44 protein-coding genes and 1 pseudogene (1 of these 45 running past the window's edge) are annotated in these 57,671 nt (G+C 65.3%); 28 read left to right on the forward strand and 17 right to left on the reverse strand.

Annotation, left to right across the window (positions count from 1 at the left end; translation table 11 throughout):
* The coding region (locus tag AC1RBA_RS21170; protein WP_492419758.1) for an IS1595 family transposase at positions 1-576 on the forward strand (576 nt) is incomplete at its 5' end.
* 59 nt (positions 577-635) lie between these two features.
* Here the strand turns inward: AC1RBA_RS21170 and argH are convergent.
* The gene (gene argH, locus AC1RBA_RS21175) at positions 636-2,033 is read right to left on the reverse strand and encodes an argininosuccinate lyase (RefSeq protein ID WP_070288641.1); all 1,398 of its coding nucleotides are present in this window, start codon (positions 2,031-2,033) and stop codon (positions 636-638) included.
* 265 nt (positions 2,034-2,298) lie between these two features.
* Between argH and AC1RBA_RS21180 the strand changes: the two genes are divergently transcribed.
* Positions 2,299-2,505 (forward strand): hypothetical protein, encoded by a 207-nt coding sequence (locus AC1RBA_RS21180; RefSeq protein ID WP_492419759.1) that lies wholly within the window; start codon positions 2,299-2,301, stop codon positions 2,503-2,505.
* A 165-nt stretch (positions 2,506-2,670) separates the two neighbouring features.
* Positions 2,671-3,096 (forward strand): GNAT family N-acetyltransferase, encoded by a 426-nt coding sequence (locus AC1RBA_RS21185; protein ID WP_492419760.1) that lies wholly within the window; start codon positions 2,671-2,673, stop codon positions 3,094-3,096.
* A gap of 24 nt (positions 3,097-3,120) precedes the next feature.
* Here AC1RBA_RS21185 and AC1RBA_RS21190 read toward each other — a convergent pair whose 3' ends face one another.
* Both AC1RBA_RS21190 and AC1RBA_RS21195 read right to left on the reverse strand, forming a co-directional pair.
* Positions 3,121-4,509: a YfcC family protein gene (locus AC1RBA_RS21190; RefSeq protein WP_162995779.1), complete on the reverse strand. Its 1,389-nt coding sequence runs from the start codon at positions 4,507-4,509 to the stop codon at positions 3,121-3,123.
* Between the two features lie 18 nt (positions 4,510-4,527).
* Complete coding sequence (locus AC1RBA_RS21195) at positions 4,528-5,688, reverse strand: succinylglutamate desuccinylase/aspartoacylase family protein (protein WP_492419761.1); 1,161 nt, start codon at positions 5,686-5,688, stop codon at positions 4,528-4,530.
* A 175-nt stretch (positions 5,689-5,863) separates the two neighbouring features.
* Between AC1RBA_RS21195 and AC1RBA_RS21200 the strand changes: the two genes are divergently transcribed.
* From AC1RBA_RS21200 to AC1RBA_RS21210, 3 genes are all read left to right on the forward strand, one after another.
* Complete coding sequence (locus AC1RBA_RS21200) at positions 5,864-6,865, forward strand: MurR/RpiR family transcriptional regulator (RefSeq protein WP_070288638.1); 1,002 nt, start codon at positions 5,864-5,866, stop codon at positions 6,863-6,865.
* A 32-nt stretch (positions 6,866-6,897) separates the two neighbouring features.
* The gene (locus AC1RBA_RS21205) at positions 6,898-9,657 is read left to right on the forward strand and encodes a TonB-dependent receptor (protein ID WP_070288637.1); all 2,760 of its coding nucleotides are present in this window, start codon (positions 6,898-6,900) and stop codon (positions 9,655-9,657) included.
* A gap of 162 nt (positions 9,658-9,819) precedes the next feature.
* Positions 9,820-11,073, forward strand: a complete 1,254-nt coding sequence (locus AC1RBA_RS21210; RefSeq protein ID WP_099409200.1) for a cyanophycinase — start codon at positions 9,820-9,822, stop codon at positions 11,071-11,073.
* On the opposite strand, the gene AC1RBA_RS21215 is transcribed toward AC1RBA_RS21210, so the two are convergent.
* Positions 11,064-12,266, reverse strand: a complete 1,203-nt coding sequence (locus AC1RBA_RS21215) for a DUF418 domain-containing protein (RefSeq protein ID WP_492419762.1) — start codon at positions 12,264-12,266, stop codon at positions 11,064-11,066. The genes AC1RBA_RS21210 and AC1RBA_RS21215 overlap by 10 nt on opposite strands.
* 8 nt (positions 12,267-12,274) lie before the next feature.
* Positions 12,275-12,877 (reverse strand): TetR/AcrR family transcriptional regulator, encoded by a 603-nt coding sequence (locus tag AC1RBA_RS21220; RefSeq protein WP_409027807.1) that lies wholly within the window; start codon positions 12,875-12,877, stop codon positions 12,275-12,277.
* Positions 12,878-13,090: 213 nt separating this feature from the next.
* On the opposite strand from AC1RBA_RS21220, the gene AC1RBA_RS21225 reads away from it, so the two are divergent.
* The 13 genes from AC1RBA_RS21225 to AC1RBA_RS21285 all read left to right on the forward strand — a co-directional run bounded on the left by AC1RBA_RS21225 (position 13,091) and on the right by AC1RBA_RS21285 (position 30,869).
* The gene (locus tag AC1RBA_RS21225; protein WP_070288634.1) at positions 13,091-14,533 is read left to right on the forward strand and encodes an IgA Peptidase M64; all 1,443 of its coding nucleotides are present in this window, start codon (positions 13,091-13,093) and stop codon (positions 14,531-14,533) included.
* Between the two features lie 428 nt (positions 14,534-14,961).
* Complete coding sequence (locus AC1RBA_RS21230; RefSeq protein ID WP_070224279.1) at positions 14,962-15,147, forward strand: hypothetical protein; 186 nt, start codon at positions 14,962-14,964, stop codon at positions 15,145-15,147.
* Positions 15,144-15,929 (forward strand): enoyl-ACP reductase FabI, encoded by a 786-nt coding sequence (gene fabI / locus AC1RBA_RS21235; protein WP_070288633.1) that lies wholly within the window; start codon positions 15,144-15,146, stop codon positions 15,927-15,929. The genes AC1RBA_RS21230 and fabI overlap by 4 nt, the downstream gene beginning before the upstream one ends.
* A 10-nt stretch (positions 15,930-15,939) precedes the next feature.
* Entirely contained in the window at positions 15,940-17,385 is a 1,446-nt protein-coding gene (locus tag AC1RBA_RS21240; protein ID WP_492419763.1) for an efflux transporter outer membrane subunit, read from the forward strand.
* 18 nt (positions 17,386-17,403) lie between these two features.
* Positions 17,404-18,477, forward strand: coding sequence for an HlyD family secretion protein (locus AC1RBA_RS21245; protein WP_492419764.1), 1,074 nt, complete (start codon positions 17,404-17,406; stop codon positions 18,475-18,477).
* 2 nt (positions 18,478-18,479) lie between these two features.
* The gene (gene rbbA / locus AC1RBA_RS21250; RefSeq protein ID WP_070288631.1) at positions 18,480-21,224 is read left to right on the forward strand and encodes a ribosome-associated ATPase/putative transporter RbbA; all 2,745 of its coding nucleotides are present in this window, start codon (positions 18,480-18,482) and stop codon (positions 21,222-21,224) included.
* Between the two features lies 1 nt (position 21,225).
* Positions 21,226-22,350, forward strand: coding sequence for an ABC transporter permease (locus tag AC1RBA_RS21255; RefSeq protein ID WP_070224284.1), 1,125 nt, complete (start codon positions 21,226-21,228; stop codon positions 22,348-22,350).
* A 47-nt stretch (positions 22,351-22,397) separates the two neighbouring features.
* Positions 22,398-24,662 (forward strand): DUF3141 domain-containing protein, encoded by a 2,265-nt coding sequence (locus AC1RBA_RS21260; RefSeq protein WP_492419765.1) that lies wholly within the window; start codon positions 22,398-22,400, stop codon positions 24,660-24,662.
* Between the two features lie 9 nt (positions 24,663-24,671).
* The gene (locus AC1RBA_RS21265; RefSeq protein ID WP_070224286.1) at positions 24,672-26,087 is read left to right on the forward strand and encodes a bifunctional enoyl-CoA hydratase/phosphate acetyltransferase; all 1,416 of its coding nucleotides are present in this window, start codon (positions 24,672-24,674) and stop codon (positions 26,085-26,087) included.
* A complete protein-coding gene (locus AC1RBA_RS21270) occupies positions 26,084-27,301 on the forward strand; it encodes an acetate/propionate family kinase (protein ID WP_492419766.1) in 1,218 nt (405 codons plus the stop codon). Before AC1RBA_RS21265 ends, AC1RBA_RS21270 begins: the two co-directional genes overlap by 4 nt.
* Before the next feature lie 215 nt (positions 27,302-27,516).
* Complete coding sequence (locus AC1RBA_RS21275) at positions 27,517-27,993, forward strand: hypothetical protein (protein ID WP_070224288.1); 477 nt, start codon at positions 27,517-27,519, stop codon at positions 27,991-27,993.
* Between the two features lie 163 nt (positions 27,994-28,156).
* Positions 28,157-30,487, forward strand: coding sequence for a DUF8189 domain-containing protein (locus AC1RBA_RS21280; RefSeq protein WP_492419767.1), 2,331 nt, complete (start codon positions 28,157-28,159; stop codon positions 30,485-30,487).
* A gap of 34 nt (positions 30,488-30,521) precedes the next feature.
* Positions 30,522-30,869: a hypothetical protein gene (locus tag AC1RBA_RS21285; protein WP_492419768.1), complete on the forward strand. Its 348-nt coding sequence runs from the start codon at positions 30,522-30,524 to the stop codon at positions 30,867-30,869.
* On the opposite strand, the gene AC1RBA_RS21290 is transcribed toward AC1RBA_RS21285, so the two are convergent.
* From AC1RBA_RS21290 to AC1RBA_RS21310, 5 genes are all read right to left on the reverse strand, one after another.
* Positions 30,866-31,054 carry a helix-turn-helix domain-containing protein gene (locus AC1RBA_RS21290; RefSeq protein ID WP_035822224.1) on the reverse strand — a complete coding sequence of 63 codons (189 nt, stop codon included), beginning with the start codon at positions 31,052-31,054 and terminating at the stop codon, positions 30,866-30,868. The genes AC1RBA_RS21285 and AC1RBA_RS21290 overlap by 4 nt on opposite strands.
* 184 nt (positions 31,055-31,238) lie before the next feature.
* Positions 31,239-33,593, reverse strand: coding sequence for a DNA topoisomerase IV subunit A (parC, locus tag AC1RBA_RS21295; RefSeq protein WP_070224290.1), 2,355 nt, complete (start codon positions 33,591-33,593; stop codon positions 31,239-31,241).
* A 48-nt stretch (positions 33,594-33,641) separates the two neighbouring features.
* Positions 33,642-35,453 carry a hypothetical protein gene (locus AC1RBA_RS21300; protein ID WP_492419769.1) on the reverse strand — a complete coding sequence of 604 codons (1,812 nt, stop codon included), beginning with the start codon at positions 35,451-35,453 and terminating at the stop codon, positions 33,642-33,644.
* Positions 35,454-35,465: 12 nt separating this feature from the next.
* Positions 35,466-37,175 carry a molecular chaperone HscC gene (locus tag AC1RBA_RS21305; RefSeq protein ID WP_492419770.1) on the reverse strand — a complete coding sequence of 570 codons (1,710 nt, stop codon included), beginning with the start codon at positions 37,173-37,175 and terminating at the stop codon, positions 35,466-35,468.
* The gene (locus AC1RBA_RS21310) at positions 37,175-39,172 is read right to left on the reverse strand and encodes a DNA topoisomerase IV subunit B (RefSeq protein ID WP_230538930.1); all 1,998 of its coding nucleotides are present in this window, start codon (positions 39,170-39,172) and stop codon (positions 37,175-37,177) included. Before AC1RBA_RS21310 ends, AC1RBA_RS21305 begins: the two co-directional genes overlap by 1 nt.
* 462 nt (positions 39,173-39,634) lie before the next feature.
* Between AC1RBA_RS21310 and kdpF the strand changes: the two genes are divergently transcribed.
* The 7 genes from kdpF to AC1RBA_RS21345 all read left to right on the forward strand — a co-directional run bounded on the left by kdpF (position 39,635) and on the right by AC1RBA_RS21345 (position 48,727).
* Positions 39,635-39,724 (forward strand): K(+)-transporting ATPase subunit F, encoded by a 90-nt coding sequence (gene kdpF / locus AC1RBA_RS21315; RefSeq protein WP_034746483.1) that lies wholly within the window; start codon positions 39,635-39,637, stop codon positions 39,722-39,724.
* Positions 39,724-41,529, forward strand: coding sequence for a potassium-transporting ATPase subunit KdpA (gene kdpA, locus AC1RBA_RS21320; protein ID WP_492419771.1), 1,806 nt, complete (start codon positions 39,724-39,726; stop codon positions 41,527-41,529). Before kdpF ends, kdpA begins: the two co-directional genes overlap by 1 nt.
* Positions 41,530-41,538: 9 nt before the next feature.
* The gene (gene kdpB / locus AC1RBA_RS21325) at positions 41,539-43,623 is read left to right on the forward strand and encodes a potassium-transporting ATPase subunit KdpB (RefSeq protein ID WP_070224295.1); all 2,085 of its coding nucleotides are present in this window, start codon (positions 41,539-41,541) and stop codon (positions 43,621-43,623) included.
* 10 nt (positions 43,624-43,633) lie between these two features.
* The gene (kdpC, locus tag AC1RBA_RS21330) at positions 43,634-44,209 is read left to right on the forward strand and encodes a potassium-transporting ATPase subunit KdpC (RefSeq protein WP_070288621.1); all 576 of its coding nucleotides are present in this window, start codon (positions 43,634-43,636) and stop codon (positions 44,207-44,209) included.
* Positions 44,210-44,394: 185 nt separating this feature from the next.
* Positions 44,395-47,136 (forward strand): DUF4118 domain-containing protein, encoded by a 2,742-nt coding sequence (locus tag AC1RBA_RS21335; protein ID WP_492419772.1) that lies wholly within the window; start codon positions 44,395-44,397, stop codon positions 47,134-47,136.
* Complete coding sequence (kdpE, locus tag AC1RBA_RS21340; protein ID WP_034746496.1) at positions 47,133-47,831, forward strand: two-component system response regulator KdpE; 699 nt, start codon at positions 47,133-47,135, stop codon at positions 47,829-47,831. The genes AC1RBA_RS21335 and kdpE overlap by 4 nt, the downstream gene beginning before the upstream one ends.
* A gap of 146 nt (positions 47,832-47,977) precedes the next feature.
* Positions 47,978-48,727, forward strand: a complete 750-nt coding sequence (locus tag AC1RBA_RS21345; RefSeq protein WP_492419773.1) for a TorF family putative porin — start codon at positions 47,978-47,980, stop codon at positions 48,725-48,727.
* An 85-nt stretch (positions 48,728-48,812) separates the two neighbouring features.
* On the opposite strand, the gene AC1RBA_RS21350 is transcribed toward AC1RBA_RS21345, so the two are convergent.
* Genes AC1RBA_RS21350 through AC1RBA_RS21360 form a run of 3 tightly spaced genes read right to left on the reverse strand, consistent with a single transcriptional unit; the run spans position 48,813 to position 50,675 of the window.
* On the reverse strand, positions 48,813-49,331 hold the full coding sequence (locus tag AC1RBA_RS21350) for a P-loop NTPase family protein (protein ID WP_492419774.1): 519 nt from the start codon (positions 49,329-49,331) through the stop codon (positions 48,813-48,815).
* Positions 49,332-49,341: 10 nt separating this feature from the next.
* Positions 49,342-50,379 carry a 4-hydroxy-tetrahydrodipicolinate synthase gene (gene dapA, locus AC1RBA_RS21355; RefSeq protein ID WP_492419775.1) on the reverse strand — a complete coding sequence of 346 codons (1,038 nt, stop codon included), beginning with the start codon at positions 50,377-50,379 and terminating at the stop codon, positions 49,342-49,344.
* The gene (locus AC1RBA_RS21360; protein WP_244556192.1) at positions 50,376-50,675 is read right to left on the reverse strand and encodes a hypothetical protein; all 300 of its coding nucleotides are present in this window, start codon (positions 50,673-50,675) and stop codon (positions 50,376-50,378) included. Before AC1RBA_RS21360 ends, dapA begins: the two co-directional genes overlap by 4 nt.
* 218 nt (positions 50,676-50,893) lie before the next feature.
* Between AC1RBA_RS21360 and AC1RBA_RS21365 the strand changes: the two genes are divergently transcribed.
* Positions 50,894-51,895 (forward strand): gamma-glutamyl-gamma-aminobutyrate hydrolase family protein, encoded by a 1,002-nt coding sequence (locus AC1RBA_RS21365; protein WP_230502067.1) that lies wholly within the window; start codon positions 50,894-50,896, stop codon positions 51,893-51,895.
* A complete protein-coding gene (locus AC1RBA_RS21370; RefSeq protein ID WP_492419776.1) occupies positions 51,892-52,989 on the forward strand; it encodes an alginate lyase family protein in 1,098 nt (365 codons plus the stop codon). Before AC1RBA_RS21365 ends, AC1RBA_RS21370 begins: the two co-directional genes overlap by 4 nt.
* Here AC1RBA_RS21370 and AC1RBA_RS21375 read toward each other — a convergent pair.
* The 4 genes and pseudogenes from AC1RBA_RS21375 to AC1RBA_RS21390 all read right to left on the reverse strand — a co-directional run.
* Positions 52,986-55,457, reverse strand: coding sequence for a TonB-dependent siderophore receptor (locus AC1RBA_RS21375; RefSeq protein WP_492419777.1), 2,472 nt, complete (start codon positions 55,455-55,457; stop codon positions 52,986-52,988). The two genes, AC1RBA_RS21370 and AC1RBA_RS21375, sit on opposite strands and share 4 nt — an antisense overlap.
* Before the next feature lie 95 nt (positions 55,458-55,552).
* Complete coding sequence (locus AC1RBA_RS21380) at positions 55,553-56,359, reverse strand: FecR family protein (RefSeq protein ID WP_492419902.1); 807 nt, start codon at positions 56,357-56,359, stop codon at positions 55,553-55,555.
* 27 nt (positions 56,360-56,386) lie between these two features.
* Positions 56,387-56,869: pseudogene (locus tag AC1RBA_RS21385) on the reverse strand (sigma-70 family RNA polymerase sigma factor); the annotation flags it as partial.
* Between the two features lie 226 nt (positions 56,870-57,095).
* Positions 57,096-57,671 carry the 3' portion of a YbdK family carboxylate-amine ligase gene (locus AC1RBA_RS21390; protein ID WP_034780287.1) on the reverse strand. It continues 555 nt past the right edge of the window, so 576 of the gene's 1,131 nt are visible here — the last part of the coding sequence; its start codon lies off the right edge, out of view — the gene reads right to left on this strand; its stop codon occupies positions 57,096-57,098.

Below are 57,671 nucleotides of genomic sequence, written 5' to 3' on the forward strand. Positions count from 1 at the left end.
TTAAGCCTGGCCAAGACGGACCGGCCCCATTGCCTGCATGGCATCGCCGAAGCGGACGAGCTGTATGTGCTGGAGTCGGAAAAGGGATCGCGGCATCTGACCCGTGCGGCGCGCCGCCGTGGCGGTCATGCCCGCCGGCGTGGCATTTCCAATGAGCAGGTCTGCATCCTGGTGGCGCGCGACCGTACGGGACAAACTCTCGATTTCGTCACCGGAAAAGGGGCGCTGACGAAGGCGCAGGTGCGCCATTATTTATTGCCCATGATCGACAAGGATATCCTGTTGCTCACCGATAGCCATGCCGCCTATCGCGCCTTTGCCAAGGAAGCGGGGATCAGCCACCAGGCCGTCAATGTGCGCGCAGGCATCCGCGTGCAGGGCGCCGCGCATGTACAGAACGTCAATGCATATCACAGCCGCCTGCGGGCATGGCTACGCCCCTTTCACGGCGTGGCGACGCGCTACCTGCCGAATTACCTGGGCTGGCGCTGGATACTGGACGCCGGGCGTATCCGGTCGCCGGAAACATTATTGAAGGCAACGCTAGGAGCATTCCCACATCTGATGGTGACATAGCCAATGAAAAAGGCCCCGCTGCATCGCTGCAGCGGGGCGCTTGCCGGCAAGAACCGGTTTTATTTTTCCAGCTGCGTGCGCACGCGGGCGATCGCTTCGCGTACCTGGCGTGGCGCGGTGCCGCCCACGTGGTCGCGCGCGGCAACGGAGCCTTCCAGGGTCAGCACCTCGAATACGTCTTCGCCGGTCAGCGGCGAAAACGCGCGCAGCTGCTCCAAAGACAGGTCGGCCAGGTCGCAGCCGGCATCGACGCAGGCGCGCACGGCCAGGGCCACCGCTTCATGGGCGTCGCGGAACGGCAAGCCTTTCTTGACCAGATAGTCGGCCAGGTCGGTCGCCGTGGCGTAGCCTTGCAGGGCCGCCGCGCGCATCGCTTCCGGTTTCACCGTGATGCCGCCGGCCATGTCGGCGAAGATGCGCAGGGTATCGATGACGGTATCGACGGTGTCGAACAGCGGTTCCTTGTCTTCCTGGTTGTCCTTGTTGTAGGCCAGCGGCTGGCCTTTCATCAGGGTCAAGAGGCCAATCAGGTGGCCGTAGACGCGGCCCGTCTTGCCACGCGCCAGTTCCGGCACGTCCGGGTTTTTCTTTTGCGGCATGATCGACGAGCCGGTGCAGAAGCGGTCGGCGATGTCGATGAAGCCGATGCGTGGGCTCATCCAGATCACCAGCTCTTCGGCCATGCGCGACACGTGCATCATCAGCACGGCGGAGGCGGCGCAAAATTCGATGGCGAAGTCGCGGTCCGAGACGGCGTCGAGCGAGTTGTGGCACACGTCGTCAAAGCCCAGCGTTTTTGCCACGCGCAGGCGGTCGATGGGGAAGGTGGTGCCGGCCAGGGCGGCGGCGCCCAGCGGCAGGCGGTTGACGCGCTTGCGGCAGTCGGCCATGCGCTCGGCGTCGCGGCCGAACATTTCGACATACGCCAGCATGTGGTGGCCGAAAGTGATCGGCTGGGCCACCTGCATGTGGGTGAAGCCCGGCATGATGGTGTCGGCATGCTGCTCGGCCAGGTCCGTCAGCGCGCTGCGCAACGTCGCCAGCAGGGCGCTGATGTCGTCGATGGCGGAACGCACGTACAGGCGGATGTCGGTGGCCACCTGGTCGTTGCGTGAACGGCCCGTGTGCAAGCGCTTGCCCGCATCGCCTACCAGTTCGGTCAGGCGTTTTTCGATATTCAGGTGGACATCTTCCAGGTCCAGCAGCCATTCGAACTGGCCGGCGGCGATTTCCTGCGAAATTTGCGCCATGCCGCGCTGGATTTCCGCGTAGTCGGCCGGGCTGATGATGGCTTGCGCATGCAGCATTTCCGCATGGGCCAGCGAACCTTCGATGTCGAACAGCGCCAGGCGCTTGTCAAAAAATACAGAAGCTGTGTAGCGCTTGACGAGGTCCGAGACCGGTTCGGAAAACCGGGCCGACCAGGCTTCGCCCTTTTTGGAGAATTGATCAGTCATGAAAGAAGTCCTTTAGTGTACGGCGATTATAAACAAGGTTGGCCGGCGGTAGGGCTTTTAGGGGTTTGCAGGGCGCTGAAATGGCCAGGAATGGGGCTGGCCAGCCTCAAATGCCACGCCGGGTGCCTGTTGTGCGTTTCATCGGGGCTTTTTGTATTCTGTCCCGCGAATCGTGCGTTTGGTCGCAATCCGATGGCGGTTCAGGGAGGATCGGCCTACAGTTCAATCATCGCAGCACACAACCACCCACTCACAGGACACCATCATGAACATCGCTAAAAACATGGAAGCCATCTTCGTTGCCATCATCGCCGTCGCCGCCGCCACCAGCCTGGCCACCGCCGCCGTGCCGAAGTTCCGCGCCGCACCGGCCCCCATCGCCCCCATCGCCGCCAGCGCCGATCAAGCCACCATGCACACGGTGTACGTCAGCGCCAAGCGCTTGAGCGCCGAAGAAAAAGCCGCCCTGTAAGCGTGGCGATGGGATTGCAGGCAGTACAAGAAGCATCGGCAGCAAACAGCAACACCGCATCATGGACAGGCAGAACGGGCGGCGCCCCCGGTTCTATCGAGCCCTGGTGACAGCCGCAGCAAAAAGGCCGATGATCGTGTTTTCAACGATAGCAGGGCCTGCGCGATGTCACATTTGATGATCAGCACCGACAGGGCGGAACTCGACGTTCCAGCCATCCACCATTTTCTCAGCACACAATCGACATGGGCCATCGGCATCCCGTTGGCCACCGTACAGCGCGCGATCGACCATTCGCTCTGCTTTGGCGGCACGCTGGACGGCCGTCAGGTGGCGTTCGCCCGCGTGGTCACCGACTACGCCACGTTTGCCTATCTGGTCGACGTGTATGTGCTGGAAGAATACCGCGGCCGTGGCTACAGCCAGCGCCTGATGGAGGTCGTGACGGCGCATCCCGGCTTGCAGGGCTTGCGCCGTTTCATGCTGGCCACCAGCACGGCGCATGATTTGTATGCACGCTACGGCTTTACGGCGCCGCTCAGGCCGGAGACGCTGATGGAGCGGTATGTGCCGGATATCTACCAGCGTTGATTGCCTGAGCCGCCAGGCCGGCGCTCACTGCCAGTGCATCAGGCAGGGCGGAATCAAGAGCAGCAGCGCCAGCACCAGGTAGATCAGCTGCAGCGGGATCATCCATTTGGCCCACGTGATCCAGGGCACGCGCGCCAGCGCCAGCACGCCGACGGTGATGCCGGACGTGGGGATCATCGGCGTGGTGAATTCGCCGAACTGGAAGGCCAGGATGGCCGTCTGGCGCGTCACGCCGACCAGGTCGGCCAGCGGCGCCATGATGGGCATGGTCAGCGCCGCCTGGCCGCTGCCCGAGTGGATGAAGAAGTTGATCACCGACTGCATGAAGAACATCTTTTGCGCGGCGAAGACGGGGCTCGACGAGGCCACCAGGGGCGTCAATGCATGCAGTATGGTGTCGATGATCTGCGCGTCGCGCGCCAGGATCATGGTGCCGCGCGCCAGCGCGATGACCAGCGCCACGCTGACCATGTCGCGCGCGCCCTGCACGAAGGAGGCGACCAGGCTGTCCATGTCGAGCCGGCCGACCAGGCCGACGATGATGGCCATCACCAGGAACAACGCGGCGATTTCATCGATGAACCAGTCGTACTTGACGACGCCGACGACCATCGTCAGCAAGGTCGCCATGAAGATCCACAGCACGGCGCGGTGCGTGCGCGTCATGCCGGCAAAGCTGTCCAGGTCCATCGAATGTTCGCTGCGCTTTTCGATATCGAGCAGGTAGGTCGGGCTTTTTTCCGGATGGCGCTTGATGCGCGCCGCATACCACATCAAAAACACGATGCTGACGGCAGTGGCGATGGCCCACACGATCAGGCGGTAGCCGATGCCGGAAAAGATCGGCACGCCCGCGATGCCCTGCGCGATGCCGACGTTGAACGGATTTAAAAAGGCGGCGGAAAAGCCCACCTGCGAGCCGATGAAGGGAATCGACACGCCCGTGATGGTGTCGTAGCCCAGGGCCAGGGCCAGCGGCACGAAGATCAGGATGAAGGGAATCGCTTCCTCGTTCATGCCGAAGGTGGCGCCGCCCAGCGAAAACATCGTAAAAAAGACGGGGATGATGGCGGCGCGCACGAAGCGCGAACTGGTATGGGCCTTGGCGATGGCCTTGATCAGCGAGTCGAAGGCTTCCGTTTTTTGCAGCACGGCGAAGGCGCCGCCGACGATCAGCACGAAGCCGATGATCAGGCTGGCGTCGACGAAGCCCTTGATGGGCGCCATCATCAGCGCGGCCAGTCCCTGCGGCTTGTTGGCTACGTAATGAAACGTGCCGGGGATGATCAGCTGCTTGCCATTGACCAGCTGGGTGTCGAATTTCCCGCCCGGCACCAGCCAGGTCGCCAGGGCGATCATGGCCAGGATGGCGCACAGCAGGACGAAGGTATTGGGAAGCTTGAATGTTCTCATGGCGCTTTTTTGTGACATTTATTGGCTCAGCAGGCTGCCGCCGCGGAAGGCGATGCTGCCTGCGACCTTGCCGACGTTCATGCCGCGCAGGACGTGGCGGTGGGCGCTGCGCGCAAAAAAGACGCCGGCGACGGTGCAGCGCAAGGTTGTCGTCTCGCCGCTGACGGGGTCGATCAGGTCGGCCACCGCGTCGCCGGCGGCCAATACGTCGCCCATTTCCCGCAGGTAGACCAGCACGCCGTGATGCGGCGCGAGGATCGGTTCCACGCCCGCCAGCGGCGTTGGCGTACATTGCGGCGCGGGCAGGTCGTCGCCGGCGCCGGCGATGTCCAGCACGCCCTCGATGGCGAGAAAGCGCAGCAGGGCGGCGGCGTCGCGTTCGGCCAGGGCGTAGCTCACCTCCACCTCGCCGCGCAGTTCGACGGTGGTCGACAGGCAGGCGGCGGGAATCGGATAGCGGCCGCCGAAGTGCGCGTCGAGATCCCACCACAAGCGGCTGCAGGCTTCGTCGAACGGCTCTTCGCCTGCCGCCAGTTCCAGCAGCACGGCGCGCGCACCCAGGAGCGCGGAAAGGGGCGCGATCTGCGCCGCCAGCGGCGTGCCCGTATAGATGTGCAGGGCTGCCTCGTTATCGCAATGCAGGTCGAGCACGATGTCGGCGTCGATGGCCATGCCCAGCAGGGTTTTCTTCAGCGTCTCCGCATCCGTGCCCGGCCGCCAGGCGGCGACGGCGGCGCGCGCGTGCTCGCGTATCAGCGCCACGTTGGCTTGCGCATCCTGCCCCAGCTGGCCATCGAGCGTGGTTTTCAGTTCATTAGCCACGTGGCGGTAGGCGCGGTTGAAGTTGATGCCGGTGGTCAGGTCGAAACGGCCGAACGGCGCGCCATGGATGGCTTGCGCCAGGCCGATCGGGTTGGCGGCCGGTACCAGGATGATTTCGCCGTGCACCTTGCCGGCCGCTTCCAGCGCCAGCAGTTCTCGGCGCAAAAATTGCGACACCAGCATGCCCGGCACCTCGTCCGCGTGCAGGGCCGCCTGGATGTAGACCTTCTTGCCGCTGCGGCTGGTGGCGGCCGCGGTGCCGAAGTGGAAGCTGCTCAATTGGCATGACATGCTGGCGTGCGCGGTGGAGATGGAATGCTGCTGTACTTGCATGGTGGGCGCCCCGAAAAGGTGCATGGTTGATGGATTCCGGTCGATTATGTAGCAATATTTTCACGAAGTAAATCAATGAAAATCCTTTTACAAATATTTGTTGAGTTTTCTTTTTGATATGAGTACAGTAAGTTCCAGCGACCCGATTTCCCCCTCCGCCAGTGATCAGCAGTGCCCAAGAATACAGGCCGCCAGTGATATGAGAGCATCCGCCAGTCCTGCCAGAAGCAGCGCCCCCACGCCACTTGCCACCTCGCTGGCGTCGCCCGATGCCGCCTTCGCGCAATCGCCGCTGGGGCAGGCGCTGATGCACGTGCTGGCCGGCGGCTCGGCTTCGCAGCGGCAGATCGCCGATTACCTGCTGCGCAACCAGATGCGCGTGACGGCGCTGGGCATCGAGGAACTGGCCGACAGCTGCCAGGTGTCGACGGCCACCATCAGCCGCTTCGCGCGCGATATCGGTCAGAAGAATTACTCGGCCATGCGCGGCGCCATGGCCGAAACCCTGCAATCGCTGCTGCAGCCGGTCGACAAACTGCGCCGCACGATAGAACGGCGCGCGCGCGCCACCTCGCCCATCACGGAAAGCCTGGAATATGCGGCCGCGAACATCGCCGCCACGTCCGATGCCCTGTCGCCGCCCGCCATGCTGGCCGTGGTGCGCCGCCTGACGCGCGCCAAGGTCGTTTACGTGATGGGTTTCGGCCTGTCGGCCAACCTGGCGGGCATGCTGGTGCAGCATCTGCAGCCGTTTTGCCCGCACGTGGTGGAAGTGGTGGGCATCGGCGGCTCGGAAGTGGCGGCCGGTCACCTGGTCAACCTGACGGCGCAGGACGTGCTCGTGGTGATCTCGTTCCCCCGCTACACGCTCGACTGCATCGGCCTGGCCAGCTTTGCGCGCGACCGCGGCGCCTGCATCGTGGCGCTTACCGACTCGCCCGCGTCGCCCCTGGGCGAACTGGCCGACCACGCGCTGTATGCGCAAAGCACGCATCCCGTCCTGCCCAGCAGCGCCAGCACGGCGCTGGCCATGATCGAGGCGCTGGCCGTGGCGCTGATGGTATCGAACAGGAAGAACGTAGAAAAAGCGGCCCGCTTGAGCGAAGTCATCTCCGCCTATCTGTATGGCGGCGAACATGGCGTGCAAGGCGCGCGGAAAACAGCTTCAAAGCAACGCAAGGCAGTCCCAAAATCATTATAAAAATCAGGCATCAACATCCGGGGAGAATGACAATGCAGATGAAAAAACAGGACGGCGGCTCCTTGCCGCGCGAATCGGTGCTGGCGCAAGGCGTGCGGCTGGCGCTGGGGGCCCTGAGCGTGTCGGCGGCGCTGGGCATGCTGGCCGGCGGCGCGCAGGCGCAAGAGCAGGGACCGGATGTGGAGCCGGCGCCGAAAAAAATGCAGCGCGTGGAAATCACGGGGTCGGCCATCAAGCGGCTGGAGTCGGAGACGGCGCTGCCCGTGCAGATCATCACGCGGGCCGAGATCGAAAAGGCGGGCGTGACGACGGCGGCCGAGCTGATGGCGCGCGTGTCGGCCAACGTGGGCGGCCTGACCGATGGCGTCAGCATCAACGTGGGCGGCGACCAGCGCGGCTTCAACAGCGCCAACCTGCGCGGCGTGGGCACCTCGTCGACCCTGGTGCTGCTCAATGGCCGCCGCATGGCCAACTTTGCCTCGCCCGGCGACGATGCGGGCGTGGACCTCAATAACATTCCCGCCGCCGCCCTGCAGCGTGTGGAAGTGCTGCTCGACGGCGCCTCGGCCCTGTACGGCACGGACGCCATCGGCGGCGTCATCAATTTTATTACGCGCAAGGATTACCAGGGCGTGGAGCTGAACGCCTACGGCAGCGGCACGCAGGAAGGCGGCGCCGGCAAGCGCACGGCCAGCATCACGGCCGGCACGGGCGACCTGGCCACGGATGGCTACAATATCTTTGCCGTGGTCGACCTGCAAAAAACCGACCGTCTGAGCACCTCGCAGCGCAAGTTCATTCCGCACCTGCAGGTGCCGGAACGCCTCGGCCATTTGCTGTCCAGTTACACCAGTCCGGCAAATATCCGCCTCTCCAGCGACCAGCGCGACTACCTGCAGGAGCAGGGCTTCCTGCTCAATGGCCAGCCGATCACGAATCGCCTGATTAATCTGTCGATTCCGGGCTGCAGCGGACCGGCCAATGTGTACCTGCCTGCCGGCACGGGCGGCGTCGATGCGTGTACCTATAACTACATGGGCGACACCGAGCTGTATCCGAAAACGGACAAGCAGAACCTGCTCACGCGCGGCGTCCTCAAATTGAACAACGATCACCAATTGTATGCGGAGGTGGCGCTGAGCCGCTCGCGCAGCTATTACGTGGGATCGACAGCGCGGCCGGATGGCGAAATCGACGCCAGCATGGTGCCGCAGCTGAACGCTGCCGGGTTGACCGGCACGCTGGCCCTGCGCATCCGCCTGAACGAAGCGGGCATGCGCACCAGCGAATTGACCAGCGAAAGCCAGCGTTACGTGGTGGGCGCCACCGGCACCGTGGGCGGCTGGGATTACGACGTGGGCTTGAATCACAGTGTCAATGTGGTCAGGGACAAGGACACGCACGGCTACCTCCTGGCAGACCAGCTACAAAAGGGCATCACGGATGGCACCATCAATCCCTTCGGCCCCTCCAGTGCGGCGGGCAAGGCGCTGCTCGAGAGCATCCAGGTCAACGACGAAGTGCGGCACGCGCGCGGCGTCATGGATGCGCTCGATTTCAAGGTGTCGCGTGCCTTGATGTCCATGGGCGGCGGCGACATGGCGTTGGCGGTGGGCGGCGAAGTGCGGCGCGAGCGCACGGATTTCCGGCCATCCGCATTGCTAATGAGCGGTAACATCACCAACGATGACGCGCCCGAAGGCGGCGTGGCCACCAGCGACAGCCGCAACGTGCAGGCCATCTATAGTGAATTGCTATTGCCGTTTAGCAAGCAATGGCAGGCGCAGCTGTCCGGCCGCTATGACCATTACCAGCAAGTGGGCGGCGCCCTCAGTCCGAAGATCGGCCTGACCTACATGCCCAGCAAGGAGGTGCTGCTGCGCGCCTCGGCCGGCAAGGGCTTCCGCGCGCCGTCGATGTCGGACCTGCATCGGCCCACTGTCTACAGCCAGACGGCGACCCTGCCTGATCCCGTGTACTGCGAAGCCGAGAACAACGACTACTCCGTCTGCGCCGACAACTGGCGTACGCGCCGCTACAGCAACGACAAGCTGAAACCGGAGCGCAGCCGCCAGTTCACGGCCGGCGTGGTGCTCGAACCCGGCCAGCACTGGACCTTCAGTGCCGACTACTGGAACATCAGGCGCACGGATTTGATCAGCGAAATCGGCGACGACATCATCCTGTCCAACCTGTCCAAGTACGGCAACCTCGTACACCGCGACGAAGACAATGGAATCCGCTACATCGAGCTGCGCAAGGAAAACCGCGGTGCGCAAAAAGCCTCGGGCATCGATATCACGGCCGACCTGCATGGCGTGAAAACGGCGTGGGGACGCTTTGGCGGACATCTGAGCGGCACCTATGTGCTCGGCTCAAAAATCCAGACCAGCCCTGGCGATGTCTTCATCAGCAATCTGAACAAGTTCGTCACGGACGGCGTGGTGCAGCGCTGGCGCCATACGATCACCCTCGACTGGGACAATGGCCCGTATTCGGCCAGCCTGTCGAACACGTACTCAAGCGGCTACGATGACCAGAACTCGGCCATCAATACCGACGACGGCAGCGTGGTCAAGCCGAACCGCGTGAAGGCCTACACGCTGTGGGACATGTCGGGCGCGTATGCGGTCAGCCAGCAGTTCAAGCTGCGCGCCGGCATACAGAATCTGTTCAATACCAGTCCGCCATACTCGAACCAGGCATTTTTCTTCCTGTCCGGCTATGACCCCAGCTACGCTGATCCGCGCGGCCGGCGCTTCTACGCCAGCGCCAATTACAGCTTCAAGTAAGCAGTTTTACATAGAAGCGTGGAGATAGCGCAACAACGCTGTCATATGCGGCAAGTAGTATCGTAGTTCGATGCAGTTGGGTGGCAGGCAGCAGTTTTGGCAGCAAGGGCGCGCGCCGGTATCAACAAGTGCGCGCCCCTTTCCTTGTATTCGAAAGGCATCATGAAATTATTCTCAAGCCGGTACCACACCTTTTGCGCCGCGCTGCTGTTCGCGCTGGCATTGTGCAGCTTCCATGCCGTGGCGGCGCCCGGCGGCAGCGCCATCGGCAGCGCGCCGCAGGGCACGCTCGTCATCATCGGCGGCGGCCTGCGCGCCGACAATGCCGAAGTGTGGCAGCGCATCGTCAAGTTGTCGGGCGGTCCGGGCGCGCGCATCGCCGTGCTGGCCTCGGCCGCGATGAACCCGGAAAAATCGGGTGAAAGCATCATCAGGAAGCTCAATCAATATGGTGCGGACGCCTTTTTCGTGCCGCTGGCCGTCAAGCTGGCCAATCGCGATTACCGCAAGGCGGCCGAAGATCCGGCCATCGTCACGCAGATCAAGTCGGCCACCGGCATCTATTTTGCCGGCGGCGACCAGGGGCGCATCACGCAAGCGTTGCTGCGCCCGGACGGCAGCCGCACGGCCGCGCTGGAAGCCATCTGGTCGGTCTACCGCAACGGCGGCGTGATCGCCGGCTCCAGTGCCGGCGCGGCCATCATGAGCACCACCATGTTCTACGATGCCAAACCCGTGCTCGACATGCTCAAGATGGGCGTCACGGATGGCCGCGAGATCGCGCCCGGACTGGGCTTCATCGGCAGCGACGTTTTTGTGGACCAGCATCTGCTGGTGCGCGGGCGCTTTGCGCGCATGATTCCCGTGATGCTGAAAAAAGGCTATCACCTGGGACTGGGTATCGATGAAAACAGCGCCATGGTGGTCGACGCCATGCGCGACGTGGAAGTGATCGGCTACAGCGGCGCCCTGCTGATCGACCTGTCGGGCGCCATCAGCGACCGCGGCGTGAAAAATTTCAATATCAGCAATGCTGCCATCAGCTATCTGGACCGGGGCGACAAATTCAACCTCGTCACGCGCGTGTTTACGCCCTCGCCGGACAAGGCCGACAACAAGCTCGATCCGAACCAGCCCGACATGCGCGAACCCGTGTTTACCAACGATATCCTCGGCAACAACGCCGTGCTCGACCTGATGGGCAACCTGATCGACAACGCGCAGCAGGAAGCCATCGGCATCGCCTTCGGCAACCCGCGCGACCCGTACCCGGAGCTGGGCTTCGAGTTCCGCTTCAGTAAAACGGTCAACAGCGTCGGCTACAGCTCGACCGAGGCGGAAGCGTATTCGGTGCTCAAGCTGCGCCTCGACATCCGCCCCATCCAGCTGCGCCAGCCGCTGTACCGCTACAAGTAGCTTGCACTGGCGCGCCGCCAGCGCGGCCACGCGGCGATCGTCAGGGCCCGCAGCAGCCATTCGACGGGGCCATAGGCGTGGCCGCGCAGCCACCAGCGGCTCAGGGGCAGCTGCAGGCTGAAGATGATGAGGGCCAGCGCCAGTGCGCCGAGCGGCGAGACGCTGCCCATCAAGCGTGCGCCATACGCGAGGAACAGCCAGGCGCAGACGGCTGACTGCAGCAGGTAGTTCGACAGGGCCATGCGGCCCGTATCGGCCAGCAGCGCAAACAGCGTGCCGTCGCGCAGCCGTTCGAACAGGGTCAGCGCGCATGCCAGGTAGGCGCCCGCCAGCAGCGGCGCGCTCGCCAGGCCCGCGGCCAGTCCCGCCACCTGCCATGCCTGGCTCTCGCCATACACGGAGGTCCACGCATATACGGCGGCGCCGGGCAGGCCTGCCAGCGCGCCGGCCCACAGCAGGCGGCGGCGCAGCGGCAGATAGTCGGCCGCGTGCAGCAGCATCTCGCGCTTGCCGGCGGCCAGGCCGCACAGGAACATGGCCAGCGCGCACGGTGCCTGCACCAGCAGCAGGACGATCCAGATGTCGCTCAGTTCGCGCAAGTGCTGACTGACGACGGCGGCCGGCGTGGCGCGGTAGGCGGCCAGCGCCGTTGCCGCCTTTTGCGCCATCGCCACGGCGTTGTCCGCCGCGTCGCCCGCCGGCTGCAGGCTTTGCAGCCAGGCCATGCCTGCCCAGAACGCGGCGCAGACGGTGACGAGCACCAGGGCCAGGCACAGTGCCTGGCGTTCGCCGCAACGGTGCAGCGCCAGCAGCACGATGCCCAGCACGGCGTAGGTGGTCAGTATGTCGCCATGAAAAAGGAACACGGCATGCAGGGCGCCGATCAGCCACAGGCCCGCCTGCCGGCGCAGCATGCGCGGCACGAACGGCGCATCGGCGCGCGCGGCCGCCTGCATCTGCAAGGTGAAGCTGTAGCCGAACAGGAAGGAAAACAGCAGGTAGAACTTGGTCTCGAACAGCAGCGCGACAAGAAAATGCGTAGCGTGGTCGACGCCGCCGTGAAAGGCGGGATCGGTCATGCCCAGACCGAACCACGGTGTGGCGAAGGCGCCGATATTGACCACCAAAATGCCGAACAGGGCGCAGCCGCGCAGGGCGTCGACATCGGCAATGCGCGCGGGCGGGGTTGGCATGGCGGCGCTCATGCCAGGGCAGGGCGCAGGAAGCGCGCCAGCAGCAGGTGCAAACTGGCGCGCTGCGCCAGCGGCGCGTAATCGGGATCGACGGCGACCCGGTTGAAGATGCCGTCAATCAGCGCGGCGATCCAGCCGGCCGTTTGCGCGGCGTCCAGCGCGGCGTCGATCTGGCCTGCCGCCGCCGCCTCTGCCAGCAAGGTTTGCAGGCCGCCGCGCAGGCTGGCGTCGTTGCGCGCCACCCTGGCCGCGATGTCCGTGTCGCGCATCGCCTCGGCGGCAATGTCCAGCGCCAGTCCCGCAAAGTCCCCGTCGGCCGCCAGCGCCAGCACCAGGTCCATGAAGTCGAGCAGGGCGCCGTACGCATCGGCGCTGCCTTGCACGCCGGCGAAATAGGCGGCCGTCTCGCTGCCTTCCTGGTCGACGATGGCGGCGATGATGGCTTGCTTGGTGGGGAAATAGTGAAACAGGTTGCCAGGACTCATGCCCGCCTGCGTGCAGATGGCGGCGGTGCTGGTCTGGTGAAAGCCCTTGCGCGCGAAGCAGTGGCGCGCGGCGGCGAGAATGGCGTCGCGGCGGGCCGCGTGTTTATCGGGATCGATGGTGCGCATGGTGGTTGGCTGTCCTTTTGTTTAATCGACTAGTCAGTCTAATATAAGTGGATTGCGCGGCGCGGTCAAGCGGGGCGTGAAATGGATGCTTTGCAGTGCCGATTCCTGTCGCTACAATGTGCCGCACCGGATTTTTCCATGCCCGCCGCTGGCGCCGCTGTTTGTTCGGAAAACCGCTTCTTTTACCCGTTTTTCTACCGTGTTAGGAATGAGATGCAGCAGACCCCGATTCGATCCTTCCTGTGCGCGCTGGCGCTGGCCGCCGGCATCGTCCCTGCCGCGCAAGCGGCCAATGCTGCCCAGCCGGCCACCATGCGCCTCGATTACCAGCACAGCGGCAATGCGCTGGGCGAGCATTATGCGGTCGAGCGCGTGCTGGTCGAGCCCCTGCCATGGCCCGGTAACCTGGCGCGTCCCATCGATGACAGCAACCGCGGCAACAATATGCTGGAAGTGGTCGACATCAAGTCGGGCAAGGTGCTGTACTCGCGCGGCTTTTCCACCATCTTCGGCGAGTGGGCCAGCACCGACGAAGCGAAAACCACCACGCGCGCGTTTCAGGAATCCGTGCGCTTCCCGCAGCCCGAGCACCCCGTGCGCGTGCGCATCCTCAAGCGCGACGAGCGTGGCCTGTTTTCCATTGTGTGGAGCACCGACGTCGATCCTGCCGCGCAGGACGTGATCCGCAAGCAGCCGCCAGCGCCCGTCAAGCCGATCCCGATCCGTGTCGAAGGCCCCTCGTCCGAGAAGGTCGATCTCCTGATCATGGGCGATGGCTACACGGCCGCCGAAATGGGCAAGTTCGAAGCGACGGCGCGCAAATTGGCCGAGCACCTGTTTTCCGTCTCGCCATTTCGCGAGCGGGCCAAAGATTTCAACGTCTGGGCCATGGCCGCGCCGACGCAGGAATCGGGCGTGTCGCGTCCATCGACGGGCGTGCATCACGCCTCGCCGCTGGGCACGCGCTACGACATCTTCGGCAGCGAGCGCTATGTGCTGACGACGGACAACCGCGCGCTGCGCGACCTGGCGCAGTACGCGCCGTACGAATTCATCGAAATCCTCGTCAATAACGATACCTACGGCGGGGGCGGCATCTTCGGCCAGTTCAGCACGGCGGCAGCGAACAACGACTGGGCCAATTACCTGTTCGTGCATGAATTCGGCCACCATTTCGCCGGCCTGGCCGACGAGTACTACACTTCGCCCGTTGCCTACCAGTCGAACGGCGAGCGCCAGGAGCCGTGGGAGCCGAATGCCACGGCGCTGCGCGATCCGGCCAAGCTGAAATGGAAGAGCCACGTCAAGGCCGGCACGCCGCTGCCGACACCCTGGCCGAAGGAAGCGTACGACAGCCATGCGCGTGAATACCAGAAGCAGCGCGCCGCCCTGCGCGCGGCCAACCGCCCGGAAAGCGAGATGAGCGGCTTGTTCAAGGCCGACCTGGCGTACACGCAGCAGCTGTTCTCGAAGGCGCCGCAGCGCCATGCGGTGGGCGCCTTCGAAGGCGCGAACTATGAATCGTCCGGCTACTACCGTCCCGAGATGCAGTGCATCATGTTCGACCGCAGCGAGACCTTCTGTTCCGTATGTCAGGATGGGATCAGCACCATCATCGACCTGTATTCGCGTCCCGCCACGGTGCCGGGAAAATAATGCCGTTCATATCGTTGGAGTAAGCATGGCGGGCCATGTTGCATCGCAATAGCATGCCCCCCCGTTTCACCGTTCCCCGCCTTGCGCCGCGCGCCACGGCGCCGCGTAGTTTGTTTTTCAGGCAATTCCCCCTTCTTTTGCTCGGCCGCCCTTCTGTGCGCCAGCCCCGCGATATTATCAAATAAGCACCGCGATTCGATTGCTTGTCAATTAGTTCATTTAAATAATATTGATGTAGAATTTGATGTATATCAATGTTGCATCGCCGCAATCGCACTTATAGTTGACCTAGCTCAAAAACGATAAGCATGCGGACCGGACTCATCGCGAATCACGTATCTAAATGCTGTAGAGTAATTTTCGCCCTGTACCAGTTCCCCGAGAATGCACTGGTGCCGGCCTCGAATTTCAGTGACGGAAGCCGATTCATGAAGATGCAGACCCCCGCGCCTGACGCGTGCAATACCCTCCATCCCCACACACCGATTGCCTTGCCGTATGCGCGCGCCGGCGGCGTGACCCTGGCCATGAGCGCGGCCGCCACGCGTGCCGGCGCGGTGCGCTGCGTGCAGGCGGCCACGCCGTGGCCCGCCTTGCGTCCGGTCCAGGCATGACGGCCGGCTTGCACCCGCACTTGCCTTTGCAGGGCAAGCGTGGGCTGGTGGTGGGCATCGCCAATGCGCAAAGCATCGCATGGGGCTGCGCCAGCGCGCTGCGCGCGGCCGGTGCCGAACTGGCCGTGACCTGGCTCAATGACAAGGCCAGAGCGCACGTGGAGCCGCTGGCGCAGCAAGTGCAGGCGGCCATCATGGCGCCGCTCGACGTGGCCGTGCCGGGTCAATTGGAGGCGCTGTTCGCGCAGATCGGACGGCAGTGGGGCACGCTCGATTTCGTCGTCCATTCCATTGCCTACGCGCCGAAACAGGATTTGCATGGCAGGGTCACGGACAGTTCGGCCGACGGTTTCGCGCAGGCGATGGATATTTCCTGCCATTCCTTCATGCGCATGGCGAAGCTGGCCGAACCCCTGATGCGGGACGGCGGCAGCCTGATGACCATGAGCTACCTGGGCGCCGAGGAAGTCATCGCCGACTACGGCCTGATGGGGCCCGTGAAGGCGGCGCTGGAAGCGTCGGTGCGCTACCTGGCCGCCGAACTGGGGCCGCAAGGCATCCGCGTCAACGCCATTTCGCCGGGCCCACTGGAGACGCGGGCCGCTTCCGGCATCGCCCATTTCGACCGCCTGATGGCCGACGCCATCGAACGCTCGCCCATGCGCCGCCTGGCCACCATCGAGGACGTGGGCGCGCTGTGCGCCTTCCTCGCCGGCGACGGCGCGCGCGCCATCACGGGCGGCACCCTGTATGTCGATGGCGGCTACAACATTCTGAATTGACTGGAAGACGATGACCATGGCTGTTTCTACTTTGTCCAACCGCGCCAGGATGGCCGCGCTGGCCACCGCGCTGGCCCTGGCCGGCTGCGCCTCGCTGGCGCCGCCGTACGCGCCGCCGCCGTTGCCCGTGGCGGCGCAGTATCCGGAAGCCGATCCGGCCGGCGCGCAGGCGCCCGACGTCGCCTGGCAAGCCTACTTTGCCGACCCGTGTCTGCAGGCGCTCATTGCGCAGGCGCTGGCCGGCAACCGCGACATCCGCATCGCCGCCCTGCGCGTGGAAGAAGCGCGCGCCGCGTATGGCATCCAGCGCGCGGAGCAATTCCCCACCATCGCGCTGGGCGCCTCCGGCAGCCGCGCACGCGTGCCAGACGACCTGAGTCCGACGGGCCGCGCCATGACGAGCGCGCAGTACCAGGCGGGCTTGAACGTGAGCGCCTGGGAACTCGATTTCTGGGGCAGGGTGCGCAGCCTGAAGGACAGCGCCCTGCAAACCCTGCTGGCCAGCGACGAGGCGCGCCGCGCCGTCGGCGTGGCCCTGGTGGCGCAGGTGGCCAATGGCTATCTGGGCTTGCGCGAACTCGACGAGCGCGTGGAACTGGCGCGCGCCACCGTCGACAGCCGCGCCGAATCGCTGCGCATCTTCACGCGCCGCTTCGAGGTGGGGTCGATTTCCAAGCTGGACCTGACGCAGGTGGAAACCCTGCTCAGCCAGGCCCTGTCGCTGTCGGCCCAGCTGGAGCAGGCGCGCGCCGTGCAGGCGCATGCGCTGGCCCAGCTGGTGGGCGGCCCCGTCGACCTGACGCCGGTCGCTGGCGAGATGCGCCGCTTCGACGACGCCAGCGTGCTGCAGCCGCTGCATGCGGGCCTTCCCTCGGCCTTGCTGACGCAGCGTCCCGACCTGATGGCGGCCGAGCACCAGTTGCGCGCCGCGCAAGCCAATATCGGCGCCGCGCGCGCCGCCTTCTTCCCCACCATTTCGCTGACGGCGGCTTATGGCACGGCCAGCGCGGAATTGAGCGGCCTGTTCGACTCGGGCAGCGGGGCCTGGAATTTCGCGCCGCGCCTGGTACTGCCGATCTTTGACGCGGGCCGCATCCGCGCCAATATGGACCTGGCCGAGGTACGCCGCGACGTGGCCGTGGCCAATTATGAAAAGAGCGTGCAGGGCGCCTTCCGCGAAGTGGCCGACGCGCTGTCGAACCGGCGCTGGCTGGCGCTGCAGGTCGATATCGGCAAGACCACCTTGGCCGCGCAGAGCGAACGCGCGCGCCTGGCCAAGCTGCGCTACGACAATGGCGCCGCGCCCTACCTGGAAGTGCTCGATGCACAGCGCGACCTGCTGACGGTCGAGCAGCAGCTGGTGCAGACGCGCCGCGCGCTGCTGTCCAGCCAGGTCAGCCTGTACGCGGCCCTGGGCGGCGGCGCACCCGCACCCGCCGCCGCTTCCACCCACTAATTTGATCGCCCCGATACCATGAATGCTCAACTGAAGAAAAAACTCATCCCCGCGGCGCTCGTCGTGGCCGTTCTCGTGCTGGGCTACGTGGCCTGGCAAAAAATGCGCCCCACGGGCCCTGGCGAAGGTTTTGTCAGCGGCAATGGCCGCATCGAGGCGACGGAAGTCGACGTCGCCACCAAGCTGGCCGGCCGGGTCAAGGAGATCCTCGTGCGCGAGGGCGACTTCGTCAAGGCGGGCCAGCCGCTGGCCACCATGCAGGTCGACTCGCTGACGGCCCAGCGCGACGAGGCGCGCGCGCGCCAGCAGCAGGCGTCCGATGCCGTGGTCGGCGCGCAGGCGCAGGTGGCCGTGCGCGAAAGCGACAAGGCGGCCGCGCTGGCCATGGTGGCGCAGCGCGAAAGCGAACTCGATGCGGCCAGGCGCCGCCTGGCCCGTTCCGAAACCCTGTCGAAGGAAGGCGCTTCCTCGGTGCAGGAACTCGACGACGACCGCGCCCGCGTGCGCAGCGTGGCCGCCGCCCTGAATGCGGCCAAGGCGCAGGTGACGGCGGCGCAGGCGGCCATCGATGCGGCAAAAGCGCAGGTGGTCGGTTCGCGTTCCGCCGTCGTAGCCGCCGAGGCGACCACGGCGCGCATCGATTCCGACCTGGCCGATGGCCAGCTGATGGCGCCGCGCGACGGCCGCGTGCAATACCTGGTGGCGCAGCAGGGCGAAGTATTGGCCGGTGGCGGCAAGGTGCTCAACTTGGTCGACCTGTCGGACGTCTACATGACCTTCTTCCTGCCCGAGACGGCGGCCGGCAAGGTGGCGATGGGCGGCGAGGTGCGCCTCATCCTCGACGCGGCGCCCAATTACGTGATTCCCGCGACGATTTCGTTTGTCGCCGCCAGCGCGCAGTTCACGCCGAAGACGGTGGAAACGGCCAGCGAGCGCCAGAAGCTGATGTTCCGCGTGAAGGCGCAGATCAGCCGCGAGCTGCTGCAAAAGCACCTGGCGCTGGTGAAAGTGGGCTTGCCCGGCGTGGCCTGGGTGCGCCTCGATGCGAAGCAGCCATGGCCCGCTGAACTGACGACGAAGGTTCCGCAGTGAGCATGGACGTGACTTCCTTTGTCGTCAGCATCAAGGGCGTCAGCCAGCATTACGGCAAGACGGTGGCGCTCGACGGCATCGACCTCGACGTGCCGGCCGGCCGCATGGTGGGACTGATCGGCCCCGATGGCGTGGGCAAATCGAGCTTGCTGTCGCTGGTGGCCGGCGCACGCGCCGTGCAGCAGGGCAGCGTGATGGCGCTGGGCGGCGACATGCGCGATGCGCGCCACCGCGACGACGTCTGCCCGCGCATCGCCTACATGCCGCAAGGCCTGGGCAAGAATCTGTATCCGACCCTGTCGGTCGAGGAAAACCTGCAGTTTTTTGCGCGCCTGTTCGGCCATGACGCGGCCGAGCGCCGTCGCCGCATCGACCAGCTGACCCGCAGCACGGGCTTGCAGCCCTTCCTCGCGCGCCCGGCGGGCAAGCTGTCGGGCGGCATGAAGCAGAAGCTGGGCCTGTGCTGCGCCCTGATCCACGATCCCGACCTGCTCATTCTCGATGAGCCGACCACCGGCGTCGATCCCCTGGCGCGGGCCCAGTTCTGGGACCTGATCGCCGGCATCCGCGTGCAGCGCCCGCAGATGAGCGTGATGGTGGCCACCGCCTACATGGACGAGGCGCAGCGCTTCGACTGGTTAGTCGCCATGGATGACGGCAAGGTGCTCGATACGGGCACGCCGGCCGAACTGCTGGCGCGCACCGAAAGCGGCAACCTGGAAGCGGCCTTCATCAAGCTGCTGCCCGAAGCCAAGCGCGCCGGCCACCAGCCCGTCGTGATCACGCCGCTGGACGCCGCCAGCGCGCAGGACGTCGCCATCGAGGCCAAAGACCTGACCATGCGCTTCGGCGATTTTACCGCCGTCGACCATGTGAATTTTCGCATCGGCCGCGGCGAGATCTTCGGTTTTCTCGGTTCGAACGGCTGCGGCAAGTCGACCACCATGAAGATGCTCACGGGTCTGCTGCCGGCCACGGAAGGCAAGGCCTGGCTGTTCGGCAAGGAAGTCGATTCCAACGACATCGACACGCGCCGCAGGGTCGGCTACATGTCGCAGGCGTTTTCCCTGTACAGCGAACTGACGGTGCGCCAGAACCTGGTGCTGCACGCGCGCCTGTTCCACGTGCCGGAGGGCGAGATCCCGGCGAGGATCGACGAAATGGCGCAGCGCTTCGACTTGCGCGCCGTGATGGACGACTTGCCCGACAGCCTGCCGCTGGGCATACGCCAGCGGCTGTCGCTGGCCGTGGCCATGGTGCACAAGCCGGAAATGCTGATCCTCGACGAACCGACGTCCGGCGTCGACCCCATCGCACGCGACAATTTCTGGCGCCTGATGATCGAGCTGGCGCGGCGCGACCGCGTCACCATCTTCATTTCCACCCACTTCATGAACGAGGCCGAGCGCTGCGACCGCATCTCGCTGATGCACGCGGGTAAAGTGCTGGTCAGCGATGCGCCGGCCGAACTGGTGCGCAAGAAGGGCGCGCCGTCGCTGGAGGCGGCCTTCATCGCCTACCTGGAAGAGGCGGGCGGCGGCACGGCAGCGGCGGCGCAGGAAAGCGAAGCCGAAGCGCCCGTGCAGAAGGCTGAAGCGGCCGCACCGCAGCACCGCCGCAGCCGTTTCAGCGTGAGCCGCATGCTCAGCTACATGTGGCGCGAGGCGCTGGAATTGCGCCGCGACCCCGTGCGCCTGACCCTGGCGCTGGGCGGCTCCGTGCTGCTGCTGTTCGTCATCGGCTTCGGCATCAGTCTGGACGTCGAAGACTTGAGCTATGCGGTGCTCGACCACGACCAGACGACCCTGAGCCAGAATTACACGAACAACCTGGCCGGCTCGCGCTACTTCGTCGAGCGCCCGCCGTTGCGCGACTATGCCGATATCGACAAGCGCATGCGCAGCGGCGAACTGTCGCTGGCCATCGAGATCCCGCCCGGCTTCGCGCGCGACGTGCAGCGCGGCGCGCCGGCGCAGGTGGGCGCGTGGATCGACGGCGCCATGCCGATGCGCGCCGAAACCGTGCAGGGCTACGTGCAGGGCATGCATCAGCTGTGGCTGGCCGACCAGGCCTTGCACCGCTATGGCATCACGATGAGCAATCCCGTCGCCATCCAGACGCGCTACCGCTACAACCCGGACGTGAAAAGCCTGCCCGCCATGGTGCCGGCCGTGATTCCCCTGCTGCTGCTGATGCTGCCGGCCATGCTGGCGGCGCTGTCCGTGGTGCGCGAAAAGGAACTCGGCTCCATCATCAACCTGTACGTGACGCCCGTCACGCGCCTGGAATTTTTGCTCGGCAAGCAGGTGCCCTACGTCGTGCTGGCCATGTTCAACTTCGTCCTCATGGCCTTGCTGGCGGTCACCGCCTTCGGCGTGCCGATCAAGGGCAGCTTGCCGACCCTGATCGGCGCCACCTTCATCTTCAATATCTGCGCCACGGGCATCGGCCTGTTCGCCTCGACCTTTACGCGCAGCCAGATCGCGGCCCTGTTCGTGACCATGATCGGCACCATGATCCCTGCCATCCAGTTTTCCGGCCTGCTCAATCCCGTATCGTCGATGGAAGGCGTGGGCAAGGCCATCGGCCTGATGTACCCGGCCACGCACATGCTCAATATCAGCCGCGGCGTATTCAACAAGGCGCTGGGCTTCGGCGACCTGCACGCCTCGTTCTGGCCCCTGCTCGTCGCCATTCCCGTGATCCTCGGCGTGACGGTGGCGCTGCTGAAGAAACAGGAGAGCTGACATGCGCCATCTTGAAAACATCTACCGCCTGGGCGTGAAGGAAATCTGGAGCCTGATCCGCGATCCGATGATGCTGATCCTGATCCTCTACACGTTCACCCTGGCCATCTACGTGGCCGCCACGGCCAAGCCGGAAACCCTGCACATGGCCTCGATCGCCATCGTCGACGAGGATGGTTCGCCGCTGTCCGCGCGCATCGCCTCGGCCTTCTTCCCGCCCCAGTTCACGCCGCCGGCCATGATCAACCAGAGCCAGGTCGATGCGGGCCTCGACGCGGGCCGGTACACCTTCGTGCTGACGATCCCGCCCAAGCTGCAGGCCGACGTGCTGGGCGGGCGCCAGGCGGAACTGCAGCTGAACGTGGACGCCACGCGCATGAGCCAGGCCTTCAGCGGCAGCGGCTACATCCAGCAGATCGTCGCTGGCGAGATATCGGAATTCGCCAAGCGCTACCGGGGCGCAACCGTCTCGCCCGTGGAGCTGGTGATGCGCGCGCGCTTCAACCCGTCGCTGAGCCAGGCCTGGTTTGGCTCGCTGATGGAGCTCATCAACCAGGTGACGATGCTGTCGATCATTTTGACGGGCGCGGCGCTGATACGCGAGCGCGAACACGGCACCATCGAGCATTTGCTGGTGATGCCCGTGACGCCGGCCGAGATCATGCTGGGCAAGGTCTGGTCGATGGGCCTGGTGGTGCTGCTGGCCGCCGCCCTGTCGCTGAACCTGGTGGTGCGCGGCATGCTGCACGTGCCGATCGAAGGCTCGATCGCGCTGTTCCTGTGCGGCGCGGCCCTGCACCTGTTTGCCACCACCTCGATGGGCATTTTTCTGGCCACGGTGGCGCGCAGCATGCCGCAGTTCGGCATGCTCCTGATCCTCGTGCTGCTGCCGCTGCAGATGCTGTCGGGCGGCAGCACGCCGCGCGAAAGCATGCCCGAGCTGGTGCAGAACATCATGCTGATCGCCCCGACCACGCATTTCGTCGAATTGAGCCAGGCGATTCTGTACCGGGGTGCCGGCATCGACGTAGTGTGGAAACCGTTCCTGGCCTTGCTGGCCATCGGCACGGCCCTGTTTACCTTCGCGCTGGCGCGCTTTCGCAAGACCATCAGCCAGATGGCGTAGCCCCCGCGCCGGAATGGTCCGGCGTTTTTTGCATGAAAAGGATAGCCATGACAACCGAAGCTGCACCATTTTTCTCCACCGGCGGCTTGCCGTCCCTGGGCATGCTGGGCGATTATGCGCGCGACTCGTGGCAGCGCATCGTGCTGTACGCGGACGTGATGCGCCGGCGCGGCAACCAGTACCAGGAGCACCTGGCCGAGGAAGTGCCGAACGTGCTCGACTTCCCCGCCGAACTGGTGATGTCGGGCCTGGAGCTGGCGCGCCCCGTCAACTACGGCCTGGCGCGCATTTTGACGCCCGATGCGCCCGAACCTGAGCCATCGAAACGGCCGTTTGTCGTCGTCGATCCGCGCGCCGGCCACGGTCCCGGCATCGGCGGCTTCAAGGCCGAGAGCGAGATCGGCGTGGCCCTGCGCGCCGGCCATCCGTGCTACTTCATCGGCTTCCTGCCCGATCCCGTGCCGGGACAGACGGTGGAAGACGTGATGCATGCGGAGGCGGCCTTCCTGGAAAAAGTCATCGCCCTGCATCCGCTCAGCGAAGGCAAGCCCGTCGTCATCGGCAATTGCCAGGCGGGCTGGCAAATCCTCATGACGGCGGCCATGCGCCCGGAATTGTTCGGTCCCATCATCGTGGCCGGCGCGCCCGTGTCCTATTGGGCCGGCTGGCATGGCCGCAATCCGATGCGCTACGCGGGCGGGCTGATGGGCGGCAGCTGGGCCACGGCGCTGGCGGGCGACCTGGGCAACGGCCGTTTCGACGGCGCCAGCCTGGTGCAGAATTTCGAGAAGCTCAACCCGGCCAATACCCTGTGGAGCAAGCAGTACAACCTGTACGCGAACATCGATACGGAAGCGCCCCGTTACCTGGAATTTGAAAAATACTGGGGCGGCCACGTCTTCCTCAACGACGTCGAGATGCAGTACATCGTCGACAATCTGTTCATCGGCAACCGCCTGGCCACGGCCGAATTGATCACCTCCGACGGCGTGCGCCTGGACTTGCGCAATATCCGTTCGCCCATCGTCGTATTCTGCTCGAATGGCGACAACATCACGCCGCCGCCGCAGGCGCTGGGCTGGATCACGGACCTGTACCGCGACGACAAGGACGTGCTGATGCACGACCAGACCATCGTCTACGCCGTGCACGACAGCATCGGCCACCTGGGTATCTTCGTCTCGGCCAAGGTGGGACACAAGGAACACCAGAAATTCGCCAGCAATATCGACCTGATCAACCTGCTGCCGGCCGGTATCTACGAAGCGAGGATCGTCGACAAGACGCCCGATACGCCGAACGCGGATCTGGCCAGCGGCGATTATGTGCTGCAGGTCGAGCACCGCGGCATCGAGGACGTGCGCGCCATCGTGCAGCCTAGCGTGGAAAATGACCGCAAGTTCGCCGCCGCCGCGCGCGTGTCCGAGGTGAACCTGGCCCTGTACCGCACGTTCGCGCAGCCGTGGGTACGCGCCATGGTCACGCCGCAGACCGCGCGCTTCCTGCAGCTTGCGCATCCGCTGCGCGTGTCGTACGAGCGCTGGACCGACCACAATCCGCTGGCCAGGCTGGTGGCCAGGGAGGCGGAAAAAGTGCGCGCCCACCGCCAGCCGGTATCGCCCGACAACCCGCTGCTGGCCATGCAGGAAGCCGTCTCCGGCGCCATCACGGCCGGTTTGAACGGCTGGCGCGACTGGCGCGATACTGTGCAGGAAACCACCTTCGACCTGGTGTACGGCTCGCCCCTGGTGCAGGCGCTGACGGGACAGTCCATCGGCGATGCTGCGCCGCCGCGCCCCCATCCCGGCATCTCGCCCGAGCATTGCGAATACGTGCGCTGCGAAACGCGCAAGATGGACGAGGACATGCAGCGCGGCGGCCTGGTGGAAGCGGCCGTGCGCGCGCTGTTCTACATCTACCGCTTCCGCATGATCGCCGACGAGCGCAGGGTCAACCTGGCCCTCAAATTGATCAAGCCGCAATACCGGCAGGAGGTCAGCATGGAGGAATTCCGCGGCATCGTGCGCCAGCAGGCGCGCCTGATGCTGCATGATTTCGATGCCGCCATCGCCGCCTTGCCGGCCTTGCTGTCGCGCGCCGATCCGGACGACATCGGCGCGCTGGCCGAATGGCTGCAGCAGGTGCTGCAGGTGCCCGAGCCGCCGACGCCGGACGAGGAAGCAAGCCTGCAGCAGATGCTGGACGTCTTCGACCGCGCAGTCAAGCAGCAGGCGCAGGCGCTGCCGCCGGACGCGCGCGCATCCCATGCCGGACCCAAAGCCAAACCGGCCAAACATATTACCTCTGCCTAGAAGACCACGATGACTACTACCCAAGACGATGATCTGCATATCGTGCGTAACCGCACCTTCGACCAGATCGCCATCGGCGATACCGCCAGCATCACGCGCACCCTGAGCATGGACGATATCGCCCTGTTCGCAGTGATGTCGGGCGATGACAACCCGCAGCACCTCGATACGGAATTTGCCGCCGCCACCCGTTACCAGGGCGTGATCGCGCACGGCATGTGGGGCGCTTCCCTCATATCCGCCGTGCTGGGCACGCGCCTGCCCGGCGCCGGCACCGTCTACACGGGCCAGACCCTGCGTTTTTTGCAACCCGTGCGCGTGGGCGATACCTTGGCCATCAGCGTTACCGTCACGGCGCGCGAGCCGCGCAGCCGCCACGTGACCCTGGCTTGCCGCTGCGTCAACCAGCATGGCGCCGTGGTGCTCGACGGCGAGGCGCAGGTGATCGCGCCGGCCGAGCAGATCGAGCGGGCGCGCGCCACCTTGCCCGAAGTGCGCCTGCATAACGGCGACGGCACGCGGCGCCTGCTCGAGCACGCACGTACGCTGGGGCCGATCCGGGTCGCCGTGATCCACCCCTGCGATGAACTGAGTCTGTCTGGCGCGCTGGACGCGCATGCGGCCGGCCTGATCACGCCCGTGCTGGTGGCGCCGCGCGCGCGCCTGGAAGCGGTGGCGGCCGAAGCGGGCCTTAGCCTGGCCGGCATCGCCATCGAGGACGTCGAGCATAGCCATGCTGCCGCCGCGCGCGGCGCCGAACTGGCGGGCAAGGGCGAAGTGGAGGCGCTGATGAAGGGCAGCCTGCATACGGACGAACTGATGTCGGCCGTGCTGTCGGCCAGCGCCGGCCTGCGCACCAAGCGCCGCATCAGCCACTGCTTCCTGATGCAGACGCCCGCCTATCCGCGCCCTTTCATCATCACGGATGCCGCCATCAATATCGCGCCCAACCTGGCCATGAAGGCCGACATCGTGCGCAACGCCATCGACCTGGCGCACGTGATCGGCGTGGCCTGCCCGCGCGTGGCCATCCTGGCCGCCGTGGAAACGGTGAACGCGGACATGCCGGCGACTTTGGACGCGGCCGCCCTGTGCAAGATGGCCGACCGCGGACAGATCACGGGCGCGATCCTCGACGGCCCGCTGGCTTTTGATAACGCCGTGTCGATCGCCGCCGCCACCGTCAAGGGCATCGTCTCGGAAGTGGCGGGCCGCGCCGACATCCTGCTGGTGCCAGACCTGGAAAGCGGCAACATGCTCGCCAAGCAGCTCGAGTACATGGGCGACGCGGACAGCGCCGGCATCGTGCTGGGCGCGAAGATCCCCGTCATCCTCACCAGCCGCGCCGATTCGCGCGCCAGCCGCATCGCCTCGTGCGCCATCGCCGTGATGCTGGCTAACCATTACCGGAGCACGCCGCCATGAACGCGCCAATCACCCACGCCGACGGTGCCTTGATCCTGGTGCTCAATTGCGGCTCGTCGAGCATCAAGTTCGCCCTGTTCGAACAGGCGGACGGCGTGCTGCCGCAGCAGGCGCAATGGAGCGGCAAGGTCGAAGGCATCGGCCGCGAAAGCGCCACCTACCGCGCCGGCGGCCTGCCGGCGGTCGCCTTGCAGCTTGACCCGGAGCAGCCGCATCACGCGGCGCTCGAATACATCCGCGCGCAAGTGGTGGCGCAGCTGGACGGGCGTGCGCTGCGCGCCGTGGCGCACCGCGTGGTGCATGGCGGCAGCAAGTACTTCGCCCCCGTGCGCATCGATTTCAAGGTATTGGCGGACCTGAAAAGCTATGTGCCGCTGGCGCCCCTGCACCAGCCGTTCGCGCTCGAGGCGATCGAGGTGCTGCTCACATCGCGGCCCGACATCGCCCAGGTGGCGTGCTTCGACACGGCCTTCCACCACACGGTGCCGCAGGTCGAGCAGATGCTGGCCCTGCCTTACGATGCGTGGGAGCGGGGCTTGCGCCGCTATGGTTTCCACGGCCTGTCGTACGAATACCAGTCGCTGGTGCTGGAACAGCGTTTTGGCGCTGTCGCGCGCGGCAAGGTCATCGTGGCCCACCTGGGCAGCGGCGCCAGCCTGTGCGCCATGGACAATTTGCACAGCATGGCCACCACCATGGGCTTTTCCGCGCTCGACGGCCTGATGATGGGCACGCGCTGCGGTTCGCTCGATCCTGGCGCCGTGATCTACCTGATGGAAATCGAAAAGCTGTCGCTGGAAAAAGTGGCGCATGTGCTGTACCACGAGTCGGGCTTGCTGGGCGTGTCCGGCGTGTCGGCCGACCCGCCGGTCTTGCTGGCGCAGCAGGACCGGCAGGATGCGACGGGCGAACGCATCCGCGCCGCGCTGGCTTTATATATCAGCCGCATCGTGCGCGAGATCGGCGCCCTGACGGCCGTGCTGGGGGGACTGGACATGCTGGTGTTTACGGCCGGTATCGGCGAACACAGCGCCGAATTGCGCCAGCGCATCTGCGCCGAGCTCGGTTTTATCGGCCCCGTGCTCGATGCCGACGCCAATGCGCGCAACGCCAGCCGTATCTCCACCGACGCCAGCCGCATCGTGGTGGGCGTGGAGCCGGCCAATGAAGAGTGGGTGGCGGCGCGCCACGCGGCCCTGGCCGTGGGCACATGAGGATCTGACGCGTCAGGCCGCGCTCGATGGGAAATTTGCCGATTTGCACATATTTCTCGTTGAGTGCGCTAACGCACTGTGTGGTTTGCCAGTTATCTTTACTATGAAGTCATGCCATTGCGCTACATCAAAAAACAGCGCGATGCCTGGCAAATTTTGAACATTTTGCCCGCCTTTAGTAAGAATAAAATTAAACCATATTGAAAGGTCTCATCATGAACAAATTACTCGCCGCACTGATCGCTACCCTGTTTGCTACCGCCGCCTTCGCTCAAACCGCGCCGGCAACGGAAGCTGTCGTGAAAGCCCAGGCTTCCGCGCAAAAAGACGTCAACAAGGCTGCCGCTTCGGAAGCCAAAGTCGATGCCAAGGCTGACGCCAATGTCGCCAAGGCCGAGATGAAGGCTGACGAAAAGAAAGCTGACGCCCATCACAAGGCGAACAAAACCAAAGCCAAGGCCCATGACAAAGTCGTCAACGCCGATGCGGAAGACAAGCTGAAAGCGGAAGCCAAGGCAGACAAAACCGATGCCAAGGCCGATGCGAAAGCCACCAAGGCTGCCGTAAAAGCGAACGCCAAGGTCGCCAAGGAAAAAGTGGAAGCGAATGCCGACAAAGCCCTCGCCGCCACCAAGACGGAAGAAGCCAAGGCCAAAGCCGACGCTGAAGTCAAGGCCGCCGCCGCCAAGTAATTCCCCGTTTGCTGGCCACGGCCCGCAAGCCAAAAAGACAGCTTCGGCTGTCTTTTTTTCGTCTGCCACTTTTTTCGGGCACCGCTTGCCAGTCTTGATCTGGCACAAATGCTCCTCTTTTCGCCGTGCCATAGTGAATTGGTAAACAGACGAAGGAGACACCATGAGCACCGCTAAAACGAAAAAATTACCGGCCACCGGTTCGGCCGAAGGCGCGCCGGCCATGCAGTCCATGCAGTCCATGCCGGTCGAGGGCGACGTGCATGCCGGTACTGATGCGGCGGGCGCCGACGCCATGCCGGGGCCGCGCCTGGGCATGTCGTACGCGGACCAGGCGGCGCTCGCGCAGGGCGCGGCCGCGGCGAACGGCGGCGACATGCCGGGCGGCGGCATGCAGCAGGCATCGCAGGGCATGGCCGGCGCCAGTTGCATGCACGTGGGCGATGGCGGCGGCATGGGGGGCGACCGCGATGGCGGGGGCGGTGGAGGCGGCATGGGCGGCGACGGCGGCGGCCAGGGCGGCGGTACGCCGCAGGTGCGCACCTGCGCCACGATGGACGTGCATCGCCGCCTGCTGACGGAGGACCCCTCCTATGCGAACATCCGCGCCGATATTGAAAACCAGGCTGGCATGTACGAGGGCGCCGGCGGCAGCGCCGGGCGTTCCGGCGTGACGCAGATACCGGTGGTCGTGCACGTGGTGTGGAATACGGCCGCGCAGAATATTTCGGATGCGCAGATCGCCAGTCAGATCGACGTACTGAACCGTGATTTCCGGCGCGTCAATCCCGATGTGAACAGCACGCCGGCGCCGTTCCTGCCGCTGACGGCCGATGCGCGCGTGGAGTTCGCGCTGGCCACCATCGATCCGCATGGCGCGGCCACCAGCGGCATCGAGCGGCGCCAGACGACCGTGGCCTCGTTTGGCGCCGACGATGCCGTCAAATCGCAGGCGACGGGCGGCATGGATGCCTGGCCGGCCGACACCTACCTGAATATCTGGGTGTGCCAGCTGGGCGGCGGCTTGCTCGGCTACGCGCAATTTCCCGGCGGCCCGGCCGCCACCGACGGCGTGGTGATCCTGCAATCGGCCTTCGGCACGACGGGCACGGCGGCGCCGCCGTTCCACCTGGGGCGCACGGCCACGCATGAAATCGGCCACTGGCTGAACCTGAACCATATCTGGGGCGACGACGGCACCGGCTGCTCGGGCACGGACAACGTGGCCGACACGCCGAACCAGGGTGGACCGAACACAGGCCAGCCTTCGTTCCCCCACATTTCCTGCAGCAACGGGCCGAATGGCGACATGTTCATGAACTACATGGATTACGTCGACGATCCCGCCATGTTCATGTTCACGGCGGGCCAGGTGGCGCGCATGCAGGCCTGTCTCGACGGTCCGCGCGCCAGCATCGGCACGGGGACGGGCGGCACGGGCGCCACGCCGCGCCAGAGTTCTTCCCCCGTCGTGGCCTGGGGCGCGAACCGCCTCGACGTCTTCGTGCTGGGCACGGACCGCGCGCTGTACCACAAGGCCTGGAACGGCACGGCCTGGGCGCCGTCCGTCACCGGCTATGAAGGGCAGGGCGGCATTTGCACCAGTGCGCCGCAGGTGGTGTCGTGGGGGCCGAACCGGCTCGACGTGTTCGTCACGGGCACCGACAGCGGCTTGTTCCACAAATGGTGGAACGGCACGGCGTGGGGTCCGTCCCTGACCGGCTATGAAGCGATGGGCGGGCTGTGCGTGGGCGACCCGCGCGCCGTGGCCTGGGGGCCGAACCGCCTCGACGTGTTTGTCGTCGGCACGGACCGCGGCCTGTATCACAAGTGGTGGAACGGGGCCGCCTGGGGGCCGTCGCTGACGGGCTACGAAGCCATGGGCGGAATCTGCCTGGGTCAGCCGGAAGCCGTGGCGTGGGGGCCGAACCGCCTCGACGTCTTCGTCATCGGCACGGACCGGGCCCTGTACCACAAGTGGTGGGACGGCACGGCCTGGGGACCGTCGCTGACGGGCTACGAGCGCCTGGGCGGCATTTGCACCTCGTCGCCGAAGGCGGTGGCGTGGGGGCCGAACCGGCTCGACGTCTTTGTCACGGGCACCGATGGCGCGCTGTACCACAAGTGGTGGGACGGCGCGAAATGGGGGCCTTCCAACGACGGCTTCGAACGCCTGGGCGGCATTTGCGTGGGCGAGGTGGAAGCCGTGTCGTGGGCGCCCAACCGGCTCGACCTGTTCGTCATCGGCACCGATAGCGCCCTGTACCACAAGGCGTGGAACGGCAGCGCCTGGACGCCGTCGCTGACGGGCTTTGAAAGCCTGGGCGGCGTGTGCACTTCGCGCCCGCGCGCCACGGCCTGGGCGGCGAACCGCCTCGACGTGTTTGTCACGGGCACGAATGGCGCCCTGTTCCACAAGGCCTGGAACGGCACGGCGTGGTCGCCTTCCGTGAGCGGCTATGAAAGCCTGGGCGGCGTGGTATCGTGTTTCTGACGTCAATGCGTCAATGCGTGAAACGGGAGGCGGCATGCACGGCATGACAACGGCTTTGCCCAGCGGCAGCTGGACGCATTCCTTCGAGGAGGATGCAGATGGTATCGAGGTGTACCGGCCCACGGCCACCTTCGTCTTTCCTCCCAGCCGCAAGGGGCGCAAGGTGCTGGAGTTTGGCCCGTCCGCCGGCGCCATGGCGCAAGGGTCGGCGACATTGACGTCGATGGCGCCCGGCCCCGACGACCGTCCCCGCGCCGGCCCCGTTGCCAAGCTGGTGCCCTTGGGCATGGGCCGCTATGCCCTGAGTGATGCTGGCGGGGCGCAGGACGTGATCGACATCGTCGAAGCGACGCCCGACGTGCTGCGCCTGGCGCGGCGTTAAGGCTGGCCGCGCAACTTGTGCGCGAGCGCCGTGCGGTTGCCCACGCCCAGTTTCTGGTAAATCGCATGCAGCTGGTTGCGCACGGTGGCCGGCGACTTGCCCAGTTCCCTGGCGATGCTTTTATACGGCAAGCCTTCCGCCGCCATGGCCGCCACCAGCCGTTCTGCCGGCGTCAGGCGCTGCATGGCAGCCTGCCTGAAACGTTGTGTGTCATCCTTGCTCTCCTGTCCGTGGGCGGCATGCCGGTGGCATGCCTGCAGGGATAACGGGAGCACGGCGCCTATCTGTAAAATTATTTTCTCTGCTGCCAGATGCGATGAACGAAAAAAAAGACAGGCGTACCTGTCTTTTCGTGTGGCTGGGTGGCGCTCAGCCGATGGCTGCCATCGAGACAGGCTTCAGCTTGGCCGCCAGCGCCTTGCCCTTCTTGGCGCGCTTGCCGAAGTGCTCGGCCAGGGCCGTGGCGCCCAGCGACGCATCCTGCGGTTTCGAGGCCCGGCCGATGCCCGAGACCACCACGCCGCGCTGCGTGATCGGCTGCACGGCCAGCAGCTTGTCCTTGGCATCGAGGTCGATCAGCTTGACGCCGGTGCCGCCCTTGGACAGGGTTTTCATTTCATCGAGGCCGAACACCAGCAGGCGCGCGCCTTCCGTCAAACAGGCCAGGGCGCTGGCCGCCTCGGGGATGACTTTCGGCGCCAAAGGCACGTCGCCATCGTCCAGGGTGATGAAGGCCTTGCCGCCTTTCAGACGGCTCGTCATGTCGCCCGCCTTGGCGATGAAGCCGTAGCCGGCGCTCGACGCCAGCAGCAAATTGGTGGCGCCATTGCCCGCAAAGTAATGGAGGATGCGCACGGCGTTGCCCGGCGTGCCGCCGCTCAGGTCGCACAAGGTCGTGATCGGCACGCCGTCGCCGCGCGCGTTGGGCAGCGCCGAGACGGGCACCGAGTAGATCTTGCCGTTGTTGCCAAATCCCAGCAGGGTGTCGACCGTGCGGCACTCGAAGGCGCCATGCAGGCTATCGCCCGCCTTGAAGGTGAACTGCGCCGCATCGTGGCCGATGCCGGTACGCGCGCGCACCCAGCCTTTTTCCGAGATGATGACGGTGACCGGCTCATCGACCACCTTCTGTTCGGCCACGGCTTTCTGCGCTTCCTCGATCAGGGTGCGGCGCGCGTCGCCGAACTGCTTGGCGTCCGCTTCGATCTCGCGGATGATGGCGCGCTTCATCGAGCCCGGGTTGTCGAGCAGGTCTTGCAGCGACTTTTCTTCCTTGCGCAGCTCGGCCAGTTCCTGCTGGATCTTGATCGTTTCCAGGCGCGCCAGCTGGCGCAAACGGATTTCCAGGATATCGTCGGCCTGGCGCTCGGACAGCTTGAACGCCTCGATCAGGGCCGCTTTCGGCTCATCCGAATTGCGGATGATCTGGATCACCTTGTCGATATTGAGCAGGATCGCTTCGCGTCCTTCCAGGATATGGATGCGGTCCTTGACCTTGCCCAGTTTGTAGCCGGTGCGGCGCGTGACGGTTTCGAAGCGGAAATCGATCCACTCGCGCAGGATGTCGCCCAGGCCTTTCTGGCGCGGACGGCCGTCGCCGCCTATCATCACCAGGTTGATTGAGGTCGACGATTCCAGCGACGTATGCGCCAGCAGCATCAGCATGAATTCCGTCTGGTCCTGGTTTTTCGACTTCGGCTCGAACACGAGGCGCACGGGCGCGGCGCGGCCCGATTCGTCGCGGATGGTGTCGAGCGAATTGAGGATCAGCGCCTTCAGGGCCACTTGGTCCGGCGACAGCGCCTTCTTGCCCAGCTTGATCTTCGGATTGGTCAGTTCCTCGATTTCTTCCAGCACCTTTTGCGAGGAGGTGCCCGGCGGCAGTTCCGTCACGACGGCTTGCCACTGGCCGCGCGCCAGTTCCTCGATCTTCCAGCGCGCGCGCACCTTCATGCTGCCGCGGCCGCTCGCGTACATGTCGGCGATCTGCGAGGGCGGCGTAATGATCTGGCCGCCGCCGGGAAAGTCGGGGCCGGGCATGATGGCCATCAGCTCGGCGTGCGTCATCTTCGGATCGCGGATCATGGCGACGGCCGCTTTCGCCACTTCGGTCAGGTTGTGCGACGGGATTTCCGTCGCCAGGCCCACGGCGATGCCGGACGCGCCGTTCAGCAGCACCATCGGCAGGCGCGCCGGCAGCAGCTTCGGTTCTTCCGTCGAGCCGTCGTAGTTGGGCTGGAAGTCCACCGTGCCCATGCCGATTTCATCCATCAGCAGCTTGGCGATCGGCGTCAGACGCGCTTCCGTGTAACGCATGGCCGCGGCGCCGTCGCCGTCGCGCGAGCCGAAGTTGCCCTGACCGTCGATCAGCGGGTAGCGCAAGGAAAAATCCTGCGCCATGCGCACCAGCGCGTCGTATACGGACTGGTCGCCGTGCGGATGCAATTTACCCAGCACGTCGCCGACCACGGCCGCCGATTTGCGCGGCTTCGCCGTGGAATTCAAGCCCAGCTCATTCATCGCATACAGGATGCGGCGCTGCACGGGCTTCTGGCCGTCGCACACGTCGGGCAGGGCGCGGCCCTTGACGACGGAGATGGCGTAATCGAGATAGGCGCGCTCGGCAAAGGTGGACAGGGTCAGCGCTTCGCCGTCGAATACCGGTTCATCCGGCTCGATCGGCTCAGGCTGGGCATCGTCAAATAAATTGGTTTGTGTGGACATGGCGCTTGTTTCGGTGTTAAGTGGTTGCGGTTGAATTCATGGGGGCGATTATGACAGCCCGGATTTGGAAAAGGATTTGCCGTAGGTCTTGTAGATGTAGCACATGGTGAAATACAGCACGGCCAGGGCCAGCTCCACGCTGTTGTGCATCATCTGCATGGCGCGGATGGCCGGGGCCTGGCCGGCCAGCACGACGCTGGCGAGGGACGGCACCAGCACCACCGGCCAGATCGTCTTCCATTTGAAATCGGTGGGGGAAAACAGCAGGCCGGCGCACGACCAGGCATACAGCGCGGCGCCCACGAGGGCGGCCGGCAGCAATTGCAAATACAGTTGCAACAGCAAGCCCGCACAGCCGATCAGCCATGCCGCGCGCAGGCGGGGCAAGAGCGCCTCCGGCCAGCCGCAATCGCCATACAGGCCGGTGGCGCTGCGCAGGGCCAGCGCCGCCAGGCAAAACATCATCGGCATGGCGTCGCCGATGGCCAGCGCCGACTGGCCCTTGCCGCTCATGAACATGGCGGCAAACAGCGACATGCCCAGAACCAGGAGCAGCAGCATGCCATGCAGCAGCTGGCGGTTCATCGCATACGCGAGCAGGGCCGACGCGCACAAGCCGGCCGCAGTGACGAGGCGCACGGTGTCGCTGCGTTCGGGCAGGAACAGCATCAGCGTCAGCAGCAGATAGGGCGCGATCCAGCCCAGCTGCCGCAAGCCGGGCCGCTGCCACAGCACGGGCAGGCGGTCCTGCAGCGCTTCCTGCAGCGAATCCAGGCGCGCGAACAGGGGCGCCGGCCAGCGCAAGGCATGCATGGCCAGCAGAGTAAAGGCCAGCGCCTGGAAACCGAGCAGGCTGGCATAGGCGGCCGCGTCGCCGAGCTTGAAGCCGGCCGCATCGAGCACGCCCGCGAGCATGAAGTGCAGCACGAAGCCCAGGCCGCCCGACGCGAGCGCCGTCTGCTTGAAGTAGCGTTTGCCATGCACGGCGTGTTCCCACTGCTCGAACAGGTCCGTATCGAGCTTGTAGGCCAGCATCTCGCCATGCTGCCAGCGTATCGCGTGCAGCAGTTCGCGCAGCTGCAGCGTGAATTTTTGGTCGAACAGCTGGCGCGCATAGGCGCTTGGTGCCTGCTGCGACATGATGCAGTCCAGGCCGGGGTAGCTGTCGCGGTTGTCGCTGAAATGGGCGAACGAGCGGTCCGCCCGGTAGCGCTGCACGGCACTGCGCACCAGGTCCGCATGGCTGCGCGCCAGGTAGGAAAAGTCGTGGTCCCAGCCCAGCTGCTCGAACAGGGCCTGACGCAGCGCCAGGTCATAGCCGGCGCTGGCGCAATAGCGCAGCGCGCACAGCTCGAATTCCTCGCGCACGTCGAGGTTGAGCAATTCTTCGCGCTCGAGGAAACCGGGCAGCAGGGCGGCCGCGTTGCGGCGCCGCGACTGCTCCAGGAATGCATGCCACAGGCTGATGGCTTCCTGCACCGGATCGATGGCGACCACGCCCCATAGTTCCGGCGGCGGTGCCTGGTCCTGGGCGATGACGCCCCACAGTTCCGCAGGTGCTTCTTGCGCGGGCTCGTCGATGACGCCCCACAGGTCGGCCGGTTCCATGGGCGGCGCTTCTGGCGCTTGCGCCGCTGCCGTTTCGGCTTCGGCCGCTTGCGCTTCCGGCAGTTCATCAGCAAACAGGTGCGCATGGCGCAGCGCGTATTCATACGCTTCGCGCAGCTCCTGGAAGGCGGCAGGATCGTCTTCGGGCCGCGTCACCTTCAGGCGCTTCGCATACGCGCGCTTGAGGGCGCGCTCGTCGCCGGTCGGCTCCGTGCCGAGGATATCCCACAGGCTGCGCTGGCCGTTGTGCATGCCGCCGTCCATTTACAGGAAGCTCTCGCTCTCGACCTGGCGCAACACCTCGTCGAGCACCTGACGCGCCTTGCGGATGGTGGCCGGGTCCTGCGTTTCCAGCGCGGCCTGGAAATTGGCCGTGTGCGCCGCCAGGTACTGGCGCACGTCGCCCAGCGACTGTTCATACAGGCGGTCGGCGCGCGTGACGAGGGTGCGGTTTTCCATCTGCTCGCGCGGGTGGATCTTCAGGTCGGCCAGTTCCGCAAAGCGCTGCTCGATCTGTTCCGGCGTCATCACGCCCGCATTGTCGCTGATGATCATCTTGTGGCGTTCCTGCGTGGCCAGCACCGTCACTTCCGCTTCCAGCACGCCGCTGACGTCGTAGGTGAAGCGCACGTCGATGCCGATCTCGCCCGCCTTTTTCGCGGGGATCGGGAAGCTGATCTTGCCCAGGAAGACGTTGTCGGCCACCAGGCGCGACTCGCCCTGGAAGATCGCCACGTTGATTTCCTTCTGGTTGTCGTGGATGGTGGTGATGTTTTCCGTGCGCGAGACGGGCACCACGGAGTTGCGCTCGATGATGGGCAGGTAATGGCCGCCCTCATACTGGTTAGCGCCGACCTGGCGCGAAATCGAAATGCCCAGCGAATACGGCGCCACGTCCGTCATGACCACTTCGTCGAGGGCCGCGTCGCGCATCTTCAGGCCCGCCTGCACGGCGGCGCCCAGCGCCACGGCTTCGTCCGGGTCCAGGTGGATGGCGGGGAAGCGGCCGAACATGCGCGAGACCAGTTTACGTACCAGCGGCATACGCGTGGCGCCGCCGGCCAGCACCACTTCATTCAATTCCGCCGCGCGGATGGTGGCGTCGCGCAGCGCCCGTTCCACGGGCAGGCGCAAACGGGCCAGCAGCGGTTCGCACAACTGCGCCAGCTTGTCTTCGCCGATCTCCCAGCTGTATTCCTTGTCCTGGTAGCGCGTGGCCATGCGCACGGACGGCTGGTCCGACAGCAATCGCTTGACGCGCTCGGCTTCGTCGCGCAGCAGCTGCTGCTGGCGCGGGTCGAGCAGGCGGCTGCCGACGGCGTCGCGCAGGCCGCTGCCTTCCATGAAAGCGTCGACCAGCACGGTGACGAAGTCTTCGCCGCCCAAAAAATTGTCGCCGGCCGAGGCGCGCACTTCCATCACGCCTTCGAACAGTTCCAGGATCGACACGTCGAACGTGCCGCCGCCCAGGTCGAAGACGAGAAATTTGCTTTCCTGTTCCTTGTCGCGGATGCCGTAGGCCAGCGCGGCGGCCGTCGGCTCGTTGAGCAGGCGCTCCACGCGCAGGCCCGCCAGCTGGCCGGCGATGCGCGTGGCCTTGCGCTGCGCATCGCTGAAATACGCGGGCACGGTGATGATGGCTTCCTCGACCTTGTGGCCCAGGAAGGCTTCGGCATCTTCCTTCAGCGCGCGCAGCACCATCGACGACAGTTCTTCCGGGCGGAATTGCTGCGTGCCGAGGGTGATCTTCTTTTCGCTGCCCATGTAGCGCTTGAAGACGGCCGCCGTCAGCTGCGGGTGCGTCTGCAGCCGTTCGCGCGCGGCGCGGCCCACCAGCACGGTGCCGTCGTCATCGATGCTCACGCACGACGGCGTCAGGTGTTCACCGAGCGCATTCGGGATGATGGAAGCCTTGCCGTCGCGCCAGATGGCGACCAGGCTGTTGGTGGTGCCCAGGTCGATGCCGATGATCATCAGATATCCGCCTCCGCCTCATTGCCGTGTTCCTCGATCCAGGCGCGGCGTCCTGCCGCCTCGCCCTTGCCCATCAACATATTGAAGCGGGACGCCGAGGCCATGTGGTCGATTTCACCGAGCGTGACGGGCAGCAAACGGCGCGTGTCCGGATTCATCGTCGTTTCCCACAGCTGCTCGGCGTTCATCTCGCCCAGGCCCTTGAAGCGCGAGATCGACCAGGCGCCCTGTTTCACGCCTTCCTTGCGCAGCTTGTCCTCGATGGCCAGCAGTTCGCCATCGTCGAGCGCATAGATTTTCTGCATCGGCTTCTTGCCGCGCGCCGGCGCGTCCACGCGGTACAAAGGCGGACGGGCGATGCAGATGTGGCCTTTGTTGATCAGGACGGGGAAGTGCTTGAAGAACAGGGTCAGCAGCAGCACCTGGATGTGCGAGCCGTCCACGTCCGCATCCGACAGGATGCAGATCTTGCCGTAGCGCAGGCCCGACAGGTCGGGCGAGTCGCCCACGCTGTGCGGGTCGACGCCGATGGCCACCGCAATGTCGTGGATCTCGTTATTGGCGAACAGGCGGTCGCGGTCCGTTTCCCACGAGTTCAACACCTTGCCGCGCAGGGGCAGGATCGCCTGGAATTCCTTGTCGCGGCCCATCTTGGCCGAACCGCCCGCCGAGTCGCCCTCGACGAGGAACAGTTCATTGCGCGTGATGTCCGACGATTCGCAGTCGGTCAGCTTGCCGGGAAGGACGGCCACGCCCGAGGATTTTTTCTTTTCCACTTTTTGCAGCGAGCGCTGGCGCGACTGCGCCTGCTTGATCACGAGCTCGGCCAGCTTCTTGCCGTAATCGACGTGCTGGTTCAGCCACAGTTCCAGCGGCGGCTTGGTGAAGGTCGAGACGAGGCGCACGGCGTCGCGCGAATTGAGGCGTTCCTTGATCTGACCCTGGAATTGCGGGTCCAGCACCTTGGCCGACAGCACGAACGATGCGCGCGCGAACACGTCTTCCGGCAGCAGTTTCACACCTTTGGGCAGCAGCGAGTGCATTTCGACGAAATTTTTCACGGCGCCGAACAGGCCGTCGCGCAAGCCCGATTCGTGCGTGCCGCCATTCGAGGTGGGAATCAGGTTGACATACGATTCGCGCACGATGGCGCCTTCTTCCGTCCACGCCACGACCCAGGCCGCGCCTTCGCCTTCGGCAAAGCCTTCCGAGTCCGGGCCAGCGTATTGCGCGCCTTCGAACAGGGGAATCAGGGTTTCGCCATTCGATACCTGCGCCAGCGTTTCGGTCAGGTAGCCGCGCAAGCCTTCCGCGTACTGCCAGGTCTGCGTATCGCCCGTCTTCGCGTTGGTCAGCGTGACGGTCACGCCCGGCAGCAGCACGGCTTTCGAGCGCAGCAGGCGTTGCAGCTCCGTTTGCGAGATGTTCGGCGAATCAAAGTATTTCGCATCGGGCCAGGCCGTGACGCGCGTGCCGGATTTTTTGCCGTCGCGCGGGGCGGGGCGGGAACTCAGGGGCTCGATCACGTCGCCGTTGGCAAACACCATGTGGTGCAAGCCGTTGCCATCGCTTTCCTTGCGCCAGACGGTGATTTCCAGGCGCGTCGACAGCGCATTGGTGACGGACACGCCGACGCCGTGCAAGCCGCCCGAGAACGCGTAGGCGCCGCCCGAACCCTTGTCGAACTTGCCGCCCGCGTGCAGCCGTGTAAACACGATTTCCACCGTCGGCACGCCTTCTTCCGGGTGCAGGCCGACGGGAATGCCGCGGCCATTGTCTTCGACGGTGATGCTGCCATCCGTGTTCTGCGTCACGGCGATATGCGTGCAATGACCGCCCAGCGCCTCGTCGGAGGCATTGTCGATCACTTCCTGAATGATGTGCAGCGGATTTTCAGTGCGGGTGTACATCCCCGGGCGCTGCTTGACGGGTTCCAGTCCTTTCAGGACACGGATGGATGATTCGCTGTAGTCGGATGCTGGTTTTTTAGTGGCCATACGTGTTCAAGCTAAGTAAAGACAGTGGTTGGAACGCCAGGCCAGGGCACTGCGGGCGCAATGACAGCGGCGGCGATAACTGTATGAATATACAGTATATCCCGTCCAGCGTCACTGGGAGAGGGCAGTGCGGCAGGCTTGGCGTCCTTGTGCGGACGCTCGCGCATTCTATCTTGTCCGGCGAGCAATAGCGCTACTCCAAGGCAACAACAGTGCGCCGCGCGCGTGGTTTTGCGCCAATTGTGATGGATTTTATGCGGTAAAGCGGCCTTTTTTACATCTTGTTTACAGCTGCCTTCCCAGTCTTTACGAATTTTTTAGACCCTTTTGGCTAATCTGCTCACTATCAAAACAAACCTGAATGAGGGTGGGAATGGATCTCGTGTATCTCGGCTTGATTGCCGTGTTTTTCGTCGTGGCGGCCGGCTTTGCCGTCGCCTGCGACAAATTAGGGAGCGTCAAATGAACGCGTTTTATGTGCTGGGCGCCGTCGTCTCGGCCGGCCTGCTCGTGTATTTGCTGGTGGCGCTGCTGAAGGCGGAGGAACTGTGATGACGACGCAATCGATACTGTTGTTGGTGGCCTTCCTGGCCGTGCTGCTGGCCGCCGGCTATCCGCTGGGCCTGTACATGGCCAGGGTGGCCGGCGATGGCCCCGTGCGCGGCCTGGGCTGGCTGCAAAAGCTGGAAAACCTGCTGTACCGCTGGTCCGGCCTGCCCGCCGACAAGGCCATGGGCTGGAAAAGCTATGCCATCGCCCTGATCGTGTTTAACACGGTGGGCGCCGTCTTCGTCTACGGCCTGCAGCGCCTGCAGGGCTTCCTGCCCCTCAATCCCCAAGGCCTGGGCGCCGTCAGCCCCGATTCCTCGTTCAATACCACCGTCAGCTTCGTCGCCAACACCAACTGGCAGGGCTACGGCGGCGAACAGACCATGAGCTATCTGACGCAGATGCTGGGCATGGCCTGCCAGAATTTCTTTTCGGCGGCCACCGGCATCGCCGTGATCTTCGCGCTGGTGCGCGGCTTCGCCTCGCGCTCGGGCAAATCGATCGGCAATTTCTGGGTCGACCTGGTGCGCTCGACCCTGTACATCCTGCTGCCGCTGTCCCTGGCCCTGTCCGTCGTCTTCATGGGCGAAGGCATGATCCAGAATTTTTCCGCCTATAAGGAAGTGACCCTGCTCGACCACGTGGCGTATGAAACGCCGAAGGTGACGGCCGACGGCCAGCCCGTGCTGGACGCCGCCGGCAAACCCGTGATGGAAGCGCAAGTGGCGGCGACGCAGACGATCGCCATGGGCCCCGTCGCGTCGCAGGAATCGATCAAGCTGCTGGGCACGAATGGCGGCGGCTTCTTCAATGCCAACTCCTCGCATCCGTACGAAAACCCGACCGTGCTGTCGAACTTCCTGCAGATGCTGGCCATCTTCATCATTCCCGCCGGCCTGTGCTTCACCTTCGGCCGCATGGTGGGCGACATGCGCCAGGGCTGGGCCGTGCTGGCCGCGATGACCCTGATCTTTGTCGTCATGACGGCCGGCGTGATGAGCGCCGAGCAGCAAGCCAATCCGGCGTTGCAATCGCTGGGCGTGGACCAGCAGGCCAGCAGCCTGCAATCGGGCGGCAATATGGAAGGCAAGGAAACGCGCTTCGGCATCAGCTCCTCGACCCTGTTCGCGGCGGTGACGACGGCCGCGTCGTGCGGTGCCGTCAATTCCATGCACGACTCCTACATGCCCCTGGGCGGCATGGTGCCGCTGCTGCTGATGCAGTTCGGCGAAGTGATCTTCGGCGGCGTGGGCACGGGCCTGTACGGCATGCTGATGTTCGCCATCCTGGCCGTCTTCATCGCCGGCCTGATGATAGGCCGCACGCCTGAATACCTGGGCAAGAAAATCCAGGCGTATGAAATGAAGATGGTGTCGCTGGCCATCCTGATTACGCCAGCCCTCGTATTGACGGGCACGGCGATCGCCGTGATGGTCGAACCGGGCAAGATCGGCGTGGCCAATCCGGGCGCGCACGGTTTCTCCGAGATCCTGTACGCCTTCACGTCGGCGGCCAACAACAACGGCAGCGCGTTTGCGGGCCTGTCCGCCAACACGCCGTTCTACAACGTGATGCTGGCGATCGCCATGTGGTTCGGCCGCTTCGGCGTGATCGTGCCCGTGCTGGCGGTGGCCGGTTCGCTGGCGGCCAAGCAGCGCCTGTCGGCCAACGCCGGCACCATGCCCACGCACGGCCCCATGTTCATCGGCCTGCTGATCGGCGTCGTCGTGCTGGTTGGTGTATTGAATTACGTTCCCGCGCTGGCCCTGGGCCCGATCGTCGAACACCTGCAACTTTTCATCAAATAAGAGGCTACCATGTCACGCACAAGCCTGACTTTGTTCGATTCCGCACTGATTGGCCCCGCCATCGTCGATGCGTTCAAAAAACTCGACCCCCGCACGCAGTGGCGCAGCCCCGTGATGTTCGTCGTCTATGTCGGCAGCATCATCACGACCTTGCTGGCGACCCAGGCCGGGATCAGCGGTGGCCAGGGTGAAGCGCCGTTCGGCTTCATCGTCGCCGTCGCCGTGTGGCTGTGGTTTACCGTGCTGTTCGCGAACTTCGCCGAAGCGCTGGCCGAAGGCCGCAGCAAGGCCCAGGCGGCCTCGCTGCGCGCCCTCAAGCAGACGGTGATGGCGAAGAAAATGCAGACGCCGAAGTACGGCACCTCCTGGCTGCCCACGCCGGCGACCGACCTGCGCAAGGGCATGACGGTGCTGGTCGAGGCGGGCGACGTGATCCCCGCCGACGGCGAAGTGACGGCCGGCGTGGCCTCCGTCGACGAGAGCGCCATCACGGGCGAATCGGCGCCCGTCATCCGCGAATCGGGCGGCGACTTTTCCGCCGTCACGGGCGGCACCCGCGTGCTGTCGGACTGGCTGCTGGTGCGCGTTTCCGTCAACCCGGGCGAAGCCTTCATCGACCGCATGATCGCCATGGTCGAAGGCGCCAAGCGCCAGAAGACGCCGAACGAGATCGCCCTGACGATTTTATTGGTGGCCCTGTCGATCGTGTTCCTGATCGTCACCGTGACCTTGCTGCCGTACTCGCTGTTTTCCGTGGCGGCGGCCGGCAGCGGCACGCCGGTGACGATCACCGTGCTGATCGCGCTGCTCGTGTGTCTGATTCCGACCACCATCGGCGGCCTGCTGTCGGCCATCGGCGTGGCCGGCATGAGCCGCATGATGCAGGCCAACGTGATCGCCACCTCGGGCCGCGCCGTGGAAGCGGCCGGCGACGTGGACGTGCTGCTGCTCGATAAGACGGGCACCATCACCCTGGGCAACCGCCAGGCGTCGAGCTTCGTGCCGGCGCCCGGCGTGACGGAACAGCAGCTGGCCGATGCGGCGCAGCTGGCCTCGCTGGCCGATGAAACGCCGGAAGGGCGCAGCATCGTCGTGCTGGCCAAGCAGAAGTTCAATATCCGCGAACGCGAGATGGCCAGCCTGCACGCCACCTTCGTCCCGTTCACGGCGCAGACGCGCATGAGCGGCGTGGATATCCCGGGCGAACAGCAGGTGCGCCAGTTGCGCAAGGGCGCGGCCGATTCCATGAAAAAGTATGTGGAAGCGCTGGGCCAGCCGTATCCGGCCGAGGTGGGACGCGCCGTCGACGACATCGCGCGCCGCGGCAGCACGCCGCTGGTGGTGGTGGACGACGGCCGCGTCATGGGCGCCGTGGAACTGAAGGATATCGTCAAGGGCGGCATCAAGGAGCGCTTCGCGGAATTGCGCCGCATGGGCATCAAGACCGTCATGATCACGGGCGACAACAAGCTGACGGCGGCCGCGATTGCCGCCGAAGCGGGCGTGGACGATTTCCTCGCCGAAGCGACGCCGGAAGACAAGCTCAAACTGATTCGCAGCTACCAGTCCGAAGGCCGCCTGGTGGCGATGACGGGCGACGGCACCAACGACGCGCCCGCGCTGGCCCAGGCCGACGTGGCCGTGGCCATGAACTCGGGCACGCAGGCGGCGAAGGAGGCGGGCAACATGGTCGACCTCGATTCGAACCCGACCAAGCTGCTGGAAATCGTTGAAATCGGCAAGCAGATGCTGATGACGCGCGGTTCGCTGACGACGTTCTCGATCTCGAACGACATCGCCAAGTACTTCGCCATCATCCCGGCCGCCTTCGTGGGCACTTATCCGCAATTGAAGGCGCTCGACATCATGCATTTGGCCAGTCCCGCCTCGGCCATCATGTCGGCCGTGATCTTCAATGCCCTGATCATCGTCGTGCTGATTCCGCTGGCGCTGAAAGGCGTGCAGTACCGGGCTATCGGCGCGGCCAGCCTGTTGCGCCGCAACCTGCTGATCTACGGTCTGGGCGGGATTATTTTGCCCTTCATCGGGATCAAGCTGATCGACATGCTGCTGTCCGCCCTCAATTTAGTCTAAAGGAACCATCATGAGCACTATCGTCCGTCCCGCCCTGGTCCTGTTTGCCGCGCTGACCGTGATCTGCGGCGTCGTCTATCCGTTTGCCACGGCCGGTATCGGCCAGCTGGCCTTCAACGATGAAGTCAACGGCAGCATCGTCGAGCGTGGGGGCAAGCCCGTCGGCTCGATGCTGATCGGCCAGTCCTTCACCTCGCCCAAGTATTTCTGGGGCCGGCCGTCGGCCACCGCGCCGATGGCCAATAACGGCGCCGGTTCGGGCGGCTCGAACCAGGGGCCGACCAATCCGGCCCTGGTGGACGCCGTCAAGGCGCGCATCGCCGCCCTGCAGGCAGCCGATCCCGGCAACCGCAAGCCGATCCCCGTCGACCTGGTGACGGCGTCGAGCAGCGGCCTGGACCCGGAAATCAGCCTGGCGGGCGCCCTGTACCAGGCGCCCCGCGTGGCCCGCGTGCGCGCCGTGCCGCTGGCGCAGGTGGAAAACGCCATCGCCAAGGTGCAGAAAACCGCGTATATCGGCTTTTTCGGCGAACCGCGCGTAAATGTGCTGGAGCTGAATCTGGCGTTGGATGCCATGGCAAAGTAAGCTGGCAACGGTGCGTAGGTCGGCAAACGTTGGCCTGGATCGGCGTAGGTCGGCGTAGGTCGGCTTAGCGCAGCGTAAGCCGACATCACCCATAGCCCCAGCCAGGCCAACGATGTTGTCGGATTACGCGCGCCCTTCGGACGCGCTAATCCGACCTACAATGCCCAAGAAGATTAAAATACAACATGCTCCCCAACGACAGCCAACGCCCCGACCCTGATGCCCTGCTGGCGCAAGTGCAGGCGCAGGAACAGAAAGCCGCGCGCGGCCGGCTGCGCATCTATTTCGGCGCCTCGGCCGGCGTCGGCAAGACTTACGCGATGCTGGCGGCCGCCCGCAAATTGCTGGCCGACGGCCAGGACTTGCTGGTGGGCGTGGTGGAGACGCATGGGCGCCAGGATACGGCGGCCCAGCTGGACGGCTTGCCCGTGCTTCCGCTCAAAGCCATCGAGTATCGGGGCAAGATCCTGTACGAGTTCGACCTGGACGAGGCCCTGCGCCGCGCGCCGCCGCTGATACTGATGGATGAACTGGCCCACTCGAACGTGGCCGGATCGCGTCATCCGAAGCGCTGGCAGGATGTCGAGGAATTGCTGGCGGCCGGCATCGACGTGCTGTCGACCGTGAACGTGCAGCACCTGGAAAGTCTGAACGACGTGGTGGGCGGGATCACGGGCGTGCGCGTGGCCGAGACCCTGCCCGACACGGTGTTCGACCGCGCCGATGAAGTGGTGCTGGTCGATATCCCGGCCGATGAATTGCTGCGCCGCCTGAAGCAGGGCAAGGTGTATCAGCCGCAGCAGGCCGAACGGGCATCGCAGCATTTTTTCCGCAAGGGTAACCTGATCGCCTTGCGCGAACTGGCCTTGCGCCGCACGGCGGACCGGATCCAGGATGACGTGCAGGCCTACCGCGTTGAAAAATCGATCAACCCCGTATGGAAGACGGGTGCCGCGCTGCTGGCCTGCGTGGGACCGCACGCGGGGGGCGAACACGTGATCCGCAGCACGGCGCGCCTGGCCAGCCAGCTGAACGCGGAATGGCACGCGCTGTACGTGGAAACGCCGCGCTTGCAGCGCCTGCCGGCGGGCCAGCGCGAACGCATCCTGAAAACGCTGAAACTGGCGCAGGACCTGGGCGCGCGCACGGCCATTGTGCCGTCCGCCGACATCGCCGGCGCCGTGGTCGAGTATGCGCGCGGCGCGAATATCTCGAAAGTCATCGTGGGCCGTGGCCGCGGCCGTGCGCTGGCGCGCCTGTGGCAGGCGCCGCCGGCCGCCCGCATGGCCAGCCTGGCGCCCGATATCGATTTGATCGAGGTGGGCTTGCCGCCAGCCGATGCGGCGCCCCGGCGCGCAAGCGGCGACGATGCGGAAACGCCGCGCCGGCCCGCGCGTCACTGGCGTTACATCCTGGCCGCCGGCGCCAGCCTGGGCACGGCCCTCGCGTCGGTCCCGCTGCAGCCCTACCTGGACCTGGCCAACATCGCCATGCTGTCCCTGCTGACGGTGGTGCTGCTGGCCGTGCGCCTGGGGCGCGGGCCGGCGGCATTGGCCAGCCTGGTGGGCGTGGCCTGCTTCGATTTCATCTTCGTGCCGCCCCGTTTCTCGTTTGCCGTGGGCGATTTCCAGTATGTGATCACGTTTGGCGTGATGCTGGCCGTGGGTCTGATCACGGGCCACCTGACGGCCGGTCTGCGCTTCCAGGCGCGCGTGGCCTCGCACCGCGAAGCGCGCGCCCGCGCCTTATACGAATTCTCGCGCGAATTGTCCGGCGTGCTGCAGACGGAGCAGATTTTCGACATCACGAAAAGCGCCATCGAACGGGCGTTCCGCGCGCGCGCCACCTTGCTGCTGCCCGATGACGAGGGCAACTTGCAGGCCGCGAACGGCGGCGAACCGCTCGATATCGGCATCGCGCAGTGGGCCTTCGACCATGCGCAGGCGGCGGGGACGGGCACCGATACCTTGCCGGCTTCGCCCATTTTCTACCTGCCGCTGATCGCGCCGATGCGCACGCGGGGCGTGCTGGCGCTGCTGCCGCTCGATGGCGCGCAGCGCGGTCGCTGGCTGCTGGTGCCGGAACAGCGCCAGCACCTCGATACCTTTGCCGCGCTGGCGGCCATCGCCCTCGAACGCGTGCACTACATCGACGTGGCGCAGGGCGCGCTGCTGCAGATGGAATCGGAGCGGCTGCGCAATTCGCTGCTGGCGGCCCTGTCGCACGACTTGCGCACGCCCTTGACGTCGCTGGTGGGCCTGGCCGAATCACTGGCGTTGTCCCGGCCTGCGCTGTCGCCCGCGCAGCTGGACATGGCGCGCTCGCTGCAGTCCGAAACCGTGCGCATGAGCGCCCTCGTGGCGAACCTGCTGGACATGGCGCGCATCGAGAGCGGCCAGGTGCGCCTGAATTTGCAATGGCAGGCGCTGGAAGAGGTGGTGGGCAGCGCGCTGCGCGCCAGCGGTCCGCAATTGCAGCAGCACGCCGTGCAGACGCAGCTGGCGCCGGACCTGCCACTGGTGCGCTACGACGCCGTGCTGATCGAGCGCGTGCTGTGCAACCTGCTGGAAAACGCGGCCAAGTACACGCCGCCGGGCAGCACCATCACGGTCGCCGCCGGCGTGCACGGCCAGTTCCTGCAGGTGACGGTGCTTGACGATGGCCCGGGCCTGCCGCCCGGCCGCGAAGAAGCCATCTTTGAAAAATTCACGCGCGGCGAGCGCGAATCGAACAAGCCGGGCGTCGGGCTGGGGCTGGCCATTTGCCGCGCCATCATCGAAGCCCACGGCGGCACCATCCACGCGCAGCCCCACACGCCGGGGCAGGGCGCCGCCATCGTCTTCAGCCTGCCGCTGGGCACGCCGCCGGCGCCGCCGGAGATCGAGCTCGATGACGCCAACGACCATGAAACAGGAAAACCAATATGAACGAACCTTCCGCCACCGCCTTGCTGGTCGAGGATGAACCGCAAATTCGCCGCTTCGTGCGCGCTGCGCTGGAAGACGAGGGCTGGCAGATTTTCGAGTCCGCCACCATGCAGCGGGGCCTGATCGACGCGGGCACGCGCCGGCCCGATCTGATCGTGCTGGACCTGGGGCTGCCCGACGGCGACGGCATCGACTTCATCGCCGACATCCGCAAATGGTCGGCCGTGCCCATCATCGTGCTGTCGGCGCGTGTCGACGAGCAGGACAAGATCCGCGCGCTCGATGCGGGCGCCGACGACTACCTGACCAAGCCGTTCGGCGTGGGCGAGCTGTTGGCCCGTGTGCGCGCCACCTTGCGCCGCCAGCGCCAGCCCGCCGCCAGCGATGATGGCGTGGTGCAGTTCGGCGACGTGCGCGTCGACCTGAAGGACCGGCTGGTGACGCGCAACAAGCAGCTGGTGCACATGACGCCGACGGAGTTCCGCCTGCTGTCGGTGCTCGTGAAGAATGCGGGCAGGGTGGTCACCAATCCGCAGCTGCTGCGCGAAGTGTGGGGACCGTCGAACAGCGAAAACGGCCATTACCTGCGCATCTACATGGGCCATCTGCGCCAGAAGCTGGAAGCCGATCCGGCCCAGCCGCAGTACCTGCTGACGGAAACGGCTGTCGGTTACCGCTTGCTGCTGCCGCTCTAACACCTGTTATTTCCCCTGTTGGAAAACAGGCGCCGCGCGCGCCGGGGGGACGCTTTACTTTAAATTTTTGCAGCGAATTTTTGCAGCGGCGGGCCAGCTGCGCCATGTTGGCAAAGGCCCATACCACCCATGAAGAAGAAAAAACCATGAATAAAATGCTACTTGCACTTGCCGTCGCGACCGCCTTTACCGGCAGCCTTGCCCACGCGGAAGAGGCCAAGCCCGACAATGAAGTCAGTTTCAACGTGGCCGGCGTGTCCGACTACCGTTACCGGGGCATCTCGCAGACGCGCCTGAAGCCCGCGCTGCAGGGCGGCGTGGATTACGTCAATAACCCGACGGGCCTGTATGCGGGCGCCTGGGCTTCCACCATCAAGTGGACCAAGGATGCGGGCGGCAGCGGCGACGTGGAAGTCGATCTGTATGCGGGCAAGCGCGGCCAGTTGGGCGGCGATGTCGGCTATGACGTGGGCTTGCTCGCCTATGTGTACGCGGACAACGGCTTGAAGCACGTCGCCGGCCTGGCCGACGCGGACACGCAGGAAGTCTACGGCCAGCTGTCGTATGGCCCCGCCTATATCAAATATTCGCACGCCGTCTCGAACCTGTTCGGCATCGTCAACAGCAAGAACAGCGGCTACCTCGATATCGGCGCGACGATCGACCTGACGAACGGCTGGACCGGCAACCTGCATGCGGGCCACCAGAAAGTGAAAAACAATGATGCATCGAGCTACACGGACTGGAAAGTGGGCGTCACGCGCGACTTCGGCTTTGTTTCGGGCGCGCTGGCCGTGATCGGCACGAACGCGGGCAAGTCGGCGTATGCCTCGCCCGTGAATGGCAAATTCATGGGCAAGACGGCGCTGCAGCTGACGGTCAGCAAGACGTTTTAATTGACGGAAGGGAGAGGCGGCGCATGCGCCGCCTTTTTTGCGCCACGGGGTCAGACCCGTCGGGTCTGACCCCAGCTGTCGAGAGCTATGCTGCGCGGTGATGGTTGTCGAAGACGGCGCAATACAGCTGCCCCAGGCCGACCACGCGGGCGTCTGGAATCTGCGCGGCCAGGGCATGGGCGGGCGCCGCCTGCGAGTCCGTTGTCAGCAGGACGCGCAGGCCGGGATTGACGCTGCGCGCGTGCGCGATGCGGCGCGCCAGGCCCGCCTGCGCGCCGGCGTCGACGACGCCGGCTAGCGGCACCACCAGCACGCGCGCGGCGATCAGGGCCGAACGGCTGCCCATGGAGTCGCGGCCTTCGCTGTCGATGACGATGTCGTGGTAGCAGTGCACCAGGTGCTCGAGCTCTGGCTGCAAGCCCTTGGCGCTGATGGCGCGCGCCATCAGGCGCGGCCGCGTCAGGCTGCCGTGCATGGCGCCGTCGTGCAGGTTCCTGGCTTGCGCCATGGCGCCCTGACGCGGATCGGCATCGAGCAGCAGCACCTTGCGGCCGGCCAGCGCGCGCGAGGCGGCCAGCCGTCCGGCCAGGATGGATTTCTCCATGCCCCCGCGTTCATCCGTGATGGCGATGATCATCTTGGCGCACGGCTGGCATGATGTTGGCGGGGGAAACCAGCTGCAGCAGACAGCCTTCGCGCGGCGCATCCCTGTCGCTCGCGGTCCATGCGGGCAGTTCCATCAGAGGCTCCAGCGCTTCGGCCAGGGCGGCCTGGCCGGTGGCCGACATGGGCGTCATCGGCAGGCGCAATGCGTCGCGTACCTTGCCCTGCATGGCCAGCGCGGCCTTCACGGGAGCGGGATTCGGTTCGGCAAACAGCAGGCGGATGACGGGCAGCATGGTCTTGAACAGGGCGCCGGCGGCGCCGTGGCGGCCCTGCCTGACGAGGTGGTACAGCTGCGCATACAGGTCGGGGCGCACCTGCGCGGCGGCCGACATGGCGCCGTGGCCGCCCATGGACAGGCTGGCCAGCAGCAGCGCATCGTCGCCGCACAGCACGTCCAGGCGCGTGTCGAGCAGCAGTTCGCCCAGTTGCTGCAGCTTGCCGCCCGCTTCCTTGATGGCGACGAAGTGCGAGTCGCGCGCCAGCAGCGCCGCCGTTTGCGGTTCGATATTGACGCCCGTGCGGGCCGGCACGTTGTACAGCACGATGGACTGGTCGGTGGCGGCGGCGATGGCCTGGAAGTGGCGCACGATGCCGTCCTGCGAAGGGCGCACATACGCTGGCGCCGAGACCAGCAGGCCAGCCAGCGGATGGTCGTTGTAGCGCTGCACCGTGGCGACGACGCTGCGCGTATCGCTGCCGCCTATCCCCATGACGACGGGGAAGCGGGGGCCGACGGCTTCGAGCACGCTGTCGAGCAGCATGCCCTGTTCCGCGGCGCTCAGCATGGCCGCTTCGCCCGTGGTGCCGCATACCACCAGGCCATCGACGCCGCTGGCGGCCAGTTCGCACGCGAGCTGCTGGGCCGCGTCGAAGTCGATGTCGCCATCGCCGTCGCAAAATGGCGTGACCATCGGCACCCAGATGCCCTGGAAGTGGGCGGTGATGCGCGATGACGACATCGCCTGTTCGCAGGAATACTGGTTCATAGCGATTTCCCCTGGCTGATGCGGCCAAATTCCGCCGCCGGCAGCAGGCGCATGACGGCATCCATGGTCAGGCGCAGGGCCGGTTCCGTGACGCACAGCCAGACCTTCATGCGCTCGGCATGATCGACCGCTTCGACGCGCATGAACGACAGCATGCCGCCGCAGGTCCTGACGACCAGTTGGCGCAGCTCGGCCAGGCAGGCTTTGTCGACCGTGATGTGCATGAGGAAGGTGGGCAGGCGGGGGTGGCGGTGGGGCAGTGCTTGATGCGATGGCAGGCGTGAATGGGGTTCCATGGTGGCTTTGCAGCGGTGGTTGAGGTACGTTCAAGATTAGCAGCGGGGGCGTAAAGATTCTCTAAAAAGCGGGGCCCCCGGCGTAAACGGGCTGTATGCAGGCGGCGTGAGTGTGTTGCGCAGAGGCCCCGCGCGTGGGCTTTTGTTACAAAATTGAATCGTGCTTTCGGGGGAGGGGGTTTATATTGAAAACGTCTCCGCTTTCAGTCAGCCCCGCCATGTCAGACGAAAAAGATCCCCAGCAGCCCCCATCCACCGATCCCGCAGCGCCAGCGCCGTCCCGGCCCGACCGGGTAGGCCGCCGGGCGCCCGATGATGAGCACCGCGCGCGCGACGCCGCCCCCCGCTATTTGAAGGATAACGACACGCCGCTGGCGCTGGCCTGGCGGGTGATCTCGTCGCGCTACCGTTCCATGCGCGACAAGGCCAGCCGCGATTTCATGCGGCGCACCCTGCGCATCGGCATCTCGGCGCGCATTTTCCACCCGGAGCCGGGCGCCACTGGCCTGCGCAGCAAGAACCTGCAATACCTGGAAGAGTCGATTGCCCAGTGGGTCATGTCGCGCGACGTGCTGGTGTTCATGATCCCGACGGTCAATACCAGCGGCCAGCTACACCCGAGCAATATCACCCTGCGCCACTATGCGCGCCATCTGGACGGTCTGGTGCTGCAGGGCGGCGCCGACGTCTCGCCGCAGACGTATTCCGAGGCAGCCACGCGGCCCGAATGGAACGGCGACCGCGCGCGTGACCTGTACGAGCTGGAACTGCTGCATGAATTCGTCGACGCGGGCAAACCCGTGCTGGGCATTTGCCGCGGCTGTCAACTGATCAACGTGGGCTTTGGCGGCACCCTGTACCAGGACATCGCCTCGGACGTGGAAGGTGCGGCCTCCCACGTCAACGACCTGTATGACCGCCACCGCCACACCATCGTCTTCCCGAAAGGCTCGTCCCTGGCGGGCATGTTTCCGAAGGCGGGCGAGGCGCTCGTCAATTCCATCCACCACCAGTCGGTCAAGGACCTGGGGCGCGACGTCACTGTGGAAGCCTATTCGCAAGGGGACAACATCGTCGAGGCCATCCGCTACCAGCGTGCCCGCTTCGTCATGGGCTTGCAGTGGCACCCGGAATTCCATTCGGCGGGCGGCGTCGAGCTGCTCGATTGCACGCCCATCCTCGATAACTTTTTGCGCGCGGCGCGGGAGACGCGGTTTTGAGTACGCATCTGATCCGCCGGCGCGCCGTGCTGGCCGGCCTGCTGGCGCTGCCCCTGGCGGGCTTGCACGCGGCGCCGCGCCCGCATGAGGGCGCGCTGACGTTTGCGCTGACGTCCGCCGCGCGCGCCCGCACGCTCAAGGCGCGGGTGGCGCCGGCCATCGCGGAACAGGTGGTCAAGGCGGCGCGCAAGGACGCGGCGCGGCCCGTGCACCTGATGGCGGAAGTGCGCACGGGCGGCTTGCTGAAGGGAGAGGGCGGGCGCGAGACCAGCCAGCAGGCGCAGGAAGACTGGCGCCAGGCGCGCTTGCAGGCGCTGGCCTGGCGGCTGTCGGGCGAGATGCCGCATTTCGAGGCGGCGCGCCAGCTGCTGCTGGCCTGGAGCGGCAGCTATCAGCCCTCGTTCAGCCCCGTCGACGAGACGGAGCTGGCCAGCCTGCTGATGGGTTTTGATTTGGTACAGGAGCGCTTGAACGGCGTCGAGCGCGAGCAGGTGCAGGCGTTTTGCCGCACCCTGGCGCACGGGTATCTGAGCGATCCCGTCAAGGTGGGCGGCCCGTCCACGGCGCGCAACAACTGGCACAGCCACCGCATCAAGATCGGCACGGCCGCCGCGTATGTCACGGGCGACGCCTTGCTGGTCGCGCGGGCGAAGGAACGCTTCCTGGCGCATGTGCCGCGCAATATCGGCGCCGGCGGCGTGCCCTTCGACTTCGAGCAGCGCGACGCCCTGCATTACACCACCTACAGCCTGGAGCCGCTGCTGACGACGGCCCTGATGGCGCAGGCGCATGGCGACGACTGGTATGGCGCGCCGGAAGCGCGGCGCCTGGCCGAGGCGCTGGCCTGGCTGGCGCCGTATGCGCAGGGCAAAAAGACGCACGAGGAGTTCGCGAAAAGCGCCGTGCCCTTCGACCGCAAGCGCGTGGCCGCCGGCGAAAAGGGCTTTACGGGGAACTGGGAGACCAAGGGCGCCGCCAATGTGTATCTGCTGGCGGCGCGCTTCGATCCCGCTTACCTGTCCCTGGCGCTGGAATTGCGCCCGCCCGCCTGGGCGCTGGCGCTGTACGGCAGTGAGTTAAAACTTGCTGGTTAAAACTTCGTGCGCACGGTGAACATCACGTTGCGCGGTTCGCCGTAAAAGCCCGTCTGGAACAGGCCCAGGCCCGTGAAGTACTTCTTGTCCAGCAGGTTGTTCACGTTCAGGCTGGCCGTGACGTTCTTGCTGATCTCGTAGCGCGCCATCAGGTTGACCAGCGCGTAGCCGCCCTGCTTGATGCGCGAATAATCGTTGATGGCGGGATTCCAGATATTGCCGTAGTAGCTGCTTTGCCAGTTGATGCCGCCACCGACGGTCAGCTTGTCCAGGCTGGCCGGCAGGCGCCACGAGCCTTGCACGCGCACCAAATGGGCAGGCTGCGTGGTTTGCAGCATGGTGGAAAAGACATCCTTGCCATCCGCGTCGCGCACGTGGGTGTAGGTATAGCCGGCGCTCAGCTTCACATCCTGCATCACTTCGCCCGTCACTTCCATTTCCACGCCGCGGCTGGTGACGCCGTCGATGGCTCGATACGCTTCCTCGCCGTTGACTTCACCCACGGAGCTGGCCACATTGCTCTGGCGGATCTGGAACAGGGACGCGCTGGCATTGACCTTGCCATCGAGGTATTCGGCTTTCACGCCCGCCTCGATACCCTTGCCGCGCACGGGGGCGAGGAAGTTGCGGTTCACATCGCGGTTGCTTTGCGGAGCGAAGATGCTGGTATAGCTGCCGAAGAGGGAATACGTCTTGTCGAGGTCATACACGACGCCCGCATACGGGGTGATGACGTTGCTTTCCTCGATGCGCGAGGTGATGCGCGCGGTCTTGGGGTCGAAGAAGCTGCGGTCCTGCTCCTGCCTGTAGTTGCTCACGCGCGCGCCGACGATGACGGACAGCGCGTCGGCCGGATGCAGGCGCACGGCGCCATACAGGCCGCTCTGGCGCGTGCTGTCGTTGTCGTTGCCCAGACGGCTAAATGCGGGTTCCGCATACTGGCCGCGCCAGTCGAAATAGCTGCCTTCGACGGGGGGATAGACCGATTCGTAGACGGGGCCATCCTGCTTTGCCGTCGAATGGGAATAGCCGAGCATCGCTTCATGGCGGCGGCCGAAGGCGGTAAACGGCCCGCTGGCGTCGACGTTGACGGTGGTCTGGCGGCGGTCACCCTTGTATTTGCCCATGAAGAAATAGGCGCCTTCGCCCGTGACGGGGTCGGGATTGCCGCCGCTGGCCGAACCGAGCACGCTGTCATGCTTGCTGCGCAGCTGGTTGGCGCTCAGTGTCAGTTTCCACGCGTTGGCGAACGTGTGTTCGAGCGACGAGAACAGCGTGGTGTTCTGCATGTCGCGGCGGCTCCAGCCGGTGGCCGGGTTCCACGCGGTGGGGAAATCCGTGCGCGAGCCGTCGGCCAGCAGCACGGGGAAGCCCGTCCAGGTCGAGCCGCGCGGCTTGTAGTCTTGGTGCGTGAAGCCGGCCGTCAGCAGGGTCACGGGTGTCAGGTCCGCCTCGACGATGCCGTAGGCGACGGATTTTTGCTGCGTGTAGCGGTCCAGGTAGGAGTGTTTGTCCTGATAGGCGCCGACCAGGCGGCCGCGCACCGTGCGGTTGTCGTTCAGGGGACCGGAGACATCGGCCTCGCCCCGGTAATTGTCCCACGATCCCGCGCCCAGGGTCGCCGCGCCCTCGAAGCTGGCAGTGGGACGCTTGCGCACCATGTTGACGGTGGCCGACGGGTCGCCCGAGCCGCTCATCAGGCCAGTCGCGCCCTTCAGCACTTCGATGCGGTCGTAGATGGCCATGTCGCTGTTGGTCGTGCCCCAGTCGTAGACGCCGTCATAGATGGCCGAGACGCCGTCGTACTGGAAATTGGTGACGGCAAAGCCGCGCGCCTGAAAGCTCCAGCGGTCGCTGTCATAGTTTTGCACGCTCACGCCATTGACGTTCTTCATGACGTCGGAGACGGCGTTGCTGTTCTGGTCATCCATCTGCTGGCGCGTGACGATGGTCAGCGACTGCGGCGTTTCGCGCTGCGTCAGGGCCAGGCCCGTGGCGCCGCTGGCGGGGCCGCCCGTATAGCTGGCCGTGCCGCTGGTGGCGGCGCTGCGCTCGGCCGACGCCACCACGGTGACGCCGCTCATGACGGCCATGCCGCGGCTGTCCGCCGTGGGAGTAGTCGCGCCGGCGGGGATCTTTTGCAGCAGGTAGCCGCCATTCGCCTGCGGCACGGCTTGCAGGCCGCTGCCGGCCAGCAGCACGCGGAAGCCATCGTGCAGGCTGTAGCTGCCTTGCAGGCCGGCGCTGCGCAAGCCTTGCGTGGTATCGCTGGAGAAGGACAGCAGGATGGCGCTGTCGCTGCCGAAGCGCGTCAGCACGTCGCCCAGCGCGCCGGCCGGAATGCTGTAGGCGCGTACTTGCCGGCTTTGCGCCTGGGCTGGCGTCGGCAGGGCCAGGGCCATGCCGATCTGCGCCAGGGCGCAGGCCAGAACGGTACGGGTAAGGAGGGAACGCGAAGCGTGGTGCATGGAATAAAGCCTTTCGTGGATGCGCAAGATGGAGACTGCCTATCTTCCAGGTCACGCGAGCACGGTAAAACAGCTCACTTTGCAGAAAATATTTTTCAGCGGGCCGCCAGTTCGATGCGCACCACCTGATGCCCCCAGAAGCGCGTGACGGTATTGCGCCGCAATTGCAGGCTGGCGCTGACGGCGTCGACGATGGCATCGACGTCGGCCAGCGGGTAGGAGCCGGACACGCGCAAACCGGCGACGGCGGGCGTGCAGTCCAGCGGCTGCTCGCTGTAGCGCGACAGCTCGGCGAGGAAATCGGCCAGGCGCATGTCGCGCGCCACCAGCATGCCATCGAGCCAGGCGCCGCCGTATGGCGCCAGCGCCTGGCGGTGATAACCGTCACTATCGAAATGGGCGCCTTCGCCGGGGCGCAGCAGCAGGCGCTGGCTGCCGTCACCGGCCAGCACGGCGACGGCCCCTTCGAGCACGCCGGCGCTGGCATAACCATCGTGCAGGCGCACGGTGAAACGCGTGCCCAGCGCCTGCAGCCTGCCGTGCGGCGTGCCGACGAAGAACGGCCGCTGCGCCGCATCCTTGCCGGTGGCGATGAAGATTTCGCCGGCCAGCAGGTCGATGCGGCGCTGCGCGCCGTCGTAAGCGATATTCACGGCGCTGCCGGTGTTGAGCGTGAGCTGAGTACCATCGTTCAAGGTCACGACGCGGCGCTGGTTGATGCCCGTGCGGTAGTCGGCCGTCCAGCTGCGCCACGGGCTGCGGCGCTCGAATGCATACAGCGAGGCGCCGCAAGCCAGCAGCAGGGCCAGCGTCTTGACGGCGTGGCGGCGCGGCGCGTTCGCCTGCACGCAGGCGCGCAGCAGGCTCGCGTGCGCCGCGGGCGGCAGGTGCTCGTGCTGCATTTGCAGCTGCTGCCACGCCTGCGTGGAGCTGCCGGCTCGCTGCAGATGGCGTTTTACTGTCGCCAGCGAGATGCCGAGCCGGTGCGCGATGTCTTCCTGCGGCAGTTCGTCGAGCTGGCGCAGTAAAAAAGCCCGTTTGACGGGAGGCGGCAGGCCGTCGAGCATGCGGTCCAGTTCAAATACGGTGGCCAGCAGCAGCGCGCGCTCCTCGGGCGAGGGCGCATGCAGGGGCGGCAGCTGGGCCAGCACGTCGAGGTACGCCTGTTCCAGTTTCTGACGGCGGTAATGGTTGAACAGCACGCGCTGGGCGACGGTGGCGAGAAAGGCGCGCGGCTCGCGCGCGGCGATGGCGTCTTCGCGGTCGAGCAGGCGCATGAAAGTATCGTGCGCCACATCGGCCGCGCACGCCGTGCTGCCGAGTTTTTTGCGCAGCCAGCCCTGCAGCCAGCCGTGGTGGTCGGCATACAGTGTCGCGATGTCCTGGCGTTGTAGCGGCTTTGCCAGCGGCATCGCATTCCCCTTGCGTTTTTAAACAATAATAAGAATCATTCTCATTGTAGCAAGCGGGGACGGCGGCTGTAAATGACGGGCAGGCGCGCTGTGGTTTTTTGGTTGACGAACGGTAGGTCGGATTAGCGCGCAAGCGCGTAATCCGACGCCACCACCGGCGCTAACGATGTTGTCGGATTACGCGGCTACGCCGCTAATCCGACCTACGTTTTCATGCTGTGCAGCGTCAATAGTTCATGGGCTCGCCACGGAAGCAGCGGATGGCCGAATCGACCATGCCCTCGGCGCTGCCCTGCAGGCTGTGCTGCTTGCGCAGGTATTGTGCGTCGCTCCACTGCTTGGCCACGTCCGACAGGTGTTTCAGGGCCGGCGTGCTGCCCAGCGCCTCGGCGTGCGGTTCCATCTTGCGCAGGGTGGTCATGATGTCTTCGCGCAGCGACATCGTTTCGTAGGTTTTCGGATGCGTGATGGCGCCATCGAGGCCGAAGCGGCAGGCCTGGAAGCGGTTGTAGTTATATACGAGGTAATCGTCTTCCACGGGCGGGGTTTCGCGGCGTTCGAGCAGGTAGCGGCACAGCGCCTGCAGGTAGGCGGCCAGCGCGGCGGCCCGCTCCACCGTCAGCGGCGTGTCGCACACGCGCAGTTCGATGGTGCCGAATTCCGGCTTGGGACGGATATCCCAGTAAAAATCCTTCATGCTCTTGATGATGCCCGTGTTCTCCATCTTGGCGAAATACTCGTTGGAGAACTGATCCCAGCTGAGGGTGAACGGCGCGCGCCCGCTCATGGGAAACGCGAACAC

The sequence above is a fragment of the Janthinobacterium sp. GW823-FHT03B06 genome, from assembly GCF_058796955.1.

Excerpts from the sequence above, each read along its gene's own strand:
- argH (WP_070288641.1), bottom strand. The coding sequence starts at position 2,033 with ATGACTGATCAATTCTCCAAAAAGGGCGAAGCCTGGTCGGCCCGGTTT.
- AC1RBA_RS21180 (WP_492419759.1), top strand. The coding sequence starts at position 2,299 with ATGAACATCGCTAAAAACATGGAAGCCATCTTCGTTGCCATCATCGCC.
- AC1RBA_RS21185 (WP_492419760.1), top strand. The coding sequence starts at position 2,671 with ATGTCACATTTGATGATCAGCACCGACAGGGCGGAACTCGACGTTCCA.
- AC1RBA_RS21190 (WP_162995779.1), bottom strand. The coding sequence starts at position 4,509 with ATGAGAACATTCAAGCTTCCCAATACCTTCGTCCTGCTGTGCGCCATC.
- AC1RBA_RS21195 (WP_492419761.1), bottom strand. The coding sequence starts at position 5,688 with ATGCACCTTTTCGGGGCGCCCACCATGCAAGTACAGCAGCATTCCATC.
- AC1RBA_RS21200 (WP_070288638.1), top strand. The coding sequence starts at position 5,864 with ATGAGAGCATCCGCCAGTCCTGCCAGAAGCAGCGCCCCCACGCCACTT.
- AC1RBA_RS21205 (WP_070288637.1), top strand. The coding sequence starts at position 6,898 with ATGCAGATGAAAAAACAGGACGGCGGCTCCTTGCCGCGCGAATCGGTG.
- AC1RBA_RS21210 (WP_099409200.1), top strand. The coding sequence starts at position 9,820 with ATGAAATTATTCTCAAGCCGGTACCACACCTTTTGCGCCGCGCTGCTG.
- AC1RBA_RS21215 (WP_492419762.1), bottom strand. The coding sequence starts at position 12,266 with ATGCCAACCCCGCCCGCGCGCATTGCCGATGTCGACGCCCTGCGCGGC.
- AC1RBA_RS21220 (WP_409027807.1), bottom strand. The coding sequence starts at position 12,877 with ATGCGCACCATCGATCCCGATAAACACGCGGCCCGCCGCGACGCCATT.
- AC1RBA_RS21225 (WP_070288634.1), top strand. The coding sequence starts at position 13,091 with ATGCAGCAGACCCCGATTCGATCCTTCCTGTGCGCGCTGGCGCTGGCC.
- AC1RBA_RS21230 (WP_070224279.1), top strand. The coding sequence starts at position 14,962 with ATGAAGATGCAGACCCCCGCGCCTGACGCGTGCAATACCCTCCATCCC.
- fabI (WP_070288633.1), top strand. The coding sequence starts at position 15,144 with ATGACGGCCGGCTTGCACCCGCACTTGCCTTTGCAGGGCAAGCGTGGG.
- AC1RBA_RS21240 (WP_492419763.1), top strand. The coding sequence starts at position 15,940 with ATGACCATGGCTGTTTCTACTTTGTCCAACCGCGCCAGGATGGCCGCG.
- AC1RBA_RS21245 (WP_492419764.1), top strand. The coding sequence starts at position 17,404 with ATGAATGCTCAACTGAAGAAAAAACTCATCCCCGCGGCGCTCGTCGTG.
- rbbA (WP_070288631.1), top strand. The coding sequence starts at position 18,480 with ATGGACGTGACTTCCTTTGTCGTCAGCATCAAGGGCGTCAGCCAGCAT.
- AC1RBA_RS21255 (WP_070224284.1), top strand. The coding sequence starts at position 21,226 with ATGCGCCATCTTGAAAACATCTACCGCCTGGGCGTGAAGGAAATCTGG.
- AC1RBA_RS21260 (WP_492419765.1), top strand. The coding sequence starts at position 22,398 with ATGACAACCGAAGCTGCACCATTTTTCTCCACCGGCGGCTTGCCGTCC.
- AC1RBA_RS21265 (WP_070224286.1), top strand. The coding sequence starts at position 24,672 with ATGACTACTACCCAAGACGATGATCTGCATATCGTGCGTAACCGCACC.
- AC1RBA_RS21270 (WP_492419766.1), top strand. The coding sequence starts at position 26,084 with ATGAACGCGCCAATCACCCACGCCGACGGTGCCTTGATCCTGGTGCTC.
- AC1RBA_RS21275 (WP_070224288.1), top strand. The coding sequence starts at position 27,517 with ATGAACAAATTACTCGCCGCACTGATCGCTACCCTGTTTGCTACCGCC.
- AC1RBA_RS21280 (WP_492419767.1), top strand. The coding sequence starts at position 28,157 with ATGAGCACCGCTAAAACGAAAAAATTACCGGCCACCGGTTCGGCCGAA.
- AC1RBA_RS21285 (WP_492419768.1), top strand. The coding sequence starts at position 30,522 with ATGCACGGCATGACAACGGCTTTGCCCAGCGGCAGCTGGACGCATTCC.
- AC1RBA_RS21290 (WP_035822224.1), bottom strand. The coding sequence starts at position 31,054 with ATGCAGCGCCTGACGCCGGCAGAACGGCTGGTGGCGGCCATGGCGGCG.
- parC (WP_070224290.1), bottom strand. The coding sequence starts at position 33,593 with ATGTCCACACAAACCAATTTATTTGACGATGCCCAGCCTGAGCCGATC.
- AC1RBA_RS21300 (WP_492419769.1), bottom strand. The coding sequence starts at position 35,453 with ATGCACAACGGCCAGCGCAGCCTGTGGGATATCCTCGGCACGGAGCCG.
- AC1RBA_RS21305 (WP_492419770.1), bottom strand. The coding sequence starts at position 37,175 with ATGATCATCGGCATCGACCTGGGCACCACCAACAGCCTGGTCGCCATC.
- AC1RBA_RS21310 (WP_230538930.1), bottom strand. The coding sequence starts at position 39,172 with ATGGCCACTAAAAAACCAGCATCCGACTACAGCGAATCATCCATCCGT.
- kdpF (WP_034746483.1), top strand. The coding sequence starts at position 39,635 with ATGAACGCGTTTTATGTGCTGGGCGCCGTCGTCTCGGCCGGCCTGCTC.
- kdpA (WP_492419771.1), top strand. The coding sequence starts at position 39,724 with ATGACGACGCAATCGATACTGTTGTTGGTGGCCTTCCTGGCCGTGCTG.
- kdpB (WP_070224295.1), top strand. The coding sequence starts at position 41,539 with ATGTCACGCACAAGCCTGACTTTGTTCGATTCCGCACTGATTGGCCCC.
- kdpC (WP_070288621.1), top strand. The coding sequence starts at position 43,634 with ATGAGCACTATCGTCCGTCCCGCCCTGGTCCTGTTTGCCGCGCTGACC.
- AC1RBA_RS21335 (WP_492419772.1), top strand. The coding sequence starts at position 44,395 with ATGCTCCCCAACGACAGCCAACGCCCCGACCCTGATGCCCTGCTGGCG.
- kdpE (WP_034746496.1), top strand. The coding sequence starts at position 47,133 with ATGAACGAACCTTCCGCCACCGCCTTGCTGGTCGAGGATGAACCGCAA.
- AC1RBA_RS21345 (WP_492419773.1), top strand. The coding sequence starts at position 47,978 with ATGAATAAAATGCTACTTGCACTTGCCGTCGCGACCGCCTTTACCGGC.
- AC1RBA_RS21350 (WP_492419774.1), bottom strand. The coding sequence starts at position 49,331 with ATGGAGAAATCCATCCTGGCCGGACGGCTGGCCGCCTCGCGCGCGCTG.
- dapA (WP_492419775.1), bottom strand. The coding sequence starts at position 50,379 with ATGAACCAGTATTCCTGCGAACAGGCGATGTCGTCATCGCGCATCACC.
- AC1RBA_RS21360 (WP_244556192.1), bottom strand. The coding sequence starts at position 50,675 with ATGGAACCCCATTCACGCCTGCCATCGCATCAAGCACTGCCCCACCGC.
- AC1RBA_RS21365 (WP_230502067.1), top strand. The coding sequence starts at position 50,894 with ATGTCAGACGAAAAAGATCCCCAGCAGCCCCCATCCACCGATCCCGCA.
- AC1RBA_RS21375 (WP_492419777.1), bottom strand. The coding sequence starts at position 55,457 with ATGCACCACGCTTCGCGTTCCCTCCTTACCCGTACCGTTCTGGCCTGC.
- AC1RBA_RS21380 (WP_492419902.1), bottom strand. The coding sequence starts at position 56,359 with ATGCAGCACGAGCACCTGCCGCCCGCGGCGCACGCGAGCCTGCTGCGC.